Annotated in this window: 35 protein-coding genes, 2 tRNA genes and 1 pseudogene; 24 read left to right on the top strand and 14 right to left on the bottom strand. The window is 73.0% G+C overall.

The annotated features are described in order from the left end of the window. Positions 1–601: 601 nt before the first annotated feature. From DEF28_RS29190 to DEF28_RS09780, 3 genes and pseudogenes are all read right to left on the bottom strand, one after another. Positions 602–783, bottom strand: a pseudogene (locus DEF28_RS29190) (IS982 family transposase); the annotation flags it as partial. Between the two features lie 634 nt (positions 784–1,417). Then, positions 1,418–1,882, bottom strand: coding sequence for an acyl-CoA thioesterase (locus tag DEF28_RS09785; protein ID WP_114397754.1), 465 nt, complete (start codon positions 1,880–1,882; stop codon positions 1,418–1,420). A gap of 119 nt (positions 1,883–2,001) precedes the next feature. Then, entirely contained in the window at positions 2,002–4,104 is a 2,103-nt protein-coding gene (locus tag DEF28_RS09780) for a prolyl oligopeptidase family serine peptidase (RefSeq protein WP_114397753.1), read from the bottom strand. A 203-nt stretch (positions 4,105–4,307) separates the two neighbouring features. On the opposite strand from DEF28_RS09780, the gene DEF28_RS28795 reads away from it, so the two are divergent. Together DEF28_RS28795 and DEF28_RS09775 are read left to right on the top strand one after the other, a co-directional pair. Further along, the gene (locus tag DEF28_RS28795) at positions 4,308–4,430 is read left to right on the top strand and encodes a hypothetical protein (RefSeq protein WP_258861877.1); all 123 of its coding nucleotides are present in this window, start codon (positions 4,308–4,310) and stop codon (positions 4,428–4,430) included. After that, the gene (locus DEF28_RS09775) at positions 4,427–4,972 is read left to right on the top strand and encodes an HNH endonuclease (protein ID WP_114397752.1); all 546 of its coding nucleotides are present in this window, start codon (positions 4,427–4,429) and stop codon (positions 4,970–4,972) included. The genes DEF28_RS28795 and DEF28_RS09775 overlap by 4 nt, the downstream gene beginning before the upstream one ends. Before the next feature lie 52 nt (positions 4,973–5,024). On the opposite strand, the gene DEF28_RS09770 is transcribed toward DEF28_RS09775, so the two are convergent. After that, positions 5,025–5,435, bottom strand: a complete 411-nt coding sequence (locus DEF28_RS09770; RefSeq protein WP_114397751.1) for a type II toxin-antitoxin system VapC family toxin — start codon at positions 5,433–5,435, stop codon at positions 5,025–5,027. Continuing rightward, positions 5,432–5,701 (bottom strand): type II toxin-antitoxin system Phd/YefM family antitoxin, encoded by a 270-nt coding sequence (locus tag DEF28_RS09765; RefSeq protein ID WP_114397750.1) that lies wholly within the window; start codon positions 5,699–5,701, stop codon positions 5,432–5,434. The genes DEF28_RS09770 and DEF28_RS09765 overlap by 4 nt, the downstream gene beginning before the upstream one ends. Positions 5,702–5,843: 142 nt before the next feature. On the opposite strand from DEF28_RS09765, the gene DEF28_RS09760 reads away from it, so the two are divergent. Next, positions 5,844–6,056, top strand: a complete 213-nt coding sequence (locus DEF28_RS09760; protein WP_114397749.1) for an FmdB family zinc ribbon protein — start codon at positions 5,844–5,846, stop codon at positions 6,054–6,056. 69 nt (positions 6,057–6,125) lie between these two features. Here DEF28_RS09760 and ilvD read toward each other — a convergent pair whose 3' ends face one another. After that, positions 6,126–7,997, bottom strand: coding sequence for a dihydroxy-acid dehydratase (ilvD, locus tag DEF28_RS09755; protein WP_114397748.1), 1,872 nt, complete (start codon positions 7,995–7,997; stop codon positions 6,126–6,128). A gap of 255 nt (positions 7,998–8,252) precedes the next feature. Continuing rightward, positions 8,253–9,083: a nuclease-related domain-containing protein gene (locus tag DEF28_RS09750; protein WP_374058113.1), complete on the bottom strand. Its 831-nt coding sequence runs from the start codon at positions 9,081–9,083 to the stop codon at positions 8,253–8,255. A gap of 164 nt (positions 9,084–9,247) precedes the next feature. Between DEF28_RS09750 and DEF28_RS09745 the strand changes: the two genes are divergently transcribed. After that, the gene (locus DEF28_RS09745) at positions 9,248–10,678 is read left to right on the top strand and encodes an amidase (protein WP_114397746.1); all 1,431 of its coding nucleotides are present in this window, start codon (positions 9,248–9,250) and stop codon (positions 10,676–10,678) included. 13 nt (positions 10,679–10,691) lie between these two features. Here the strand turns inward: DEF28_RS09745 and DEF28_RS09740 are convergent, their stop codons facing one another. Then, entirely contained in the window at positions 10,692–11,906 is a 1,215-nt protein-coding gene (locus tag DEF28_RS09740) for an MFS transporter (protein ID WP_114397745.1), read from the bottom strand. A gap of 884 nt (positions 11,907–12,790) precedes the next feature. Between DEF28_RS09740 and malQ the strand changes: the two genes are divergently transcribed. Further along, positions 12,791–14,836, top strand: a complete 2,046-nt coding sequence (malQ, locus tag DEF28_RS09735) for a 4-alpha-glucanotransferase (protein WP_114397744.1) — start codon at positions 12,791–12,793, stop codon at positions 14,834–14,836. Positions 14,837–14,915: 79 nt separating this feature from the next. Here the strand turns inward: malQ and pepN are convergent, their stop codons facing one another. Continuing rightward, positions 14,916–17,462, bottom strand: coding sequence for an aminopeptidase N (pepN, locus tag DEF28_RS09730; protein WP_114397743.1), 2,547 nt, complete (start codon positions 17,460–17,462; stop codon positions 14,916–14,918). Positions 17,463–17,704: 242 nt separating this feature from the next. On the opposite strand from pepN, the gene DEF28_RS09725 reads away from it, so the two are divergent. The 5 genes from DEF28_RS09725 to DEF28_RS09715 all read left to right on the top strand — a co-directional run bounded on the left by DEF28_RS09725 (position 17,705) and on the right by DEF28_RS09715 (position 20,889). Then, entirely contained in the window at positions 17,705–18,316 is a 612-nt protein-coding gene (locus tag DEF28_RS09725; protein WP_114397742.1) for a mycothiol-dependent nitroreductase Rv2466c family protein, read from the top strand. Between the two features lie 29 nt (positions 18,317–18,345). After that, the gene (locus DEF28_RS28025) at positions 18,346–18,510 is read left to right on the top strand and encodes a hypothetical protein (protein ID WP_181874287.1); all 165 of its coding nucleotides are present in this window, start codon (positions 18,346–18,348) and stop codon (positions 18,508–18,510) included. A 104-nt stretch (positions 18,511–18,614) separates the two neighbouring features. Next, on the top strand, positions 18,615–20,045 hold the full coding sequence (locus tag DEF28_RS09720; RefSeq protein WP_114397741.1) for an aldehyde dehydrogenase family protein: 1,431 nt from the start codon (positions 18,615–18,617) through the stop codon (positions 20,043–20,045). Between the two features lie 103 nt (positions 20,046–20,148). After that, positions 20,149–20,301 carry a hypothetical protein gene (locus tag DEF28_RS28020; RefSeq protein ID WP_181874286.1) on the top strand — a complete coding sequence of 51 codons (153 nt, stop codon included), beginning with the start codon at positions 20,149–20,151 and terminating at the stop codon, positions 20,299–20,301. Positions 20,302–20,421: 120 nt separating this feature from the next. Continuing rightward, positions 20,422–20,889, top strand: coding sequence for a ribose-5-phosphate isomerase (locus tag DEF28_RS09715; protein ID WP_114397759.1), 468 nt, complete (start codon positions 20,422–20,424; stop codon positions 20,887–20,889). Positions 20,890–21,385: 496 nt separating this feature from the next. On the opposite strand, the gene DEF28_RS09710 is transcribed toward DEF28_RS09715, so the two are convergent. Further along, entirely contained in the window at positions 21,386–22,672 is a 1,287-nt protein-coding gene (locus DEF28_RS09710; protein WP_114397740.1) for a GNAT family N-acetyltransferase, read from the bottom strand. A 390-nt stretch (positions 22,673–23,062) separates the two neighbouring features. On the opposite strand from DEF28_RS09710, the gene DEF28_RS09705 reads away from it, so the two are divergent. From DEF28_RS09705 to DEF28_RS09690, 4 genes are all read left to right on the top strand, one after another. Further along, the gene (locus DEF28_RS09705; RefSeq protein WP_114397739.1) at positions 23,063–24,166 is read left to right on the top strand and encodes a PP2C family protein-serine/threonine phosphatase; all 1,104 of its coding nucleotides are present in this window, start codon (positions 23,063–23,065) and stop codon (positions 24,164–24,166) included. 390 nt (positions 24,167–24,556) lie between these two features. Then, complete coding sequence (gene mgtE, locus DEF28_RS09700) at positions 24,557–25,897, top strand: magnesium transporter (RefSeq protein ID WP_114397758.1); 1,341 nt, start codon at positions 24,557–24,559, stop codon at positions 25,895–25,897. 105 nt (positions 25,898–26,002) lie between these two features. Next, entirely contained in the window at positions 26,003–26,233 is a 231-nt protein-coding gene (locus DEF28_RS09695) for an antitoxin (RefSeq protein WP_114397738.1), read from the top strand. Positions 26,234–26,316: 83 nt separating this feature from the next. Next, positions 26,317–27,171 carry a M23 family metallopeptidase gene (locus DEF28_RS09690; protein ID WP_181874285.1) on the top strand — a complete coding sequence of 285 codons (855 nt, stop codon included), beginning with the start codon at positions 26,317–26,319 and terminating at the stop codon, positions 27,169–27,171. Between the two features lie 9 nt (positions 27,172–27,180). Here the strand turns inward: DEF28_RS09690 and DEF28_RS09685 are convergent, their stop codons facing one another. Continuing rightward, entirely contained in the window at positions 27,181–27,999 is an 819-nt protein-coding gene (locus tag DEF28_RS09685; RefSeq protein ID WP_114397756.1) for an ABC transporter ATP-binding protein, read from the bottom strand. A 212-nt stretch (positions 28,000–28,211) separates the two neighbouring features. Here DEF28_RS09685 and DEF28_RS28960 point away from each other — a divergent pair, with 212 nt between their 5' ends. The 4 genes from DEF28_RS28960 to DEF28_RS09665 all read left to right on the top strand — a co-directional run bounded on the left by DEF28_RS28960 (position 28,212) and on the right by DEF28_RS09665 (position 32,646). Beyond that, complete coding sequence (locus DEF28_RS28960) at positions 28,212–29,102, top strand: (2Fe-2S) ferredoxin domain-containing protein (protein ID WP_309485808.1); 891 nt, start codon at positions 28,212–28,214, stop codon at positions 29,100–29,102. Between the two features lie 416 nt (positions 29,103–29,518). Beyond that, positions 29,519–29,737 carry an EF-hand domain-containing protein gene (locus tag DEF28_RS09675; protein ID WP_114397737.1) on the top strand — a complete coding sequence of 73 codons (219 nt, stop codon included), beginning with the start codon at positions 29,519–29,521 and terminating at the stop codon, positions 29,735–29,737. 487 nt (positions 29,738–30,224) lie between these two features. Next, positions 30,225–30,827 carry a TetR/AcrR family transcriptional regulator gene (locus DEF28_RS09670; protein WP_233515204.1) on the top strand — a complete coding sequence of 201 codons (603 nt, stop codon included), beginning with the start codon at positions 30,225–30,227 and terminating at the stop codon, positions 30,825–30,827. Between the two features lie 202 nt (positions 30,828–31,029). Next, positions 31,030–32,646: an MDR family MFS transporter gene (locus DEF28_RS09665; protein ID WP_114397736.1), complete on the top strand. Its 1,617-nt coding sequence runs from the start codon at positions 31,030–31,032 to the stop codon at positions 32,644–32,646. 88 nt (positions 32,647–32,734) lie between these two features. Here the strand turns inward: DEF28_RS09665 and DEF28_RS09660 are convergent, their stop codons facing one another. After that, the gene (locus DEF28_RS09660) at positions 32,735–34,633 is read right to left on the bottom strand and encodes an ABC transporter ATP-binding protein (protein WP_181874289.1); all 1,899 of its coding nucleotides are present in this window, start codon (positions 34,631–34,633) and stop codon (positions 32,735–32,737) included. Positions 34,634–35,243: 610 nt separating this feature from the next. On the opposite strand from DEF28_RS09660, the gene DEF28_RS09655 reads away from it, so the two are divergent. Next, positions 35,244–36,464 (top strand): IS701 family transposase, encoded by a 1,221-nt coding sequence (locus DEF28_RS09655; protein WP_114397734.1) that lies wholly within the window; start codon positions 35,244–35,246, stop codon positions 36,462–36,464. Between the two features lie 83 nt (positions 36,465–36,547). On the opposite strand, the gene DEF28_RS09650 is transcribed toward DEF28_RS09655, so the two are convergent. Together DEF28_RS09650 and DEF28_RS09645 are read right to left on the bottom strand one after the other, a co-directional pair. Continuing rightward, positions 36,548–37,051, bottom strand: coding sequence for an adenylyltransferase/cytidyltransferase family protein (locus DEF28_RS09650; RefSeq protein ID WP_114397733.1), 504 nt, complete (start codon positions 37,049–37,051; stop codon positions 36,548–36,550). Positions 37,052–37,382: 331 nt separating this feature from the next. Next, positions 37,383–37,456: transfer RNA gene (locus tag DEF28_RS09645), tRNA-Gly, on the bottom strand. 109 nt (positions 37,457–37,565) lie between these two features. Between DEF28_RS09645 and DEF28_RS09640 the strand changes: the two genes are divergently transcribed. From DEF28_RS09640 to DEF28_RS09620, 5 genes are all read left to right on the top strand, one after another. Next, positions 37,566–37,640, top strand: a tRNA-Pro gene (locus DEF28_RS09640). A gap of 236 nt (positions 37,641–37,876) precedes the next feature. Beyond that, positions 37,877–39,310 (top strand): trigger factor, encoded by a 1,434-nt coding sequence (gene tig, locus DEF28_RS09635; protein WP_114397732.1) that lies wholly within the window; start codon positions 37,877–37,879, stop codon positions 39,308–39,310. 281 nt (positions 39,311–39,591) lie between these two features. After that, complete coding sequence (locus tag DEF28_RS09630) at positions 39,592–40,155, top strand: ClpP family protease (RefSeq protein ID WP_114397731.1); 564 nt, start codon at positions 39,592–39,594, stop codon at positions 40,153–40,155. Positions 40,156–40,224: 69 nt separating this feature from the next. Next, the gene (locus tag DEF28_RS09625; protein WP_114397730.1) at positions 40,225–40,884 is read left to right on the top strand and encodes an ATP-dependent Clp protease proteolytic subunit; all 660 of its coding nucleotides are present in this window, start codon (positions 40,225–40,227) and stop codon (positions 40,882–40,884) included. A 280-nt stretch (positions 40,885–41,164) separates the two neighbouring features. Further along, on the top strand, positions 41,165–41,489 hold a 325-nt coding region (locus tag DEF28_RS09620; RefSeq protein ID WP_309485807.1), incomplete at its 3' end, for a ClpX C4-type zinc finger protein.

Genomic DNA, 41,489 nt, shown 5'->3' with positions numbered 1-41,489 from the left:
CGGTGAGAAGGGTGTCCAGGTTTCGTGTCACGACTTAACCATCGGGCACCCTTCGCCATGTCCGCGACCTCCTCAGACATCGGACTCAATCATCTAGACGAGTGGTTCCTTTGTGGTGGGTGGTTGTAGGCGATCGGGGACGTGGCCACGGGTGCGCGGGTGTGGTGGTGCCGGATCGCCGCGGCCATGGCCGGGATCCGCTGGCCGACCCGGACTGTGACGCCCTTCGAAGGTCCGCCCGCCGTGGCGCTCCGGGTTCGAGCTGACCTTCGACGGGTGTCGTTGACTGATGCGATCGACTGCCGCACCCCTTTGAGCAGGTGCTCGCCGGGCCGGGCCCGCTCGCGTTTGCAGGAGGGCCGCTGAAGGGGGCTGCGGCAGCGTGGTCCCCCGCGTGCGGAGCTCGGCCTGGAATGCCCGGGAGGCGAGGTCCTTGTCGGCGGTCGGCAGCAGCCCGGGCGGGTGGGCGGCCGGGTCCGGCTCGGCCTCCAGCATCGCGGCCCAGGCGTCGCGCTCGTCGGCCTTGGGGCTGGCCAAGGCCCAGGGGACGGGCATCCCGGCGGGGGTGCGGACCGGGAACAGGCGCAGTGCCCAGGAGAACCGGGACGAACCGCATGCAGCGGGCCTCGGAGGTGAAGCCGACCAGCGCCTGGGCCACGGCCAGGCACAGCAGCTCGGGGTCGGTGAGCTGGGGCGGGTGTCCCGTGCACCGCTCCACCTCCAGTCCGTCGTCGGTCTTGACGTTGAGTGCGGTCAGGAGGGCGTGTTCAGGTCTTGCGTCACAGCATGGTCTTGGACGCCCTCTCTTCACGCCCGGACACCCACCAGGCATCGGAACTACCCGTCTAGGGCAGGGCCTCGGACGGCGCGGAAGGCCGTACGCCGTGGGACTCCCCGGGCCGTTCCCGCCCGCCCACGCCCTCCGTGCGGCAGGAGTGTGCGCCGCGGCGGGGATCGGCCGGGCCGCCAGCTCCGGGAGCCGCGCGGGAGGACGCGGTAGGTTCCGACCTGGTCGGCACCTCGCGCTCCCCCTGACTCGGCCACGTGGACGGCCCGCTGGTCACCCGCCCCGCCTCCCGGGGACCCGCGTGGCGGCCGCCCGCCGAGATGCGACGACGGGACCGGCCTGGGTACGGCGGACCGGGGCGGCGGGCCGGGGCGGCGGTAGGAGGCGCCACTCCGGGCGCCCGTGGGCCCGGTTGCGGGAATGGCGTCCGGCCGTACCACGGAGCGCCCTCTGACGCTGCGGTCAGGGGCGGTCGGGAAGCAGGGGCATCGGCTCCGCACCCCCGTCGCCAGGACCGCAGGTCCTTCGACCGGCGTCTGCGAGGGCGGCGCGGGCAGCGGCGCCGGTTCCGCTGGTTCCGGAGAAGCGGGACCCGGATGAGCGCCCGTGGTGCGGGAACGGCGCCGGGGCTCAGCCGGCCGGCCGCAGGTAGCCGGCGAGGTGCTCGCGCTCGGCGTCGTCGAGCCGCCGGACGCGCTGCGTCTCCGGGTCGAAGCCGACCAGCACCGACGTGGCGCGCAGGTAGAGCCGCCGGTCGTCGCGGATCTCGTAGGCCAGGGTGAAACTGGCGTTCTTCACCTCGGTCACCCAGGTCTCCACGCGGACCGGCTCACGGCGCAGCTGGAGCGGGCGCACGTAGTCCACCTCGTGGCGGGCGACCACCAGGCCGCCGAACCGGGCGCCCTCGGGGTCGACGTCCCAGCGCAGGAACGCCACCCGGGCGTCCTCCAGGTACGTCAGCATCCGGACGTTGTTGACGTGGTTCAGCGGATCGAGGTCGGCGAACCGGACCTGCGCGAGATGGACGTGGCGCTGACCATGCCCGTCCGCCGCCGTGCGGCCGTCCGTCCCGGTCTCCGTCGCGACCTGTGCCACGGTGCTCCGTCCCCCCTCGTCGGCGTTGTCCGCACCCGATTGTGCCAAGCGGCGGGAGCGGTCCGCATCCGGACCCGCTCCCGCCGCTCCGGCGGCGGCTCCCCCCGGTGGCCGCCGCGTCACTCGGCCGGGACCTCCAGACCGGTGTGGCGGGCGAGGAAGGCGAGCTGGTCGGCGCTGAGCCGCACGCTGCGGCTGACCGAGCGGGCGCTGTGCCCGACCTCCGCCTCGCGGCGCAGCACGATCGGCCGCTCCTCGGGGTCGGCCGACGTCGCGTACTGCAGCGCCGCGCACGTCTTGCGGGCGTGCAGGGGGTCCACGCGGGTGTCGTTGTCGAACACGGTGAACAGCGTCGCCGGGTACCGCACGCCCTCCCGCACGTTGTGGTAGGGCGAGTAGGCGAGCAGCCAGGCGAGGGCCTCCGGGTCCTCGGCACTGCCGTACTCCACGTTCCACAGCTGGCCGAGCCCGAAGCGCTCGTAGCGCACCATGTCCAGCAGCGGAGCGGAGCACACCGCCGCGGCGTACAGGTCCGGGCGCTGGGTGACCGCCGCGCCGACCAGCAGCCCGCCGTTGCTCCCGCCCATGACGGCGAGCCGGTCGGCGGTCGTCACCCCGGTGGCGATCAGGTGCTCCGCCGCGGCGGTGCAGTCGTCGAAGACGTTCTGCTTGTTGCCGAGCATCCCGCCGCGGTGCCACTGCTCGCCCTCTTCCAGCCCGCCGCGCAGGTTGGCGACCGCGTAGACGCCCCCGGCCCGCACCCACGCCAGCGCGGTGGCCGAGAAGCCCGGGGTCAGCGAGACGGAGAAGCCGCCGTAGCCGTACAGGATCGTCGGCCGCGGGCCCGGGGCCGGGTCGGGCGGCGAGATCACCAGCATCCGGACCGTGGTGCCGTCCCGCGACGTGTAGGCCACCTGCTCGGTCCGCACGTCCGGCCGGGGCACCGAGCCCGGGGCGACGGCCCACTGGCTGACCTCTCCGGAGCGCGCGTCGTAGCGGTACACCTGGACCGGCGTGGTGTTGTCGGTGTAGGTGAACCACGCCTCGTGCCCGCCCTCGGGACGCTCCACCAGCCCGCCGACGGATCCGAGCCCGGGCAGCGGCACCGTCCCGCGCCGGGCGCCGGTGGCGAGCTCGTGCACCGTGACCTCGCTGACGGCGTGCCGCCGCCAGCCGGCCAGCAGCAGCGGGGTGTCCAGCTCCGCGCCGTCCAGGATCGCGAAGTCGCTGAGCACCGCGTCGGGGTCGGTCTCGACGAGCGGCCGCCAGTGCCGGTACTCCGGACGGTGCGGCTCGGTCACGCAGAGCCGGCCGCGCGGCGCGTCGCGGTCGGTGAACAGGTACAGCCGGCCGTCGCGCCCCACGTAGGGCGACACCTCGGCGTCCACGCCCTCCTGGATGGCGTTCAGGCGCGGCGTCTCCGGGCCCGTCTCGTGCAGGTCCGCGATCCAGGCGTCGTTGCGGGACGCGGTGCCCTTCGTGGCGGTGAGCAGCAGCCACCGGCCGTCCCGGCTCACCGATACCCCGTAGTACTCCGTCTTGTCGCGCCCGTCGCCGAAGACGAGCACGTCGTCGTCGACCGGGGTGCCGACGCGGTGCAGGTACACCCGCCGGTGGTACTGCTCCTCGCCCTCCGGTACCTCGCCGGGCGGGAGCCGGCGCACGTAGTAGAACGCCTCACCGTCGGGCAGCCACGCGATGGGCGAGTACCGGCAGCGGTCGATCGGCCCGTCCACCACCGTGCCGGTGGCGACGTCCATGATCCGCAGCCGCGACTCCTCGTCGCCGCCTTCGGAGATCTGGTAGGCGAGCAGCCGGCCCGCGCGGTCCGGGCGCCAGGAGTCCAGCGTCGTGGCCCCGCTCGGGTCGAGGGCGGTCGGGTCGACCAGCACCCGCTCCGTGCCGTCGGAGGGCTCCACCGTGTACAGGACGCCGTGCTCCTGGTCGGCGGTCCGCCGGGTGAAGAACCGCCGGTCGCCGCGCCAGACGGGCGCGCCGACGAATCCGGCCCCCATCAGCTCCTGCACCTGGGCGCCGAACCACTCGCGACCGGGCAGCGCGGCGGCGATCTCGGAGAACAGCGCGTCCTGGCCGTCCGCCCACTCCTTGGTGGGCCGGCCGCCGGCCTCCTCCAGCCAACGGTAGGGGTCAGCGACGTCGTGCCCGTGCAGGTTCTCGATCAACGGCAGCCGCTCGGCGGCGGGGTAACGGCGATGAGGCATGGCATGAACTCTATCCGGCGCCGGGGTGGCCCTCCCGGGCCCAACGGCCCGGGCGGTTCCGGGCGAACACGTGGCGCCGTCGGCGGGACCACGCCGCGTCGTTTTGGTGACACCCCCGGTAAATGGGGTGGCGGTAACCAGGTCCGACCAAGCAAACTGAATGCGGGACGTTACTCGGCGGGAACCACCCACGGGAGGTCCGTGTGGGAACACAGACAGTACCGGCCGTCCGGCCGGTCCACAGGGAGGTCGCCTGGCTGGCCGACAGGCTGGCCGGGGACGAGACACGGCTGGTCGGCACGCCGCCGGCCCGGGAGCTGGTATGAGCGCCGGGCGCGGTACGGAGGGCGCCACAGTCAGCCGCCACGTACTGCTGCTCAACGCCAGCTATGAACCACTGACCACCGTACCGCTGCGCCGGGCGATCCTGCTCGTGCTGCGGGAGAAGGCCGAGGTCGTGCACGGTGACGCCACGGGCACCGTGCTGCACTCGGCGACCACGGCGCTGTCGGTGCCGTCGGTGATCCGGCTGCACCGCTACATCCGGGTGCCGTACCGGCGGCGGGTGCCCCTGACCCGGGTGGCGCTCATGCGGAGGGACAGCTACCGCTGCGCTTACTGCGAGAAGCGCGCCGAGACCATCGACCACGTCATCCCGCGCAGCCGCGGCGGCGCGCATGTGTGGGAGAACGTGGTCGCCTCCTGCAAGACGTGCAACCACCGGAAGGCGGACCGCCTCCTCGACGAGCTGGGCTGGAAGCTGAACGTCACTCCCACCGTCCCGCGCGGACTGCACTGGCGGCTCATCAACGGTGAGCAGCACGGCGATCCGCTCTGGGCCCCCTACATGGCGAGAGCCGCAGCCTGACCGCGCGCCCCGGAGCCGGGACCGGTCCCACCCGGCTCCGGGACGCGCGGTGTCAGGAGAGCCCGGGAGCCGCCACCGGCAGGCCGATCGCCTCGGCGGCGTCCAAGAGCCGCTTGTCGTAGGCGACAAAGGCCGTAACGGTGCGGCTGTGCTGGATGAGCACCTCGACGGTGGCGAGATGGATGGCGTCCAGCGACCGCAGATTCGGATCCTCGTACGCGGCCGCGGTGGCGAGGATGACCGGCGTCATCTCGATGAGGTGCAGAGACGACAGGATGCCTGGGACCGCCCTCAGGCGTCCGGGGGCCGATCTGCGCAGCGCTCGGGGGACTTCGACCTGGACCAGTGAAGACGCGGCGAGCGATTCACCTGGCGATCGGTTGTCCAGCCATTCGACCAGGTCCGCGGAGTGAAGCTCGGTCCGCGCCAGCTTGACCAGCGCCGCGCTGTCGAGGTAGATCACAGACGGTCCTCGCGCAGCTCCGAGACGATGTCGGCGGTATCGACGTCCATTGCGGGTTCGCCTGGCGGAAGGGTGAACGCGGCAGGTGACGTGGGCGGCCTGACCCAGCCCTGTTCGATCAGGTCGTCAAGTTCGCCGCTGTTCACCGGGACGATCCGGGCCACCGGGCGACCCCGGTTGGTGATCTCGAAGGTCTCACCGTGGGCGACTTGGGCGATGACACCAGTGGTGTCCTGGTTCAGTGTGCGGATAGGGATGCTCTCCATGCCCCGTATTGTAGAACATCTCGTTCTACATGATATGGGGGTGAGCGACGCGAGTTCCGCGCCCGGCTCACATGGGAGGAATGGCGAGGTCTCTCCGCGAACGGTTCCCCGTCCGGGCGGGATGTGTTTCTATTCTGGTGCCATGCCTCGTTACGACTACCGCTGCCGCGCCTGCGGTGACACCTTCGAACTGTCCCGACCCATGGCGCGGGCCAACGACCCGGCCGAGTGCCCGCGGGGGCACGACGACACCGTGAAACTGCTGTCCACCGTGGCCGTCGGCGGAGTCGCCACCCAGCCCCCCGGCGGTGGTGGCGGCGGCTGCTGCGGTGGCGGGTGCTGCGGCGGAGGTTGAACCGCCGCCTCGCACACGCGTGAGGGGGCGCCGCGACCGCGGCGCCCCCTCAGCGGATCAGCGGGCCGGTCAGGGCCGCGGGCCGGACAGCTGGTCGACGTCGCGGGCGGCGCCGGTCGAGGCCGACGTGGCCATGGCGGCGTAGGCGCGCAGCGCGGCGGTGACGGGACGGTTCCGGTCGCGGGGGCGGAAGCCGCCGAGCTCGGCGAGCAGCCGCTTGCGGCGGGCCGCCAGCTCCTCCGCGGAGACCTCCAGCGTGATGCCGCGGTTGGGGATGTCGATGCTGATGACGTCGCCGTCCTGGACCAGTGCGATGTCGCCGCCGGCCGCGGCCTCGGGGGAGGCGTGGCCGATCGACAGCCCCGACGTGCCGCCGGAGAACCGGCCGTCGGTGATCAGCGCGCAGGCCTTGCCCAGCCCCCGGCCCTTGAGGAAGCTCGTCGGGTAGAGCATCTCCTGCATGCCCGGGCCGCCCTTGGGGCCCTCGTAGCGGATGACGACGACGTCACCCTCGACGACCCGCTTGTTGAGGATGCCCTCGACCGCGTCCTCCTGGCTCTCGAACACCTTCGCCGGGCCCCGGAAGGTCCACAGCTCCTCCTCGACGCCGGCCGTCTTGACGATGGCGCCGTCGGGGGCGAGGTTGCCGTGCAGCACCGCGAGCCCGCCGTCAGCGGTGTAGGCGTGCTCGACGTCGCGGATGCAGCCGGCCGCGCGGTCGCTGTCCAGGGTGTCCCAGCGGGCGTCCTGCGAGTAGGCGCGGGTGGTCCGCTTGCCGCCCGGGGCCGCGTGGAAGAGGTCGACGGCCTCGGGGAGCACGTTCTCCGACCGGATGTCCCACGCGTCGAGGAACTCGCCGACCGTCCTGCCGTGCACGGTGGGCAGCGAGGTGTCGATGAGGCCGGCGCGCGCCAGTTCGCCCAGGATCGCGGGGATGCCGCCTGCGCGGTGCACGTCCTCGATGTGGTACTTGTCGGTGTTCGGCGCGACCTTGCACAGGCACGGGACACGCCGGGAGAGCGCGTCGATCTCCGGCAGGCCGAACTTCACGCCGGCCTCGGTCGCCGCGGCGAGCAGGTGCAGGATCGTGTTGGTCGAGCCGCCCATGGCGACGTCCAGCGCCATCGCGTTGGCGAATGCCGCCGGAGTGGCGATCGACAGGGGCAGCACCGAGGAGTCGTCGTCCTCGTAGTAGCGCCGGGCGGCCGTGACGACCAGCCGCCCGGCCTCCTCGTACAGCCTGCGCCGGGCGACGTGGGTGGCCAGCACCGTGCCGTTGCCCGGCAGCGCCAGGCCCATGGCCTCGGTGAGGCAGTTCATGGAGTTGGCGGTGAACATCCCGGAGCAGGAGCCGCACGTGGGGCAGGCGGCCTCCTCCAGGACGCTGAGCTCGGCATCGGAGACGCTCTCGTCGGCGGCGGCGACCATCGGGTCGATCAGGTCGAGCTTGCGCACGGTGCTGGCAGTCCCGTTGACGACAGTGACCTTGCCGGCCTCCATCGGGCCGCCGGAGACGAAGACCGTGGGGATGTTGAGCCGCATGGCGGCGAGCAGCATGCCCGGGGTGATCTTGTCGCAGTTGGAGATGCACACCAGCGCGTCGGCGCAGTGCGCGTTGACCATGTACTCCACGGCGTCGGCGATCAGCTCGCGGCTGGGCAGCGAGTAGAGCATTCCGCCGTGGCCCATGGCGATGCCGTCGTCGACCGCGATGGTGTTGAACTCCCGCGGCACGCCGCCCGCCTCGCGCACCGCGTCCGCCACGACGTCGGCCACCTCGCGGAGGTGGACGTGCCCCGGCACGAACTGGGTGAAGCTGTTGGCCACGGCGATGATCGGTTTGCCGAAGTCCTCAGCCTCCATGCCGGACGCGCGCATGAGGGCGCGAGCGCCGACCATGTTCCTGCCGTGGGTGACCGTGCGTGAGCGAAGCGCGGGCATGGGGTCAGCTCCCGTCGATGCGAACTCTGTACCGGACACCGGGAGCGGGAGCGGACCGGCGGCCTCGGCCGGGAGTCGCCGCTCCGCGGGGTCGGCCTCGACCGCCGGTCCCCCTCACCCGGGTCCGGCAAACGTGCAGTTCCCTCGATGGTAGCCCGCTTCACCACCCGGTCGTGTCTCGGAGACGAAGACCCATTGCTCGAATAGTGAGACGGGGCGGTGGTTGGACCACCGCCCGTCGTCGCGCTGTCCGGATCAGTAGGCGGGCGGAAGCACCCGCTCGGCCGCCTGGTGGATCTCCTCGATCTCCTCCGGCGACAGCCGGTCCTGGCCGCTGCGCAGCCACTTGCGGACCTTGGTACCGGTGATGATGTCGACGCCGCGCAGCCGGTGGCTGTCCCACGGCATGCTCGGCCCGTAGATGGCCAGGGCCGCCCGGACGCTGATGGTGCGGCCGAGTTCCGCGCTGATCAGCCGCTCGGCGTTGCGCGCCTCCTCCAGCGCCTCGTCGATGCGCTCGTTCTTGGAGAACCGGCCGTGGTAGAGCTTCTCCAGCTTGTTGCGCAGCGGGAGCCGCTTGTCCCACGACTCGGAGTCGATCGCGAACGCGCCCCGGCGCCCGACGATGAAGTGGTCGATCTGGCCGTTGCCGTCGGAGATGCGGCGCGCGTGCAGCACTCGGTACCCGAGGCGCTCCATGACCCGCAACTGCACCTCGGTGCGCCGCTGCGCGGCCGAGGGGCGCTGCCACTGCGGCACGTCGGACTGCCGGCTGCTGCGCACCACGAAGAAGACGAGCGTCCCGACGCCGAAGACGGCGCCGATCCGCCAGTCCTGGGTGAGGAATCCGGTGCACAGCCCGACCACCGCGGCGATCAGGCCGCGGACCGCCCAGCGCCTCGGGGCGCCGGGCTTCACGAGTGCCTGGTAGGAGGCGCGGGCGGTGTCCTTGGGGCCCCTGCCGTCACGCGGACGCGAGCGGCTGCCCCGGGGGGAGACGAAGGGCGACGTCGACCCCGACTCCGCGGCCTCGGCCCGCTTCGCGGCCGAGGTCTTGCCGTTCTTGGCGCTGGTTGCCGATTCCACGCTCCAGAAGCGTAGTTGCATCTCAGACGCTCTCCTAGTCCATCACAACGCACACTTCCGTTTCCCCGGGATGGACGTTTGTCACGTGTTCGACCGCGCCACAGGGGGAATGATCATCCTTCGCCACCTCTCTAGAGAGGCGGCGGGGCGGCTACGGTCGTCGCGTGACCGAGATCCATGACCTCACCGCGATCCAGCAGGTGACGGCGGTCCGCCGCCGCGAACTCTCCCCCGTCGAGATCACCGAGCACTACCTCGCCAGGATCGAGCGACTGAACGACCGGGTCGGCGCCTACATAACGGTCGCCGCGGAACAGGCGCGGCGGCAGGCCCGATTGGCGGAGCAGCGCTTGGTGTCCGGACCGCCGGACGACCGGCCGCCGGCGCTCCTGGGGCTGCCGGTCCCGATCAAGGACCTGGACATGGTCGCCGGCCTGCCCTGGACCCGGGGGAGCGGGCTGTTCGCCGGGCAGAGGGCCCCGGAGGACGAGGCGTTCGTCGCGCGGCTGCGCCACGCCGGCGCCGTCTTCATCGGCAAGACCAACACCCCGGAGTTCGGCCTGCCCTGCTACACCGAGAACGAGATCGCGCCGCCCGCCCGCACACCGTGGGACCTCACCTGCTCCGCGGGCGGGTCCAGCGGCGGCGCCGCGGCCGCGGTCGCGGCGGGCCTGGCACCGGTGGCGCAGGGCAGCGACGGCGGCGGGTCGATCCGCATCCCCGCGAGCGTCTGCGGGCTGTTCGGCATCAAACCCTCCCGGGGGAGGGTGAGCGCCGCGCCGCGCCGGTCCGACCTCCTCGGGCTCGCCACCACCGGCCCGCTCGCCCGCACGGTGCGCGACGCGGCGCTGCTGCTCGACGCCCTGGCGGTGTCCGTCCCCGGGGACCACTACACCGCCCCCGCGCTCCCCGGCGGCCGGACCTTCCTGGAGCAGGCCGACCGCGACCCCGGGCGGCTGCGCGTCGCCCGGTTCAGCGCGCCGCCGGTCAGCGGGGTGCGGCCGCACCCCGATGTCCTGGCCGCCTACGAGTCCGCTACCGCGCTGCTCAGCGGCCTCGGACACGACGTGGAGGAGATCGACACCCCGTTCGACGACACGCTGTTCGCCCTCTTCGAGGAGGTCTGGGCGGGCCTGGCGTCGGCGGCGCCGGTGCCGCCCGGAGCCGAGGACCGGCTCCAGCCGATCACCCGGTGGCTGCGGGAGCGGGCGGACCGCTCCTCCATCCGCGCCTTCCTGACCGCGGCCGCCGGCCTCCAGCAGGCGGTCCGGGCCGCGCTTCCGCGCCTGGCGGCCTACGACGCGGTGCTCACCCCCACCCTGGCGAGCCCGCCGGTCCCCGTCGGCCACTTCACGGCCGGCGGCCCAGCCCAGGAGTACCGCGCCATGGTGGACTTCACGCCCTACACCTCGATGTACAACGTCACCGGCCAGCCCGCGGTCAACGTGCCGCTGCACGTCGACGGCGCCGGCCGGCCGATCGGCGTCATGCTCGCCGGGCGGCCCGGCGACGAGGCCACCCTGATCGCGCTCTCCGCCCAGCTGGAGGCCGCGCGGCCGTGGCACGGCCGCACACCGCGGATCTGGTCGGCCTGACCTGGCCGGAGCCTCACGCGGTGCTCCCCGGCCGGGCGGGGGACCCGGGGACGAACAGCGTGAGGACGGCGGCGGCCGCCGCCAGGACGGTCGCACCGGCCACGCCGCTGGCGGGACCGCCGGTGTCGACCAGCCAGCCGGCCAGCGGCGCGGCCAGCGACACCCCCGTGGTCGTCGCCGTGGTCAGCCATCCGAACGCCTCGGCGCGGCGGTGCTCCGGCGCGAGTTCACCGAGCCGGGTCATGGCCGCCGCCAGGGTGGGGGCGATCGCGAGGCCGGCGACGAAGAACCCCGGCGCGACCAGCCACGGCGAGGGCAGGGTGGCCAGCGGCGGCAGCAGGGGCAGCACGAGCGCGAGCCCCAGCGCGGCGGCGAAGGCGCGCCGGGGCAGCCGCGGCGTTCCGGCCAGCGCTCCGGCCGTGAGGCCGCCGATCGCGGATCCCGCCGCCCACACCGCCGCCACGCCGCCCGCGAGCCCGGGCGTGCCCAGCTCGCGGGCCCATGCGACGATCACGAGGTCGACCGCGCCCAGCCCGCCCGCGAGCAGCAGGCAGACGAGCGCGATCAGCGCGAGCGGCGGCCGGGCCATCAGCGAGCGGCGCTGTGGTTCGGCCGGGCCGGTCCTCCCGCTGTCGGGGACCCGCGCGAGGCCGGTCCGCCGCAGTGCCACGGCGAAGCCCACCGAGCCGATCAGGGCGATGGCAGCCATCAGCCCGACCGCGAATTGCGCCCCGGCCAGCCCGACGGTGGCGGCCGCGAGGAGCGGGCCGACGATGAACAGCAGCTCCTGGAGGGTGGCCTCCGTCGCGTACATGGTGTCGCGGACCGGCCCTGTCGTGATCCGGGGCCACAGCGCCCGCCCGATCTGGCTGGCCGGCGGCTGGAACAGTCCGGTGGCCACTGCCAGCGGGATCGACAGCCACCACAGCCGGGCGGGCAGCAGCAGGATGGCCAGCAGGCCCCCCGCGAAGACCAGCCCGCACATCAGCATCAGCCGGTCGGTGGCGCGGGTGTCGGCCATCCGTCCCCGCATCGGCCCCGCGAGCGCGGTGCCGATGGTGAGGCCGCCCGCCACCACGCCGGCCAGCGCGTAGGAGCCCGTCCACCCGGCGACCAGGAAGGTGACGGCGATCGCCAGTCCGCCGACGTGCAGCCGGGCGAACAGCGACCAGAAGAGCAGGAGCGGGAGATGGGGAACGTCGAGCAGCCGACGGTACGAACGCAGCACTTCTCGGATTATGCCGGGCCGTACCGACGAACTCAGGTGCTTTTCCTGGTGGTGGCCCGGGCGCCGGGCCCCGGCCGGCGCGGCGCTCCCACCGCGGCGAGGCCGGGCGGCGCCCGCCCGGGGCGCGGAGCGGCCGCTGAGCGCGGAGGCGCGCACTGCCGCGGGGCGGGGGCGGCCCGGCGCCGCGGAACCGCCCGCCCGGGCCCGGCCGGGAGCGGCCACGCGGCGGCGCCCCGCACGTCCCGCGGGCCCCACCCGGTCCACCGCTGCCTGCTGTGCCGGGACACCCTGGACATCCGCCGCGAATCGGAACTACTCGCCGGGCGGAGCAAGCGAGAACGCCACCATGCGAGGCGAGGTTCGCGCCCTTGCGCGAAGACGTGCTGGGGAGAACCGCGCTTCCGGGCGTCGGGGCTGGTAGATCATCAGGGACGTCCTGCTGGCTCCGCCTTCCGGAATCGAGTAACCACAGTAGGCCCGCCCGCCTTGGTCGTCACCGGGTCCTTTTCAGCTGGATACCAGGATGGGTTTGTTGGGGCCTCGTGCGTCTGCCCCGCTTTCCGAGTCGCCGAAAGTGTCGCATCCCCTGTCGGCATCCTCCACGGTGACGGAGCCGCCCTCGCCGGTCACGGGCGGGGCGGGTGCTGCTGATAGGGCCAACCGGAGGAATGCTCGTCGGTACCGGTATCCATGAAGGCCTGAACAACCTGGCGCAAGGCGTGGTGCCCGGCTGTCGGTAATGGGTGCGGTTCCCCTGGGACGCCGACGGGCCACCGGGGCAGGACGCCGCTACCCAGGCGAGACCGCGGCCCCGGAACACCTTTACGAACACGAGCACGGGCGCGCCCCCGGCCATGGGGACGCGTAGGGCATGATCGGTGGCTGTGAGTGATGCCGACCTGGTCCAACTGGCGGAGGAGTTCGGCGTCGCGACGTCCTACGCGGACTGGCGCGGCGTGCGGGTCCCCGTGTCCGTCGACACGCTGCGGCACGTGCTGGCCGCCCTCGGCGTCGACGCGGCCCGGCCGGCCGCGGCGCTGCGGGAGCACCGCGCACACGCGGCCGCCCGGCTGCTGCCGCCGGCGGTCGTGGCGCGCCTGGGCCGCACTCCCGAACTGCCCGCGGCGGCCCGCGACCACGCCCAGGTCGAGCTGGACACCGGGGCGTGGACCAAGCCCGGGGCCGACCTCCCCCTCGGCCGCCACCTGCTGCACGTCGAGCGCGCCGGCCGCACCGCCACGGCACCGCTGCTGGTGGTGCCGGACCGGCTGGAGCCGCCCGCCGAGGTCCGCGACCGCCGCGTGTGGGGGCTGATGGTGCAGCTCTACTCGCTGCGCTCCCGGGCGTCCTGGGGGATGGGCGATCTGCGCGACCTCGCCGAGCTCGCCGACTGGAGCGCCCGCGACCTCCAGGCGGCGTTCACCCTCATCAACCCCATCCACGCCACCGAGCCGACCACGCCCATCGAGCCGTCGCCCTACCTGCCGGTGAGCCGCCGCTACACCAGCCCGCTCTACGTGCGGATCGAGGACGTGCCGGAGTACGCGCGCCTGGACCCCACCCAGCGGGAGGCCATCCAGCGGCTGGCCCGCCCGCTGCGCGACCGCGGGCACACCGCCGACCTGCTGGACCGCGACGTCGTGTGGCCGGCCAAGCGCGCCGCGCTGGAGATCCTGTACCAGGTACCGCGTACGCCCGCCCGTGAGGCCGCGCTCGCCGCCTTCCTGGAACGGGAGGGCCCCGCCCTGGTGGAGTACGCGACCTGGTGCGTCATCGCCGAGGAGTACGGCCACGACTACCGGACGTGGCCGGCCCGGCTGCGCGACGCCGGGGCGCCGCAGGTCGCCGAGGAAGCGCTGCGCTGCTGGCCGCGGATCGACTTCCACCGGTGGACCCAGTGGATCATCGACGAGCAGCTGGCCGCCGCCCAGGCCGCCGCCCGCGCCGCCGGGATGCCGATCGGCGTCATGCACGACCTCGCGGTCGGCGTGCAGAGCGGCGGCGCCGACGCCTGGACGCACCGGGACGTGCTGGCGGGCGGCGTCACCGTCGGCGCGCCGCCCGACGAGTACAACCAGCAGGGCCAGGACTGGGCGCAGCCCCCGTGGCACCCCGTGCTGCTGGCCGAGCGGGGCTACGAGCCGCTGTCCGGCCAGCTCCGCCAGGCGATGCGGCACGCCGGCGGCATCCGGGTGGACCACGTCATGGGCCTGTTCCGACTGTGGTGGGTGCCCGCCGGCGCGTCGCCCGCGCAGGGCACCTACGTGCGCTACGACCACGAGGCCATGGTCGGCTCCCTGCTGCTGGCCGCCCGGGAGGCCGATGCCGTAGTCGTGGGGGAGGACCTCGGCACCGTGGAACCGTGGGTCCAGCGCCACCTCGCCGACCGCGGCGTGCTCGGCACCTCCGTGCTCTGGTTCGAGCGCGACGGCGACGGCAGGCCGCGCCGCCCCGAGGAGTGGCGCACCGACTGCCTCGCCACGGTCGCCACCCACGACCTGCCGCCCGTGGTGTCCTACCTGTCCACCGAGCACGTCGACCTGCGCGACCGGCTCGGCCTGCTCACCCGGTCCGCGGCCGAGGAGCGCGCCGACGCCGAGGCGCACGTCGCCGCGTTCTGCGACATGCTCGTCCGCCTGGGGTTGCTCGACCCCGACACCGACCCCGTCTCCCAGCCCACCGCCGTGGTGGCCGCGCTGCACGCCTACCTGGCGCGCACCCCCTCCCGGATGGTGGGCGTCGCCCTCGCCGACGCGGTCGGGGAACGCCGCATGCAGAACCAGCCCGGGACGAGCGACGAGTACCCCAACTGGCGGATCCCGCTCACCAACGCCGAGGGGGAGCCGGTGCTGCTGGACGAGCTGATGGTCGATCCGCGGCTCACCGCGTCGCTGCGCCGGGCCCTGCGGCCCCTCACCGACCCGCGGTAGCCGCCGGACCGCACGAGGGCACCCGGGACAGCGGACGGCCGCCGCGCCGGGCGCGGCGGCCGTCACACGGCGGACCGGACTAGCCGGCCGCGGCGTCCTTCGCCCGGGCGCGCAGCGCGCGCTCCACGCCGGCGCGGCCCTCGATGAGCAGCCGGCGCAGCGCCGGGGCCGGCCGCTCCTGCTCGATGTAGGCGTCCGTCGCGCGCAGTGTCTCCTCCTCGATCAGGGAGCCCGGGTAGGCGAGTTCGGCGAAGGTCTGCGCGAACTCGCCCGTCCAGTTCCGCCACGCCTCGCCGACCAGCGCGAAGTAGCGGTCGCGGTAGGGGCGCAGCAGCTCGGCGTGCGCCGGCTCCGAGAAGCCGAGCAGCGTCGCGCGGAACTCCGCGTTGGCCATCTTCTCGGCCGAGCGCAGCCGGTCCCACGTCAGCGCCTTCGCCTCCACCGTGGGGATCGCCGCCCGGCAGCCGGCCGCGGAACGCTCGCCGGCGGCCGTGGGGTCGGACTCCAGTTCGGCCGCGATCTCCGCCTCGCCGGCCTGGCCGCGCGCCACGAGCCGGCGCAGCAGCGTCCACCGCAGGTCGGTGTCGATGGCCAGGCCCTCCACCGTGATAGCGCCGTCGAGCAGTCCCTGCAGCAGCGACAGGTGCTCACCGGACACGGCGGCGTCGGCGAAGCCCTGCGCGTAGACCAGCTGCAGGTCGCTGCCGGGCTCGGCGGCGGTGAGCAGGTCGCGCAGCCGGTCGGCGAGCCGGGCGAAGCCGGCGTCGCGCGACTTCGGGTCGGCGTAGTTGTACAGCGCCGACACCGCCTGGCGCAGCAGCATCTGCGCCACGGAGACGTCGGTGACCCCGCCGATGCCCGAGATGACGAGGCTGACGTAGTCGCGGGCGGCCATTTCGGCGTCGCGGGTCATGTCCCACGCGGCCGAGAAGCCCAGCGCCCGCGGCAGCGAGCCGCGGATGTCGCCGATCGACTCGATCACCGTGCGCAGCGAGCGCTCGTCCAGCCGGATCTTGGTGAACGTCAGGTCGTCGTCGTTCACGAGCACGAGGTCCGGCTGGGCGTGCCCGACCAGCTGCGGCACCTCGGTCCGCTCGCCCGCGACGTCCAGCTCCACCCGCTCGCGGCGCACGATGCCGTCCGAGGTGCGGTCGTACAGCCCGATGGCCAGCCGGTGCGAGCGCAGGGTCGGGTGCTCGGGAGCGGCCTCCTGCAGCACGGCGAAGGAGGTGAAGGCGCCGTCCTCGCCGACGGTGAACTCCGGCCGCATCGTGTTGACGCCGGCGGTCTCCAGCCACTCCCGCGACCACGTGGACAGGTCGCGGCCGGACGCCGCCTCCAGCTGGCGGAGCAGGTCGCCCAGCTCCGTGTTGCCCCACGCGTGCTCGGCGAAGTAGGCGCGCACCCCGGCGAAGAACGCGTCGACGCCGACGTAGGCCACCAGCTGCTTGAGCACCGAGGCGCCCTTGGCGTAGGTGATGCCGTCGAAGTTCACCTCGACGGCCTGCATGTCGGGGATGTCCGCGGCGATGGGGTGGGTCGAGGGCAGCTGGTCCTGGCGCAGTGCCCACGCCTTCTCGACGTTGGCGAAGGTGGTCCAGGCGTCCTGCCACCGCGTGGCCTCGGCCTGGCAGTACACGCTGGCGAACGTCGCGAACGACTCGTTCAGCCACAGGTCGTCCCACCAGCGCATGGTGACGAGGTCGCCGAACCACATGTGCGCCATCTCGTGCAGGATGGTCTCGGCGCGCCGCTCGTAGCGGGCGTCGGTCACCCGCGAGCGGAAGACGTAGTCCTCCAGGAACGTCACCGCGCCCGCGTTCTCCATGGCGCCGGCGTTGAACTCCGGGACGAACAGCTGGTCGTACTTCTCGAACGGGTACCGCAGGTCGAACAGCCCGTGGTAGAAGTCGAAGCCCTGCTTGGTGACCTCCAGGATGGCGTCGGCGTCCAGGTGCTCGGCCAGGGAGGCGCGGCAGTACACGCCCAGCGGGATGCCGTCGTGCTCGTCGCGCACCGCGTGGTAGGGCCCGGCGATAAGCGCGGTGACGTAGGTGGACAGCGGCTTCGTCGGCGGGAAGTGCCAGCGCGCCTTGGGCCGGTCCGCGTCGGCCACCGGCTCCCGGACGGCGTCCGGAGCGGTGTTGGAGACCACCTCGAAGTCCGCCGGGGCCAGGACCGTGAGCTCGAAGGTCGCCTTCAGGTCCGGCTGGTCGAAGCACGCGTACATCCGGTGCGCGTCGGCCGTCTCGAACTGCGTGTACAGGTAGGCGTTGCCGTCCACGGGGTCGACGAAGCGGTGCAGGCCCTCGCCGGTGCGCATGTAGGCGGCGTCGGCCACCACGCGCAGCTCGTTGCTCGCCGCCAGCTCGGGGAGGGCGATGCGCCCGTCGGCGACCACCTCGGCGGGGTCGAGCGCGCGGCCGTTCAGCTCCACGGACCGCACCCGGGGCGCGACGAGGTCCACGAAGGTGCGCGCTCCCGGCTCCGAGCTGTCGAACCGGATGACGGTGGTCGACGCGAACGTCTGATCGCCTCCGGTGAGGTCGAGCTCGACGTCGTAGGAGGTGACGTCGAGGATCCGAGCCCGTTCCCTCGCCTCGTCGCGCGTCAGGTTGCCCGCCACGTACCGCTCCCTTCAGGGCCGCCGTCCTCGCCGGCCGTGGTCGATGGCCGCCGGGTGCCGCGGACGGCGGCACCCGTGGCGACCTCGGATGCATTGCGGAATCGATCCTGCCACGCATGCCCGCGGAATGCGGAACCCACCACGGCGGTTGGCTGATGGTGGAAGGAGCCGCATGCGGCCATGCGCCACTCCGCCGCGACCGGCTCCCCGCTCTGTGCGCCGAGGACGTGAGGAAGACGAGCGTGACTGAACACCGCACACCGGTCGATCTGTGGTTCGACCCCGTCTGCCCGTGGGCGTGGATGACCTCGCGCTGGCTGCTGGAGGTCGAGAAGGTCCGGCCGGTCCAGACCCGCTGGCACGTGATGAGCCTGTCCGTCCTCAACGAGGACAAGGACGTCCCCGAGGAGTACCGGCGGCTGCTCGCCGACGCGTGGGCCCCGGTGCGGGTGTGCGCCGCCGCCGAGCAGCGGCACGGCTCCGAGGTGCTCGGACCGCTGTACACGGCGCTGGGCACCCGGTTCCACAACCGCAAGGAGCCGCGCGGCACCGACACCATCGCCGCGGCGCTCGCCGACGCCGGACTGCCGGCGGAGCTGATCGAGGCGGCCGGGTCCACTGACTACGATGAGGCCGTGCGCGCGTCCCACGCGGACGGGATCGACCGGGTCGGTCAGGAGGTCGGCACCCCGGTGATCTCGGTCGAGGGCGTCTCCTTCTTCGGCCCGGTGGTCAGTCCCGCGCCCAAGGGCGAGGCGGCCGGCCGGCTGTGGGACGGCGTCCTGCTGGTGGCGGGCACCGACGGCTTCTTCGAGCTGAAGCGCAGCCGCACCCGCGACCCCATCTTCGAGTAGCCGAGACACCCCAGTGGAGGGCACGAGCGATGAGCTCCCCTGACGACGAGCGCCCGGTCGAGATGTTCGACGACGACCTGGACATCCTGCCCGACGTCACCGGTGACGAGCGCGGTGCGGGGTGGGGCGAGCGGGCCCCCGACCCCGACGACACCGCCCGCCTGCTGGAGGACCGCCCCCCGCACTGGGCGTGACGGCCGCCGGGGAGCCGCCGACCGCGGCTCCCCGGTGCGCACGTGCCGGGGGGACGGGAGTGACGGAAGGTAGCCCTCCGCCGTAGCGGGGAAGGGGAGCCGGTATGCGATCCCTCTACATCGGCGGAGCGTGGACGAGCTCCGCGGCCCCCGAGACCATCGACGTCGTGAACCCCGCCACCGAGGAGGTCGTCGACCGGGTCCCCGCCGGCGACCCCGCGGACGTCGAGCGCGCCGTGGCCGCCGCCCGCGCGGCCTTCCCCGCCTGGGCCGCGCTCACCCCGGCCGAGCGGCACGGCCACCTCACCCGGGCGTTCACGCTGCTCCGGCAGCGCGCCGACGACGTCGCCCGCACCATCGCCACCGACATGGGCGCGCCGCTGCCCTTCGCGAGCAAGGTGCAGACCGGCCTCCCCCTCACCATGTTCCGCACCTTCCTCGACCTGGTGGCCGGCGAGGTGGGCGGGCGCTTCTTCCAGGGGGAGCGGGTCGGCACCTCCCTGGTCGTGCGCGAGCCCTACGGGGTGGTCGGCGCCATCACCCCCTGGAACTACCCGCTGCACCAGATCGTGCTGAAGGCCGTCCCGGCGCTGGCAGCCGGCAACACCGTGGTCCTCAAACCCAGCGAGGTGGCGCCGCTGGCCGCCTACGCCCTCACCGAGATCCTGCACGACGCCGGCCTGCCGCCGGGTGTCCTCAACCTGGTGTCCGGGAGCGGTCCGGTGGTCGGCGAGGCCCTCGCCGCGCACCCCGGCGTCGACATGGTCTCCTTCACCGGCTCCGGCCGGGCCGGCCGGCGGGTGTCCGAACTCGCCGCGGCCACCGTCAAGAAGGTGGCGCTGGAGCTCGGCGGCAAGTCGCCCAACGTCATCCTGCCCGGCGCCGACCTCGCCCGCGCGGTCGAGTCCGGCGTCGCCGGCGTCATGCGCAACAGCGGGCAGAGCTGCAACGCGCTGACCCGCATGCTGGTGCACCGCGACTCCTACGACGCCGCCGTGGAGCTCGCGGCCGGGTTCGCCGCCCGCCACCGCCCCGGCGACCCGTTCGCCGAGGGCGTCCGGATGGGGCCGGTGGTGTCCCGGGTCCAGCGGGACCGGGTGCGCGGCTACATCGAACTGGGCGTCTCCGAAGGCGCGCGGCTCGTGGCCGGCGGTGCGGAGCCGCCCGAGGACCTGCCGACGGGCTACTACGTGCGGCCCACGGTGTTCGCCGGGGTGCGCAACGACATGCGCATCGCCCAGGAGGAGATCTTCGGGCCGGTCCTCACGATGATCAGCTACTCCTCCGAGGAGGACGCCGTGCGGATCGCCAACGACACCGTCTACGGGCTGGCCGCCGCGGTGTGGGCCCCCGACGACGAGCGGGCCCTCACCGTCGCCCGTCGGCTGCGCGCCGGCCAGGTCCAGGTCAACGGCGGCGCCTTCAACCCGCTCGCGCCGTTCGGGGGGTACAAGCAGTCGGGAGTCGGCCGGGAGTGGGGCGTGGCGGGGCTGGAGGAGTTCTGTGAGACGAAGGCCATCCAGCTCCCGGCGTAGCCGGTGGCCTGCGGGCGCATACCGTGGGGTCGGGGCCGCGTGCCCGCTGACCTGTGCCACAATGCCGAGCGACAACGTTCGGTGACGCTAGTCGAGGTGTGAGTTGAGCAAGCCGTTGGAGTCCAAGGCCGGACCCCTGAGTGCGGACATCAAGGCCATGGTGCTGGCGAACGCCATCGCGGTGCTCTCGATGGTCGTCTTCGGCGTGGTGGGACTGGCCATCGCCACGGTCGCGACCGGGATCCCCTGGGGATAGCGCCGCCCGGCCCGGATGCCCGGCGAGTGCCGGAGCGGCCGCGCCGGCCGTCGGGGATCCGGCGGCCGCGCCGCCGGGCCCCGGGCCACGGCCACCCGGCTGACCTGCCAGACTGGGGCCGTGCGTGTTTATCTTGGATCCGACCATGCAGGCTTCGAGCTCAAGGAGCACCTCGTCTCCTGGCTGAAGGAGCGGGGCCACGACGTGGTGGACGCCGGCCCGGCCCACTACGACCCCGCCGACGACTACCCGCCGTTCGTGATGCGCGCGGCCGAGGGGGTCGCCCGCGACGAGGGGGCGCTGGGGATCGTGATCGGCGGTTCCGGCAACGGCGAGCAGATCGCCGCGAACAAGGTCAGCGGCGTGCGGGCCGCGCTGGTGTGGAGCGTCGAGACCGCCGAGCTCGCCCGCCAGCACAACGACGCCAACGTCGTCAGCGTCGGGGCGCGGCTGCACTCCCGCGAGGACGCGACCCGGTTCGTCGAGACCTTCCTTGGCACTCCGTACAGCGGCGAGGCGCGGCACACCCGGCGCATCGAGATGATGAGCCGCTACGAGGCGACCGGGGAGCTGCCGCCGCTGCCGTGACACACGGCCGGCCGGACCCCGTCCCGCGCGGCTGTTACCGCCGGCGGCGCCGGCGCCGCCGACCGCCGCCCGGCGCGGGCGGCACGGCGAGTCCGTCGGGAACAGCCTCCCGTGGCGTGAACGGGGAGTTGGTCTCCCGCGGCGTTGCCGGAGGGTCTGACCCGGCCGCTGTCCGCCGGGACTCGGCGGGCGACGCCGCGGTGCCGCTGCGCTGCCGTCGAGATGGCGCGGACCGCCCTCGCCCGTCGTCGCCCGCGACCGGGTCGGACCCCGCGTGCCCGGGGGGATCACCCGCCGGGGAGGACGGCGGATCGGGGCGGGGCCGCGAGACGTCGCGCGCCCGCATCGCCGCGGAGAGGCTGATGTGCGTGCGTGCCACCGGAGATCGGCCCGACCCTTCCCTCGCTCGTCCGTTCACGTTCTGCCGCGACGTTAGTACGGGGCCGGGCCGCTGAGAACCCCCTGACAGGGAAGGACGGCCTGGCCCGCCGGCGGCTCAGAAGATGACGCCGCAGTGCGGGTGCAGCGGCCAGGACAGCGCGGCGTCGAGTTCGGCCACCGCGTGGTCGCGGATCTCGGTGACCCGGCCGGCCGCCGCGAGCGCGCCCAGCCGAATGCCGCCCAGGTAGGCCGCGCCCAGGTCGGCCACGTCCAGCCGCAGGTCGGGCTCGCGCTCGGTGCGCTCGCAGGCCGCGCCCCGCGGGTCGGCGGACAGCCGCCAGCGTCCGGCGTTCCATGGGCACGCCGTGTCGGTCACCTCCACGACCACGTCGACCGGCGCGGAGTAGGCGCGTTGCTCCAAGGCGCGCGGCAGGTCGACCAGCCGGATCCAGAGCGCGTCGCTGACGACCGTCCGGGCGCGGTAGTAGTCGGCCAGCAGGTGGTACAGCGGGTCGTCCGGCGGTCGGAGGTCGGCGGTGACCGTGGCGACCAGATCGCGCTGCAGCACGTGCTCCCACAGCATCGCGTAGGCGGCGGGCGCGGTGGCGTACAGCTCCTTCACCTGCAGCTCGCCGGCGGCCACACCGTAATCGTCCCACCCCGGCCGGACCCGGTACAGGGCGTAGCCGAGCGGTCCCGCGCCGTCCTCTACCAGCACGCACGTGTGGGCGCCGAAGCCGCCCCGGGTCTCCTCGGGGTCGGTCAGGATACGCCGCCACCACCGCTCGTCGCGGGCGAATGTGCCCGGGCGCTGCCGCATGGTGGCCTCGTGCACGACGGCCAGTTCCTTGGCGGCGTCCTCGGGGGTGGTCAGCCGCAGCCGGAGCGCGGGGTCGCGCGGTGCGTCAGCGCGCAGGGCGCCCTCGCCGCGGCCGATCCGGATCGACACGCCGCTGGACGCCGCCCCGTATCCGAACCGGCCGTAGATGCCGCCCTCGCTGGCGAAGAGGGCCGCGACCGCCTCGCCGCCGTGCTCCCGCAAGTCGGCGAGCTGGCGGCGCATCAGCGCGCTCAGCACGCCGCGCCGGCGATGCGTGGGCAGCACGCCCACCCCGCTCACTCCGGCCACCGGCCGCGGACCGCCCGGAACGGTCATCGAGAAGCGGAACGTGAGGGTCGTCCCGACGATCCGGGCGCCGTCGAAGGCGGCCAGCGTACGGTCGGGCTCGATGAGCGGGCGCCAGACCTCGGGAGGCGGCCCGGGCGTGGCCGACATGAGCATGGCCTCAATGCCGACCTGCCGGAAGTCGTGGAGTTCGTCGGGGACGATCGGGCGGATGGTCCAGGGTTCCTGGCCGCCGGAAGACCGGGTGGCAGGGTGGCCGCCGTGTGCGGTTGACATGTTCCGTCCCTACCAAGGGCGGGCGGGCGCACGCCACCGGTTTTTCCGGCGGGCCGGGCGGCACGCGTGCCGGGCGGGTACGGGCCGCCGACGCCGGCCGCTCCGGCGGGGGTCGCGGAACGGCGCGGAACGGCCGGGCGTATTGTGAATGACCCTAACCGGGGATTCATGATCGACCCGCCACGTGATTTCCCGCCGAATCGGGGGTAAACCGCGCGGGACGCCTGACGTCCGCGCGGTTCTCGGCTCATACTTAACCATGAGAAGTTCTGCGGAGTTTTCGGTGCGCACGCTGGGTGGATATCGGATGGTCGCATACGGGACACCCGCGGCCGGACGCCGGCTGCGCGGAATGCCGGGGTGGGGTTCGCTCGCTGCAGTGCGGCAGCGATGAGGTCCTCGCCCGCTCCCAAACTCGTCCGCCGCGTGCGCTCCCTCGCGCAGCGGGCCGTCGCGGCGCTGCGGCGCAAGGTGCTCTTCCGGTACCGCCTGGTGCTCATCACCCTGGTGGTGCTCGCGGTCGGCATCGGCATCGGCGCCGTGTGGGGGCCCACGGGCTGGTTCCCGCCCAGCGCCGTGATCCTCACCGTGCTCGCCGGCGGGCTGCTGCTCAAGCGCAAGAGCCTCGCCTTCCTGCTGGCCGTGGTCGCCGCGGTGCTGCTGTTCACCGCGTTCGCCCTCGACTTCGGACAGGTCGGCCCCGGCCTGCTCGTCACCATCGGCGTGACCGCCGTGCTCGCCTACCTGCTCTCGGGCGTGCGCGAACGCCTCGGCGTGCAGGGGCTCAGCGGCGAGAAGATGCTGCTGGAGCTCCGGGACCGGCTGCGCGCGCAGGGCCGGCTGCCGGACCTGCCGGACGGTTGGGGCTCCAAGGCGGTCCTCCAGCAGGCCGGCGGATCGTCCTTCGGCGGGGACTTCGTGGTGTCCATACGCCGCGGCGACCAGCTCGACCTCGCGGTCGTGGACGTCTCCGGCAAGGGGGTCGACGCGGGCACCCGCGCGCTCCTGCTCTCCGGCGCGTTCGGCGGCCTCATCAGCGCCGTGCCGAGCGGCGACTTCCTCGCCCACTGCAACGACTACCTGATGCGCACGGCGGTGGGGGAGGGGTTCGTCACGGCCGTGCACCTCAGCATCGACCTCGTCAGCGGCGACTACCTCATCGCCTCGGCGGGCCACCCGCCGGCGGTGCAGTTCGACAGCGGCGCCGGCACGTGGACCACGACCGACGCCAAGGGCGTCGTCCTCGGTGTCATCCCCGAGATGAGCTACACCCCGGTGAAGGGGCGGCTGCGCCCCGGGGACGCCATCATGCTCTACACCGACGGCCTGATCGAGACACCGGGCGAGGATCTCGACGCCGGCGTCGACCGCCTCCTCGGGGTCGCCGACCACCTTGTCACCAAGGGCTTCCGCGAGGGCGCCCACGAGGTCGTCGACACCCTGAGCAGGGACAAGAACGACGACTGCGCGCTCGTGGTGATCTGGCGCTCCTGACGCCGCTCCGCCCGCCGCGTGTGAACACCGTGTTACGGCTGGGGGACCGTGGGCGGTCCACCCGCGCCCGCGGCCTGTCGGGGTGCCGCCCGGCCCCCGAGGTGCCGGTAAGGTCGGGGTGTTCCCCGGGCAGACGAGCGGCACCGCGCCCTGCGATGCGCCTCGCCTGTGCGGTCCGCGCGGGCGCCGGCAGTGGCCGGAACCGCGGATTCGACACTCCGACTCGCCGCCGTGCTCGTTCCAGCCGGGTGTCGGCCCGCACCTGATCACCTCCCACCCCGGCGGCTCGCGGCCGTCCCTCGGCCGCGGGCGGGCCCGCGCGTGCCCCGGGGCTGCGTTGACGGATCCGCCGCCGACCGGCGGCGCACGGGTGACGAGGGGGTGCTCAGCATGGCTGACGACGAGCGGGTCGAACTGATCGATCTGGTCCAGGCGAACGATCTGACCGGTATCCGACTGTGGCTGGCCGAGCATCCGCCCTACGAGATCGCCGACGAGCTCGCCCGCATGGACAGCCACCTCGCCATCGTCCCGTTCCGGCTGCTGGACAAGGACCGCGAACTGGAGGTCTTCGAGGAGCTGGACCCCCAGCAGCAGCAGGAGATCCTGGTCGGGCTGCGCGACTCCGCCTTCCGCGAGCTGATCGAGCAGATGGACCCGGACGACCGCGCGCGGCTGATCGGCGAGGCCCCCGCCAAGATCGCCACCCGCGCGCTGGCCGGCCTCAGCCCCGCGGAGCGCCGGATGACCGCGGCGCTGCTCGGCTACCCCGAGGGCGCGGTCGGCCGATACATGACGCCCGAGACCGTCATCCTGCACCGGGACCTGCTGGTCGGCCGGGCGCTGGAGGTGGTCCGCGCGAAGGGCGCCGAGGCCGAGACCGTCTACACGCTGCCGGTCGTTGACGACGGCCGGCGGCTGGCGGGCACGGTCCAGCTCAGCGACCTCGTGGTGAACAGCGCGGACACGCCCCTCAAGGACGTGGTGGACGTCTTCGCCCCCCGGGTGCGCGCGACGGAGCCGGCCGAGGACGCCGCGCGGCTCATGCAGGAGGCCAACCTCGTGGCGCTCCCGGTCGTCGACTCCGAGGACCGGTTCGTCGGCCTGCTCACCTTCGACGACGCGCTGGAGCTGATCGAGGCCGCCGACTCCGAGGACATCGCGCGGCAGTCCGGCGCGAGCCCGGTCACCGGGCACTACGCGGCCGTGGGGGTGCTGCGCCTGGCGCGGGCCCGGTCGGTCTGGCTGCTGCTGCTCATCGTGACCTCGACACTCACGGTCAACGTCATGCAGGGGTTCGAGGGCGTCCTGAAGGAGGTGACGGCGCTCGCGCTGTTCGTGCCGATGCTGACCGGGACCGGCGGCAACGTCGGATCCCAGTCGGCGACGGCGATCGTGCGCGCGCTGGCGGTCGGCGAGGTGCGGATCCGCGACCTGCCCCGGGTCGCCTGGAAGGAGTCCCGCGTCGGCCTGCTGCTCGGCCTGCTGCTGGCCTCCATCGCGCTGCTCATCGGGTCGTTCCTGGTGGGCGGCCGCATCGCGGTGGCGGTGGCGCTCTCGGTGACGGCGGTGTGCACCTGGGCCGCCATCATCGGCAGCAGCATGCCGCTGCTGGCCCGGCGCGCCGGGGTCGACCCGGCCGTGGTGTCGGCGCCGCTGGTCTCCACGCTGGTCGACGCGACCGGCCTGCTCATCTACTTCTCCATCGCGCGCGCCGTCCTCGGGATCTAGCCCCGGTCCGGGGCCGGCCGCGCCCGGACCGCGTCAACCCGGGGTGAGTGGGTATGGCCACCCGCGACAGCCGGTGATGTCCGACACGACAGGGGGACCACGATCATGGCAGGACTCGGCGAGGCGTTCGAGAAGCTGAAGAAGGCGGCCGGTGAGAACCGGGAGAAGGTCGCGGAGGGGATCCACCGGGCCGCGGAGGCCGCCAAGGAGAAGACGGGCGGCAAGTACGACAAGCACATCGACAAGGCCAGCGGCGCGGCCCGGGACTACCTGGACCGCGAGGCCGAGAGGCCGGAGCAGGACCGCCGCGACGACGACCCCGGCACCGGCCGGTAGCACGCGCGCGCCCGCCCGAGCGGGCGCGCGGGGCCGACAGCGGAGCGTGCCGGAGCGGCACCGCGGTCCGGAAGGATGAGCGCATGCCGCCGTCCCCGGAGACCGCCAGCGTCTCGACCGCCTCCACCGCCGCGACCCTTCCGATCCTGCTCGCACGGCTGCGGATCCCGCTCATGTGGGCCGGCACCGCCGTGCTGGTGCTCGGCGGCCACGCGGGCCTGTCCTGGTGGGGCCGCCTCCCGCTCTTCGCCGTGGCGCTGCTCGTCTACCTGCGGCTGGGCCGGGTGGACCGCGAACCCCGCACCGTGCTGCCTCCGGTGCGCGGCCGGTGGATGGCGGTGAGCAGCCCCGCCGACCAGGTGCCGAGCCAGGGGACGCACGCCTACGGGCAGACCTACGCCGTCGCGCTCGTGGCCGAGCCCGCAGACGGCACCCGGCCGGACATCGGCTGGCGGCCCCTCACCCGGCCGCCCGAGGACTTCCCGGGGTTCGGCGCCCCCGTGCACGCCCCCGCCGACGGGACCGTCCTGCGCGTGCACGACCGGCAGCGCGACCACCGCAGCCGCAACTCCTGGCCGTGGCTGCTCGGCATGGTGGCCGAGACCGCCGTGCGGGAGCTGCGCGGACCCGCCGGGCTGCTCGGCAACCACGTGGTCCTCGACATCGGCGGCGGATGCTACGCCCTCCTCGGGCACCTGCGCCGGGGATCGGTCACCGTGGCGGCGGGCGACCGGGTCACCGCCGGGCAGCAGATCGCCCGCTGCGGGAACTCCGGCGCCTGCACCGAGCCGCAGGTGCGCTTCCAGCTCATGGAGCACCGGTGGCCGCTGGTCGCCGCCGGGGTGCCGTTCCGCTGGGCAGCGCCCGCGCCCGCCTCCACGGACGCGGGTGGTGCCGGCACGGCTCCACCCGAGACGTGGCGCCCGTTCACCGTCTGAGGTCCGCTCTCACCCCGCCAGGGCGGCGCCGGCCGCCGAGCGGATCGCGGCCGGCGGCATGGGGGCGGTCCGCGCCGTCCAGCGGCCGGCCCGGCGCTCGATGCCGATCGGGTGGTCGAAGCAGGCGCTGACGGCCTCCGTCGTCAGCACGGCGTCGGCCGGCCCGGACGCGACCACCCGGCCGCGGCGCAGCAGCAGCGCGTGCGTGGTGCTGGCCGGCAGGTCCTCCAGATGGTGCGTGACGAGCACGCTGGCGAGCCCGGGGTGGTCCCGGCGCAGCTGGTCGACGCTCGCGAGCAGCTGCTCCCGGGCGGCGACGTCCAGGCCGGTCGCCGGCTCGTCGAGGAGCAGCAGCCGCGGCGCGGGCATCAGGGCGCGGGCGATGAGGAGCCGGCCGCGCTCGCCCTGCGACATCGTGGTCCAGTCGCTCTCCCACAGGCGCTCGATCCCGAGCGATCCCATCAGGCGGCGGGCCCGCTCCTCCTCGTCGGGGGTGGGCCGCCAGCGGGGAAGCGGCTGCACGGTGCCCGTGAGGCCGGTCAGCACGACCTGCCGGCCGGTCAGCGCCGAGGTCAGGGGGTGCCGGGGATCGACGTGCCCGATGTGCCGGCGCAGTTCGCGGACGTCCACCCGGCCCAGCCGGTGACCGAGGACGTGCACCTCGCCGCGGGTCGGGTGCCGGTGTGCGCCGAGCAGCCCCAGCAGTGTGCTCTTGCCCGCGCCGTTGGGGCCGAGCAGCGCCCAGTGCTCGCCGGGGCGCACCGCCAGCTCCACCCCGTCGAGCAGGACACTTCCCCCGCGAACGAGGTCGACCCCGCGCACCGCCATGATCGGATGCTCCGCGTTCACCGCGTACCCCTCCGGCCCGCCCCCGCGGGCTCTCGTCGACATGATCCCGCCACGTTACCGCCGACCGCGGGTCGCGCCGCCCTCGGCTCCAGCGGCGAGCGGCCACCCGGGAACCGGCCGGGGTGAGCTGCGCGGATACCGTGATGGGGGACGTGGGCGAGCGCCGGAACGTGGGGGAGGTGCGCGTGGCCGTGACACCGTCTGGGCAGCCGGCTCGGCTCGTGGTGTGCCGCGGCTGCTGCTGCGGGACGAGGAAGAAGCGGCCGGGGGTCGACCACCGCGGCCAGCTGCGGCGGTTGAGCGCGCTGCGCGATCCCGCCGACCGGCCGGTTCCGGTGCGGGTGAGCAAGTGCCTCGGCATCTGCTTCCAGGCCAACGTCGTCGTGGTGCAGCCGTCCGCGGCCGGCCGCGCCGCCGGAGTGCGGCCGGTGTGGCTGGGCGAGCTCACCGAGGAGCGGCTGATCGACGACCTGGACGCCTGGATCGCGGCGGGCGGCCCGGGCGTGGCCGAGATCCCCGCCTCCCTCGCACCGCACGTGACGAGCAAGGACGCGAAGAGGCCCAAGCAGCCCAAGAAGCAGAAGAACGCGAAGAAGCCCAAGAAGGCAAAGAAGCAGAAGAAGGCCGAGAAGCTGGGGAAGCGCGGGAAGGCCGGGGAGCGCGAGCGGCTCCGGGAGGCGGCGCGGGCCAGGACGGACGTGTGCGCCGCGGCGGGCGCACCGGAGGGGGACTCCGGCCGGTCGCAGGACGTGGGACGGCTGGAGCGGCTGCGGAAGCCGCAGGCGGCAGAAGAGCCGAAGAAGGCAAAGAAGGCGAAGCGCGGGAAAAAGGCCGCGAGGGCTGAGAAGGCTGGGTCGGCGGAGTCGGCCGGGAAGGCCGAGAAGCCAGCGGAACCGCCGAAGTCGAGCACGTCGAGGAAGCCGGGGAAACGGAAGAAGTCCGGCGCACTCCACCGGGCGCCGGAACCGGCCGGTCCGCAGCCAAAGGACAAGGCCGCGAAACGCGCGAAGAAGAAGCGGGCGAAGAAGCAGGCGAAGAAGGCGGGGAAGCGCGGCCGGGCCCGCGCGGAGGCGAGGGCCTAGCTCGTTGGCGGGGGCCGGTGTGCTGGTCAGCGGCCGTCAGCGGCCGGCTGGCCGGCGCGGGTCAGGAGGTCGCGCCCGACCGCGGCGTCCAGCGCCGGGGCCCGACCAGGCGCGCGCGGCTCCGCGGACCGGATCCCCGGTGCCGGGGCGGTCCGCGTGGGGGCGGGGCCGGGACACCGTGGTCCGGACGGCTGACGAGCGGGTTCAGGGGCGGTCGTCCGGCATGGACCACCGGCGCCCCGGGCCACGGGGCGCACCCGGGCAGCCGGACCCCGCCGACGGTCCAGCCGTGGACCGGCGCGGCACCGGAGGACTCCGGCCGGTGCGGCCCCGCGCGACCTGTACCGCCGCGCCGTCCCCGCTGTAGGGTACGGGCCGACAGCGATCATCCGGCCGATTCGGGGAAGCACGGCACAGTGGCAGACAACAGCGCGTACGCGCAGACCTTCGACCTGGTGGACACCGACGACGACGGCCGCATCTCGGCGGAGGAGCTGAGGGACCTCATGGAGCGCCTCGGCGAGCCGGTGACCGAGGAGCGTGCGGCCGAGGCCGTCCGCGCCCTCGACTCCAGCGGTGACGGGCTCATCTCCCTGGACGAGTTCGCGCGGTTCATGAGCGAGCGGACCGCCTGAGAATCCCCGCCTCCCACCGCGCCGGGCCGAGGACGGGGTGACCGGCACCGCGCGCCGCAGACCTCGGAGGGCGGCCGGCAGGGCACGTACGTGCCCCGCCGGCCGCCCTCCGCATGCGCCGGGGCGAAAACCGGTTGACCCCGCCCCGCGCCGCCCGGCATCCTCGACCGCGCTTCGCTCTCCGCTTCCCGCGTGCCGTCGCGCCGTGATCCGGGCGGAGCCCGCCGTGCGCTCGACCGCCCCGCCAGCCACCAGGGGGCGCCCGCGGTCGGCGGGGTGAATCTCCGCCACGCTGGTCCGGCGCGCGGGCGCCGGCCGCGGGCGTGCCGGGAGGTGTGAGCGGAACCACGCACCCGGGTCGGATTCGACCGCGCCGAGGCGGAATGCGGTGGAGTGCCGCGCTGTTGATCTCCCACGGACGGGGAAGACTGCGGAGTGTGCATCTTTTCGTTTGGTGAAAACTTGCGCACTATGCAAGAATGGCGGGGTGGGTGACGTGAATGCGACGGGGCTGCGGGAGCGCAAGAAGCAGGCCACGCGGCGGGATCTGCGGCGTGCGGCACTGCGGCTGGCGGCCGAGCGCGGGCTGGAGAACGTGACCGTCGAGGAGATCGCGGCCGCCGCCAACGTCTCCCCGCGGACCTTCTTCAACTACTTTTCCGCCAAGGAGGAGGCCGTCCTGGACTTCGCGGTGCCCGGCCCCACACCGGAGGCGCGCGCGGTGTTCCTCGACGGCGGACCCGCCGGCGAGCTGGTCGAGGACCTGCGGGTCTACCTCGCCTCCTCCCTCCCCGAGGACGACGCGCTGCCCTTCGCCGAGGAGATCCGCTGGCGCAAGTCCCTCCTCGAACACGAGCCGCACCTGGCGAAGCGGTTCATGTCGGCGTTCCACGCCACCGAGGCGGAGTTGGCCGAGGACATCGCCGCCCGGATCGGCGACGAGCCCGACAACGTCCGGCCGCAGCTTATCGCCGCGCTCGCCACCGCGGCCCTCCGGTTCGCGATGCGGCGCTGGGTGCGCTCCGAGGGGCGCGACGACCTCCGTGTACTGCTGACCGACACCTTCGAGGCCCTGGAACAGGGGCTCTGACCCGACCTTCCCCACCGGGACGGCCGCCGGGACCTGAACACCGCCCGCGCCCAGCCCGCGCTGGCGGCCGCCCACCACCCGGGCGCGTCCGGCAGCGACCCCGCACCATCCCCGCGTCCACCCCCGGACCCCGGGCGCCCGCGCCGGCGTCGGGTGTCCGGTATGCACTGCTGACCATACTCACCGGGAAAGCGAGTCCCGCATGACCACCACGACCCGCGCGGAACAACCCTTACCGGACTCCGCACCAACGCCCGAGTCGGACGGTCCCGGCAAGAGGCAGATCGCCTGGATCTTCGTCGGCGTGATGCTCACCATGCTGCTGGCCGCCCTCGACCAGACCATCGTCTCCACCGCGCTGCCGACCATCGTCGGCGAACTCAACGGCCTCGAACACCTCTCCTGGGTGGTCACGGCCTACATGCTCGCCTCCACCATCGGCATGCCGATCTACGGCAAGGCCGGCGACCTGTTCGGCCGCAAGGGCGTGTTCCAGTTCGCCATCGTGGTCTTCCTGCTGGGGTCGGTGCTGTGCGGCATCGCCCAGGACATGACCCAGCTCATCATCTTCCGCGCCATCCAGGGCATCGGCGGCGGCGGACTGATGATCGGCGCGCAGGCGATCATCGCCGAGGTCGTCTCGGCCCGCGAGCGCGGCAAGTACATGGGCTTCATGGGTGGGGTCTTCGGGCTCGCCTCGGTCGGCGGCCCCCTGCTCGGCGGACTGTTCACCGACCAGCTCGACTGGCGCTGGATCTTCTACATCAACCTGCCGCTGGGGGCGGCCGCCCTGGTCGTCACCGCCGTCGTGCTCAAGCTCCCCCGGCGCTCGGGCCCCCGGCCCAAGCTCGACTACCTGGGCACCGTGCTGCTCGCGGCGGCCAGCGCCGGCATCGTCCTGGTGACCAGCTGGGGCGGCGGCGAGTACGAGTGGGGCGACCCGGTCATCCTGGCGCTGATCGCGGGCGTCGTCGTGGCGGCCGTGCTGTTCGTGGTCGCCGAGCGGTTCGCCTCCGAGCCGATCATCCCGCTGCGGCTGTTCCGGGACCGGGACTTCGTGCTGACCGCCCTCATCGGGATCACCGTGGGCGTGGGCATGTTCTCCACGGTCTCCTACCTGCCGACCTTCTTCCAGATGGTCAACGGGGCCTCCGCCACCGAGTCGGGCCTGATGGCGCTGCCGATGGTCGCGGGCATGCTCTCGGCCACCATCAGCACCGGGCGGATCATCTCCGCCACCGGCCGCTACAAGGTGTGGCCGATCGCCGGAACCGGCATCATGATGGTCGGCCTGCTGCTGCTGTCCCGCATGGACGCCGACAGCAGCTATCTGTACAACGCCTTCGGGATGCTCGTCTTCGGCGCCGGCGTCGGCATGGTCATGCAGAACCTGGTGCTGATCGTGCAGAACACCGCCCCCAAGCGCGACCTGGGGACGGCGACCTCGGCGAACAACTACTTCCGGCAGATCGGCGCCTCCTTCGGCATCTCGATCTTCGGAACGCTGTTCGTCACCCGGCTGAACGACCAGATGGCCGACGCGCCCGCCCAGCTGGCCGGGCTGCGGCTGCAGGGCGGCGAGGCCGGGCTCAGCTCGCTGACCCCGGAGATGCTGCGGGCGCTGCCGAGCGAGGCGCGCGACTTCATCGTGCACGCCTTCGCCGGGGCGCTGCCGCCGATCTTCCTGTTCGCGCTGCCGGTGGCGTTCATCGGGTTCGTCCTGAGCTTCTTCCTCGTGGAGAAGCCGCTGTCCACCGCCGTCGGGGACGCGCCGGAGCGGCCGGCGGAGGAGCGGGACCCCGTCGCGGCCGAGGCGTAGGCCGCGCGGTCCGGGCCGGGGTAGCCGGCGGGTGACGACGGGGGCGGGTGTGCACGGCACACCCGCCCCCGTCCGTCCCGCGGGCCCCTCAGCCCGCGCCCCCGGAGCCCGTCGTGCTGCGCCGCTCCCGCTCCTGGGCCGCGAACTGGGTCCGGTACAGCGCCGTGTACAGCCCGCCGTAGGCCAGCAGCTCCTCGTGCGTCCCGCGCTCCAGGATCCGGCCGTCCTCCAGGACGAGGATCTGGTCGGCCTCCCGCACTGTGGCCAGCCGGTGCGCGATCACCAGCGACGTGCGCCCAGCGAGCGCGGTGCGCAGCGCCTCCTGCACCGCCGCCTCCGACTCCGAGTCCAGGTGCGCGGTGGCCTCGTCCAGCACCACCACGGCGGGCGCCTTCAGCAGCAGCCGGGCGATGGCCAGGCGCTGCTTCTCGCCGCCGGAGAGCCGGTAACCGCGGTCGCCCACCATCGTGTCCAGCCCGTCGGGCAGCGCGTCCAGCAGGCCGCCCAGCTGGGCGGCGCGCATGGCATCGGCCAGCTCCGCGTCCGTGGCGTCCGGCCGGGCGTAGCGCAGGTTCGCGGCCACCGTGTCATGGAACAGCTGGGTGTCCTGGGTGACCACGCCGACGGCGTCCCGGAGCGACCCTCCCCGCACGTCGGGCAGGTCCACCCCGCCGATCCGGACGGTTCCCGACGTGGGATCGTACAGCCGCGAGACCAGGTGCGTCAGCGTGGTCTTGCCCGCGCCCGAAGGGCCGACGAGCGCGACGAGCTGGCCGGGCCGCGCCGACAGGCTCACCTCGCTGAGCACCTGCGTGTCGTCCAGGGACTCGGTGTGCGGGGTCAGCTCCAGCGACGCCAGCGACGACTCCGCGGCCGAGGGGTAGCGGAACGAGACCTGGTCGAACTCCACCGACAGCGGGCCGTCCGGGAGGTCCCGCGCGTCCGGCCGCTCCTCGATCATCGGCCGGAGGTCGAGGATCTCGAAGACCCGGTCGAAGCTGACCAGCGCGGTCATGACCTGCACCTGCACGTTGGACAGCGCGGTGATCGGGCCGTACAGCCGGACCAGCAGGGTGGTCAGCGCCACCAGCGTGCCCAGCTCGAACGCCCCGGCCACCACCAGGTTGCCGCCCGCACCGTAGACCACGGCGGTGGCCAGGGAGGCGATCAGCCCGATCATCGTGAACAGCAGCCCGCCGATCAGGCTCTGGGTGACGCCGATGTCGCGTACCTTCCCCGCGCGGTCCGCGAATCCGGCCACCTCCTCCTCGGGCCGGCCGTACAGCTTGACCAGCATGGCGCCGCCGACGTTGAACCGCTCGGTCATGAGCGAGCTCATCTCGGCGTTGAGCTGCATCCCCTCGCGCGAGACCCGGGCGAGCCGGCGCCCGATGAGCTTGGCCGGCACCAGGAACAGCGGCACCAGCAGCAGCGCCACGAGGGTGATCTGCCAGGAGAGCACCAGCATGGTCGCCAGGACCGCCGCGGTGCTGATCACGTTGGAGACCACGGACTGCAGCACGGAGGTGATCGCCTGCTGCGCCCCCACCACGTCGGTGTTGAGCCGGCTGATCAGCGACCCGGTCTGCGTGCGGGTGAAGAACGCCAGCGGCATGCGCTGCACATGGGCGAACACCTGGGTGCGCAGCAGGTAGATGACGCCCTCGCCGATGCGGGCCGACAGCCACCGCCCGGTCAGCGACAGCGCCGCGTCCACCACGGCTAGGCCGGCCACCGCGACCGCCAGGACGGTCACCAGCTGCCGGTCCCCGTGCGCGATGCCGTCGTCGATGACGGCCCGCAGCAGCAGCGGGTTGGCCACGATGATCGCGGCGTCCACCGACGTCACCGCCAGGAATACCGCGATGGCCCGCCAGTGCGGCCATGCGTAGCCGACGACCCGCCGGACGGTCCCGGGGGTCAGACTCGCCCCCTTGGCCGAGCCGTCGTTCACGAGGGACCGGAAGGAGGGCGGCCCACCCATCATCATCGCCATTGCCTGACCCCGATTCGCGCGGTGGCGCGCGACCGCGCGCCAGATACCTCAACACGCGCGCCGGGACCGACCTTCCCGCACACCGGCCCCGCGACCTGCGCGCTACGGTTGGTGATTCGGTCGTCGCGCTGCGTCATATCCATCTCGAAATGGAAATGCCGAGCGATGTGGAAAGCGAAATTGTCGGCAATTCTCGCGCGGCGTTCGAGGTCACCCCGGACCCAGTCCACAGTCGGCCATTTCCCCGTGTTGCCAACGATCTCCGGTCGGCGAAGGATGATCCCGGGGAAGTCAGCGATTCCGGCGGCGGGGGACGGCCGCGGTGGAACCGCCCGCCGGACGCGCGGGCGGAGGTACAGGGGAAACGTCGCGCGACGGGGGTTCGACGCACCGCAATTCCGCACACCGCGCCGCGTCGGCGGGAAATGGCGCCCGCCGTCGGCGGACGCCCTTCCACTCCGTGTTTCCCGCTGTCCGGGCGCCGGGAATTCCGTGATTTCCCCACGACGAAGGTGATCCCCGCCGTGGTCGCGCTGCGGCGCCGAATGCCCGGAGCGCGGACCGTACGGGGGCGGGCCGCAAATGAAGAAGGGGTTGCCGGGTGGTCGACGAACTCACCGAACTGTGCCAGGACCTGCTGTCCTCCCTGCCGCGTCGCGACCAGCGCCGCTGGGGACTGGCCTACATCCACGGACTCGTCAGCTGCCGGGGGCGCAAGTCCATCCAGAACATGGCCGCACTGGTCGAGGAGCGCGGCGCCGACCAGAGCCTCCAGCAGTTCGTCAACCAGAGCCCGTGGGACTGGAGACCCGTCCGCGGCCGGCTCGCCGAGCGGGCGGTCGCGGCCCTGCGCCCCCGGGCGTGGGTGGTCAACGAGGTGGTCTTCCCCAAGACCGGACGGCACTCGGTCGGGGTGGAGTACCAGTTCGCCGGATCGCTGGGCCGGGCGGTCAACTGCCAGCTCGGCCTCGCGCTGTCCGCCGCGGGCGCCGGGGGCGGCGCCCTGCCGCTGAACTGGCGGCTGCAGCTCCCGAGGGCCTGGGACGGCGACGCCGACCGGCGCCGCAGGACCTACCTCCCCGACGAGGAGCGGCACCGCCCCCTCTGGGCGCTCGTCCTGGAGCTCGTCGACGAGGCCGTGCGGGAGTGGCGGCTGCCCGCCGCGCCGGTGGTGGCCGACCTGCGGCACTGCGGCGACGCCGAGCGGCTCGCCGCGGCCCTGCACGAGCGGGGGGTCGGCTACCTGCTGCGGGTCAACAGCGCCTTCACCGCGCGGTTCGGCCACGGCTCCTCCCCGGCCCGGCGCAGCGTCCCGGTGCCGGCCGCGCTGCGGGCGGCACACCGCCTGCCCGAGGCCCAGCGGGTGTCCGCCCTCGCCGACGCCCTGGCGACCCGCTCGCGCGGCCCGGTGGCCGGGCTGGAGGGGCGGGCCGCCGGCGGGCGCTCGTCGCACCTGCTCACCGTGCCGATCTCCCCGCAGACCGCCCGGGGGCCGCTGCCGCGCCGACCGGCTCCGCCGCGGTCGGTCCCCGCGCGGCTGCTGCTGCGCTGGCCGGCCGGCCAGCCGCAGCCGGAGTCGTTCTGGGTGACGAACCTGCACCGGCGCCTGCCGCAGGAGCTCGTCGAGCTCTGGCTGACGCACGCGGTGGCCGACCGGCAGCTGGGTCGTATGCGCGAGCGGTTCGGGCTGACCGACTTCGAGGGGCGCTCGTACCGCGGCTGGCACCACCACGTCACGCTGGCGTCGGTGGCCGCGGCCTCGCGCGTCCTCGGGCGGCCGGGCGTCGGTGAGCTGGTCCGGGAGCGCGTGCTGGCCGACTGAGCCCCGCGCGGCGGGCCCCGGCGCACGCCCGCGGGGCCCGCCCCCGCGACTCGCTCCCGGCACCGCACCGGCCGGGCGGCCGGTCAGAGTGAGCGGGACATGTACCCCAGCGTCGCGGTGGTGGAGCGGCCCTTCGTGAGCGGGAGCTCCCATACCTCGGCACCGAGGGCGTGCGCCCCGCGCCGCTTGGCCGCGGCGTAGGGGTCGCCCGCCGTGTAGCCGAGCGCGGCCGGGCGCAGCGGGCGGAGCAGGTCGGCGTAGCGCTGCCAGTCGGTGATCTCCGGAGGGCCGGACACGATGAAGACGCCGTCCACGCAGCCCAGCGCGGCGAGCATCTCGGCGCGCTCGGCCGCCCGGTTGACCGGCCGGCCCGGCCCCTTCCAGTCCCGGACGCGGTCGTCGTCCTCGACCCCCACCAGCAGCGGGCGGCCGTGCTCGCGCAGCGCGGTCAGGAAGCGGACGTGCCCGACGTGCAGCACGTCGAAGACACCGGTCACGACGACCGGCGCCTCGGCGGACTCCGGCTCGGCGAACCAGGAGAGCGCGAGCGAGTGCTCCGGGGCGTCCGTCGGATCGGAACTCGTCATCATCCACCAATCAGCCCGGCACTGGTGCGGCCGCGACGTCCGCGGCGCGATGGTCGCGGCCCCGGTCGGAACGGGCGAACGGTGCCCGGTCTCTCAACATACCCGGCACCGCCCGGGCCGCCGGCGCTCCCGCCGGCGGCCACCCCGGGCAGCCCCAGGAAGCGCAGAGAAGACACCGCCGACCCCAGCGAGGACGACAACGATTCGATCATCGGAGAGGTCCCCACCCGAGCATCGGGCACGTAGCGGGCACACAGCGCCTCGACGCGGGTCCCTGTGACGAAGGGCCAGGTAGCCGGAACTCTCCGGTTGACCTGGCCCTTCGGCGTCATGGAGCGGGCGACGGGAATCGAACCCGCACGACCAGCTTGGAAGGCTGGGGTTCTACCATTGAACTACGCCCGCATGGCGTCGGCTGCCTTGAGTTTCCTCTAGACTCGTTGCGCCGACGGGGACCAGAGTACAGTCTCCGGAGCGTGGCTCGCACACGAAGGGGCGCACCGCGCGCGGTTCACGGGGAGTAGCGCAGCTTGGTTAGCGCGCATGCTTTGGGAGCATGAGGCCGCGGGTTCGAATCCCGCCTCCCCGACGAAACGCTCCACGGTCCCGGGGAGGCTCCTCCGGTGGCCGTGAGGGCGCGTGTGTCTGCCCTAGACTTGGCGTGATTAGCAAGGATCCGAGAATCACGTCAGAGATCTAGTCTCTCGTGTCTTGTGACGTCCCGCAGTCGGTGCCCGCCGGCCGTCGCGTCCGCGGCGTGGCCGTGTGCCGTGCCCTGTGCCGGGTCGTACCGGAAAACAGCCGGAAATCTAGGAGTACCGCCCCGTGAAGACCGATGTCGAGGAGCTCAGCCCGACCCGGGTCAAGCTGACCATCGAGGTTCCGTTCGAGGAACTCGACCACGCCTTCGACGTGACATACAAGTCGCTCGCCAAGCAGGTCCGGATCAAGGGTTTCCGCCCGGGGAAGGCGCCGGCTCGGCTGATCGACCGCTACGTCGGCCGCGGTGCGGTCATCAGTGAAGCGGTGAACCACGCGGTCCCGGAGCTCTACAACGAGGCCGTCCAGAAGGAGGACGTCTTCGCCCTCGGGCAGCCGGAGGTCGAGATCACCCGGCTGGAGGACGGTGAGCAGCTCGCCTTCACCGCCGAGGTCGACGTCCGGCCGAAGTTCGAGGTCACCGGCTACGAGGGCCTCGAAGTCACGGTCGACGACGCCGAGGTGAGCGACGAGCAGGTCGACGACCAGGTCGGCAACCTGCGGGAGCGCTTCGCCACCCTGACCGGGGCCGAGCGCCCCGCGCAGACCGGCGACCACGTCTCGATCGACCTGTCCGCCGCCATCGACGGTGAGAAGCTGGACGACGTGCAGGCCAGCGGCATCTCCTACGAGATCGGCACCAACCAGATGCTGGAGGGCCTCGACGCGGCCCTGGAGGGGCTGTCGGCCGGCGAGTCGGCGACCTTCTCCACCAAGCTGGTCGGTGGCGAGTACGAGGGCCGCGAGGCTGACGTGACCGTCACCGTGCACAGCGTCAAGGTGAAGGAGCTCCCGGAGCTGGACGACGAGTTCGCCCAGATGGCGAGCGAGTTCGACACCATCGAGGAGCTGCGCGCCGACGTCCGCGCCCGTCTGGAGCAGGTCCGCCGCCTCCAGCAGCTCTCCCAGGCCCGCGACCGCGCGCTGGAGAAGCTGGTCGACTCCGTGGACATCCCGCTGCCGGAGAGCGTGGTCCAGGAGGAGGTCAACCGCCGGCGCGAGTCGCTGGAGCAGCAGCTGAGCCAGAGCGGTCTCACCAAGGAGGCCTACCTGGAGTCGCGCGAGCAGACCGAGGAGGAGTTCGAGGAGGAGCTGACCCAGGGCGCCACCTCCGCCGTCAAGGCCGGGTTCGTGCTGGACCAGCTCGCCATCCAGGAGGAGCTGGCCGCGGACAACTCCGAGCTGACCGAGTACGTGGTGAACCAGGCGCAGCGCATGGGCGTCTCGCCGGACCAGCTGGCCCAGCACCTGGTGGAGTCCAACCAGATCCGCGTCGCCTACACCGAGGTCGTGCGCGGCAAGGCCATGGACCTGATCGCCAGCAAGGCCAAGGTCACCGACGAGTCGGGCAACGAGGTCAAGCCGGAGACCGCCGAGCAGGCCGAGCCGGCGGAGGAGGCTCCGGCGGCCGAGGCCGCGGAGCCCGCCGAGGAGGCGGCGGCGGAGTCCGCCGAGACCACCGAGGCCGGCGGCGGCGAGCAGCCCGAGGCGAAGTCCTAGCCGAGCGGCCGCCGCCCACCGTCACGGAGAGCCCCGCCGCGCGACAACCGTCGCGCGGCGGGGCTCTCCCGTTCGCTGGCTGCGGAAACCGCAGGTTGCGCCCGGTGGCACCTGCGCTCAAAGCGAACAGGGGCTCGATCCGTGCGAGCGAGTCCGGGAAGCGCGTTAGTGTCGCAAGCGTCGCAACCGTTTCGATTCCGGAGCAGGTGACGAGAGTGCCGCCGACCTTCTACGAGTCCATGCGAATCGATGCCCGTACGGCCGAGTCGCCTCTTCCCCCGATGTTCGATCAGACGACGCAGCGTCTGCTGCGCGAGCGCATCGTCTTCCTCGGCCAGCAGGTCGACGACGACATCGCCAACCGCATCGTGGGCGAACTACTGCTGCTCTCCGCCGAGGACCGCCAGCGGGACATCACGCTGTACATCAACTCGCCCGGCGGTTCGGTGACCGCGGGCATGGCGATCTACGACATCATGCAGTACATCCCCAACGACGTCCGCACCGTGGGCATGGGCCTGGCCGCCTCCATGGGCCAGCTGCTGCTCTGCGCGGGCACCCCCGGCAAGCGCTACGCGCTGCCGCACACCCGCGTCATGATGCACCAGCCCTCCGGCGGGATCGGCGGTACCGCCTCCGACATCCGCATCCTGGCCGACCAGCTGCTGTACGTGAAGAAGATGTTCCTGGACCGGGTCGCCCTGCACACCGGCCAGACGCTGGAGCAGATCGACAAGGACGCCGACCGGGACCGGTGGTTCACGGCCGCCGAGGCCAAGGAGTACGGCTTCATCGACGAGGTTCTGGCCGACACCCTGGACGTCACGTCCGGAGGCGCCAACTAGCTCACGACCCCGCCGGGTGACCCCGACGAACCGCCCCGTCTGGACATGCGCAGCGTGGAAGGCCAGAACATGACCGCATACAACCTCAACCCCGACCCCTACGGTGTGGCTCCCCGGAGCCCGCAGAGCCGTTACATCATCCCCTCCTTCGTCGAGCGCACGACGTACGGCGTCAAGGAGATGAACCCGTACAACAAGCTCTTCGAGGAGCGGATCATCTTCGTCGGGGTGCAGATCGACGACACCTCGGCGAACGACATCATCGCGCAGCTGATGACGCTGGAGCACATCGACTCCGACCGCGACATCCAGATGTACATCAACTCGCCCGGCGGGTCGTTCACCTCGCTCATGGCCATCTACGACACGATGCAGTTCGTCCGCCCGGACATCCAGACGGTCTGCGTCGGCCAGGCGGCCTCGGCCGCCGCGGTGCTGCTGGCCGCCGGCACCCCCGGCAAGCGGGCCTGCCTGCCCAACTCGCGGATCCTGATCCACCAGCCCGCGACCGAGGGCAGCTACGGCCAGGCCAGCGACATCGAGATCCAGGCCAACGAGATCATGCGGATCCGCAAGCAGCTGGAGACCGCGCTGGCCCGGCACACCGGGCGCACCGAGGAGGAGGTGTCCCGGGACATCGAGCGGGACAAGATCCTCACCGCGCACGAGGCCAAGGAGTACGGGATCGTCGACGACGTGATGCCGTACCGCAAGGCGTCGGCCAAGTAGGGTCGGAACACGGGCACCGAGTGACGAAGCGGGCCGGCCCACGCACACGCCGACGGCGGCGTGCGGTGAAGCCGGCCCACTTCTTCGCTTAGGCTCGACAGGACGACGCACAGCTCACCCTGTTAATCCTTCGGCGTGGAGCGCTTATCCTGAAAAGCGGTAGCCTGCTCGCGACAAGGGCTCGCCACCGCCTACGGGAGGGGTGTCCGCCAGACGGGCGCCACGGCACCACGCGACGTGGCCCGGTGACGGGGTGGCCTACGTTTTAAGGAGTAGCTGGGTGGCACGCATCGGCGACGGCGGAGACCTGCTGAAGTGCTCGTTCTGCGGCAAGAGTCAGAAGCAGGTGAAGAAGCTCATTGCCGGCCCGGGCGTCTACATCTGCGACGAATGTATCGACCTCTGTAACGAGATCATCGAAGAGGAACTCGCGGACGCCACCGAGCTCAAATGGGACAGCCTTCCCAAGCCCCGCGAAATCTACGAATTCCTCGACTCCTATGTGATCGGTCAGGAGCAGGCGAAGAAGGCGTTGTCGGTCGCGGTCTACAACCATTACAAGCGGGTGCGGTCGGAGAGTGATCGTCCGCGTGATGAGGATGTGG

The organism is Marinitenerispora sediminis (assembly GCF_003336425.1).
Taxonomy (GTDB): Bacteria; Actinomycetota; Actinomycetes; order Streptosporangiales; family Streptosporangiaceae; genus Marinitenerispora; species Marinitenerispora sediminis.
Note: the sequence above shows the minus strand (reverse complement) of the source record. Positions and strands in the feature narration are given on the sequence as shown.

What these genes read in the sequence shown, in the direction of transcription:
- DEF28_RS09665 (WP_114397736.1), top strand. Translation starts at nt 31,030, where the DNA reads ATGACCACCACGACCCGCGCGGAACAACCCTTACCGGACTCCGCACCA.
- DEF28_RS09695 (WP_114397738.1), top strand. Translation starts at nt 26,003, where the DNA reads ATGGCAGGACTCGGCGAGGCGTTCGAGAAGCTGAAGAAGGCGGCCGGT.
- DEF28_RS09705 (WP_114397739.1), top strand. Translation starts at nt 23,063, where the DNA reads ATGAGGTCCTCGCCCGCTCCCAAACTCGTCCGCCGCGTGCGCTCCCTC.
- DEF28_RS09660 (WP_181874289.1), bottom strand. Translation starts at nt 34,633, where the DNA reads ATGATGGGTGGGCCGCCCTCCTTCCGGTCCCTCGTGAACGACGGCTCG.
- DEF28_RS09720 (WP_114397741.1), top strand. Translation starts at nt 18,615, where the DNA reads ATGCGATCCCTCTACATCGGCGGAGCGTGGACGAGCTCCGCGGCCCCC.
- DEF28_RS09765 (WP_114397750.1), bottom strand. Translation starts at nt 5,701, where the DNA reads ATGGAGAGCATCCCTATCCGCACACTGAACCAGGACACCACTGGTGTC.
- DEF28_RS09690 (WP_181874285.1), top strand. Translation starts at nt 26,317, where the DNA reads ATGCCGCCGTCCCCGGAGACCGCCAGCGTCTCGACCGCCTCCACCGCC.
- DEF28_RS09775 (WP_114397752.1), top strand. Translation starts at nt 4,427, where the DNA reads ATGAGCGCCGGGCGCGGTACGGAGGGCGCCACAGTCAGCCGCCACGTA.
- DEF28_RS09710 (WP_114397740.1), bottom strand. Translation starts at nt 22,672, where the DNA reads ATGTCAACCGCACACGGCGGCCACCCTGCCACCCGGTCTTCCGGCGGC.
- DEF28_RS09685 (WP_114397756.1), bottom strand. Translation starts at nt 27,999, where the DNA reads ATGGCGGTGCGCGGGGTCGACCTCGTTCGCGGGGGAAGTGTCCTGCTC.
- DEF28_RS09625 (WP_114397730.1), top strand. Translation starts at nt 40,225, where the DNA reads ATGACCGCATACAACCTCAACCCCGACCCCTACGGTGTGGCTCCCCGG.
- DEF28_RS09780 (WP_114397753.1), bottom strand. Translation starts at nt 4,104, where the DNA reads ATGCCTCATCGCCGTTACCCCGCCGCCGAGCGGCTGCCGTTGATCGAG.
- DEF28_RS09760 (WP_114397749.1), top strand. Translation starts at nt 5,844, where the DNA reads ATGCCTCGTTACGACTACCGCTGCCGCGCCTGCGGTGACACCTTCGAA.
- DEF28_RS28025 (WP_181874287.1), top strand. Translation starts at nt 18,346, where the DNA reads ATGAGCTCCCCTGACGACGAGCGCCCGGTCGAGATGTTCGACGACGAC.
- DEF28_RS09650 (WP_114397733.1), bottom strand. Translation starts at nt 37,051, where the DNA reads ATGACGAGTTCCGATCCGACGGACGCCCCGGAGCACTCGCTCGCGCTC.
- mgtE (WP_114397758.1), top strand. Translation starts at nt 24,557, where the DNA reads ATGGCTGACGACGAGCGGGTCGAACTGATCGATCTGGTCCAGGCGAAC.
- ilvD (WP_114397748.1), bottom strand. Translation starts at nt 7,997, where the DNA reads ATGCCCGCGCTTCGCTCACGCACGGTCACCCACGGCAGGAACATGGTC.
- DEF28_RS09630 (WP_114397731.1), top strand. Translation starts at nt 39,592, where the DNA reads ATGTTCGATCAGACGACGCAGCGTCTGCTGCGCGAGCGCATCGTCTTC.